Origin of the sequence: Antarcticirhabdus aurantiaca (assembly GCF_009765365.1) — a bacterium.
Lineage (GTDB): Bacteria > Pseudomonadota > Alphaproteobacteria > Rhizobiales > Rhizobiaceae > Antarcticirhabdus > Antarcticirhabdus aurantiaca.
The window spans coordinates 1-55743 of the sequence record NZ_VTOM01000015.1 but is presented as its reverse complement, the minus strand read 5'-3'; the positions used below and the strand labels follow the sequence as shown (position 1 = coordinate 55743).

51 protein-coding genes and 1 tRNA gene (1 of these 52 only partly in view) are annotated in these 55743 nt (G+C 70.5%); 33 read left to right on the top strand and 19 right to left on the bottom strand.

Annotated features, from left to right (window positions below; translation table 11 throughout):
* From FZN60_RS17675 to FZN60_RS17665, 3 genes are all read left to right on the top strand, one after another.
* Positions 1-188, top strand: partial view of a YqgE/AlgH family protein gene (locus FZN60_RS17675; protein ID WP_158874922.1) — the final stretch only. It extends 421 nt beyond the left edge of the window; 188 of the gene's 609 nt are visible here — the last part of the coding sequence; the start codon falls outside the window, past its left edge; the stop codon is at positions 186-188.
* Between the two features lie 81 nt (positions 189-269).
* Positions 270-1196 (top strand): class I SAM-dependent methyltransferase, encoded by a 927-nt coding sequence (locus FZN60_RS17670; RefSeq protein ID WP_199266590.1) that lies wholly within the window; start codon positions 270-272, stop codon positions 1194-1196.
* Positions 1193-1930 (top strand): pseudouridine synthase, encoded by a 738-nt coding sequence (locus FZN60_RS17665; RefSeq protein WP_158874823.1) that lies wholly within the window; start codon positions 1193-1195, stop codon positions 1928-1930. The genes FZN60_RS17670 and FZN60_RS17665 overlap by 4 nt, the downstream gene beginning before the upstream one ends.
* A gap of 47 nt (positions 1931-1977) precedes the next feature.
* Here FZN60_RS17665 and FZN60_RS17660 read toward each other — a convergent pair whose 3' ends face one another.
* The 4 genes from FZN60_RS17660 to thrC all read right to left on the bottom strand — a co-directional run bounded on the left by FZN60_RS17660 (position 1978) and on the right by thrC (position 8300).
* Positions 1978-4878 (bottom strand): EAL domain-containing protein, encoded by a 2901-nt coding sequence (locus FZN60_RS17660; RefSeq protein ID WP_158874822.1) that lies wholly within the window; start codon positions 4876-4878, stop codon positions 1978-1980.
* 61 nt (positions 4879-4939) lie between these two features.
* Positions 4940-5563 carry a GNAT family N-acetyltransferase gene (locus FZN60_RS17655; protein ID WP_158874821.1) on the bottom strand — a complete coding sequence of 208 codons (624 nt, stop codon included), beginning with the start codon at positions 5561-5563 and terminating at the stop codon, positions 4940-4942.
* A 23-nt stretch (positions 5564-5586) separates the two neighbouring features.
* The gene (locus FZN60_RS17650) at positions 5587-6894 is read right to left on the bottom strand and encodes a M16 family metallopeptidase (RefSeq protein ID WP_199266589.1); all 1308 of its coding nucleotides are present in this window, start codon (positions 6892-6894) and stop codon (positions 5587-5589) included.
* Positions 6891-8300, bottom strand: a complete 1410-nt coding sequence (gene thrC / locus FZN60_RS17645; protein ID WP_158874820.1) for a threonine synthase — start codon at positions 8298-8300, stop codon at positions 6891-6893. The genes FZN60_RS17650 and thrC overlap by 4 nt, the downstream gene beginning before the upstream one ends.
* A gap of 144 nt (positions 8301-8444) precedes the next feature.
* On the opposite strand from thrC, the gene FZN60_RS17640 reads away from it, so the two are divergent.
* Positions 8445-9008, top strand: a complete 564-nt coding sequence (locus FZN60_RS17640) for a hypothetical protein (RefSeq protein WP_158874819.1) — start codon at positions 8445-8447, stop codon at positions 9006-9008.
* Positions 9009-9033: 25 nt separating this feature from the next.
* Here FZN60_RS17640 and FZN60_RS17635 read toward each other — a convergent pair whose 3' ends face one another.
* Both FZN60_RS17635 and FZN60_RS17630 read right to left on the bottom strand, forming a co-directional pair.
* Positions 9034-9747, bottom strand: a complete 714-nt coding sequence (locus FZN60_RS17635; RefSeq protein ID WP_158874818.1) for an ankyrin repeat domain-containing protein — start codon at positions 9745-9747, stop codon at positions 9034-9036.
* On the bottom strand, positions 9747-10433 hold the full coding sequence (locus FZN60_RS17630) for an HAD family hydrolase (protein ID WP_158874817.1): 687 nt from the start codon (positions 10431-10433) through the stop codon (positions 9747-9749). Before FZN60_RS17630 ends, FZN60_RS17635 begins: the two co-directional genes overlap by 1 nt.
* Before the next feature lie 186 nt (positions 10434-10619).
* On the opposite strand from FZN60_RS17630, the gene FZN60_RS17625 reads away from it, so the two are divergent.
* On the top strand, positions 10620-11756 hold the full coding sequence (locus FZN60_RS17625) for a site-specific DNA-methyltransferase (protein ID WP_158874816.1): 1137 nt from the start codon (positions 10620-10622) through the stop codon (positions 11754-11756).
* On the opposite strand, the gene mutY is transcribed toward FZN60_RS17625, so the two are convergent.
* Positions 11695-12819 (bottom strand): A/G-specific adenine glycosylase, encoded by a 1125-nt coding sequence (gene mutY / locus FZN60_RS17620; RefSeq protein ID WP_158874815.1) that lies wholly within the window; start codon positions 12817-12819, stop codon positions 11695-11697. The two genes, FZN60_RS17625 and mutY, sit on opposite strands and share 62 nt — an antisense overlap.
* Here mutY and FZN60_RS17615 point away from each other — a divergent pair.
* The 4 genes from FZN60_RS17615 (at position 12818) to ppdK (ending at position 18411) form a co-directional block, all read left to right on the top strand.
* Positions 12818-14167 carry an O-antigen ligase family protein gene (locus tag FZN60_RS17615; RefSeq protein WP_158874814.1) on the top strand — a complete coding sequence of 450 codons (1350 nt, stop codon included), beginning with the start codon at positions 12818-12820 and terminating at the stop codon, positions 14165-14167. The genes mutY and FZN60_RS17615 overlap by 2 nt on opposite strands.
* The gene (locus FZN60_RS17610) at positions 14164-14667 is read left to right on the top strand and encodes a DUF721 domain-containing protein (protein WP_246726915.1); all 504 of its coding nucleotides are present in this window, start codon (positions 14164-14166) and stop codon (positions 14665-14667) included. The genes FZN60_RS17615 and FZN60_RS17610 overlap by 4 nt, the downstream gene beginning before the upstream one ends.
* Before the next feature lie 128 nt (positions 14668-14795).
* Positions 14796-15557 carry a DsbA family protein gene (locus FZN60_RS17605; RefSeq protein ID WP_158874813.1) on the top strand — a complete coding sequence of 254 codons (762 nt, stop codon included), beginning with the start codon at positions 14796-14798 and terminating at the stop codon, positions 15555-15557.
* Positions 15558-15723: 166 nt separating this feature from the next.
* Positions 15724-18411 (top strand): pyruvate, phosphate dikinase, encoded by a 2688-nt coding sequence (gene ppdK, locus FZN60_RS17600; RefSeq protein ID WP_158874812.1) that lies wholly within the window; start codon positions 15724-15726, stop codon positions 18409-18411.
* Positions 18412-18474: 63 nt separating this feature from the next.
* Here ppdK and FZN60_RS17595 read toward each other — a convergent pair whose 3' ends face one another.
* Entirely contained in the window at positions 18475-18882 is a 408-nt protein-coding gene (locus tag FZN60_RS17595) for a hypothetical protein (RefSeq protein WP_158874811.1), read from the bottom strand.
* Between the two features lie 224 nt (positions 18883-19106).
* Between FZN60_RS17595 and FZN60_RS17590 the strand changes: the two genes are divergently transcribed.
* The 4 genes from FZN60_RS17590 to FZN60_RS17575 all read left to right on the top strand — a co-directional run bounded on the left by FZN60_RS17590 (position 19107) and on the right by FZN60_RS17575 (position 23438).
* Entirely contained in the window at positions 19107-20735 is a 1629-nt protein-coding gene (locus FZN60_RS17590; RefSeq protein ID WP_158874810.1) for a long-chain-fatty-acid--CoA ligase, read from the top strand.
* A 66-nt stretch (positions 20736-20801) separates the two neighbouring features.
* The gene (locus FZN60_RS17585) at positions 20802-21665 is read left to right on the top strand and encodes a DUF1499 domain-containing protein (RefSeq protein WP_158874809.1); all 864 of its coding nucleotides are present in this window, start codon (positions 20802-20804) and stop codon (positions 21663-21665) included.
* 143 nt (positions 21666-21808) lie between these two features.
* Positions 21809-22159 (top strand): hypothetical protein, encoded by a 351-nt coding sequence (locus FZN60_RS17580; RefSeq protein ID WP_158874808.1) that lies wholly within the window; start codon positions 21809-21811, stop codon positions 22157-22159.
* A gap of 160 nt (positions 22160-22319) precedes the next feature.
* The gene (locus FZN60_RS17575) at positions 22320-23438 is read left to right on the top strand and encodes a helix-turn-helix transcriptional regulator (protein ID WP_158874807.1); all 1119 of its coding nucleotides are present in this window, start codon (positions 22320-22322) and stop codon (positions 23436-23438) included.
* A 12-nt stretch (positions 23439-23450) separates the two neighbouring features.
* Here FZN60_RS17575 and FZN60_RS17570 read toward each other — a convergent pair whose 3' ends face one another.
* On the bottom strand, positions 23451-24401 hold the full coding sequence (locus FZN60_RS17570; protein WP_158874806.1) for an MBL fold metallo-hydrolase: 951 nt from the start codon (positions 24399-24401) through the stop codon (positions 23451-23453).
* Positions 24394-25650, bottom strand: a complete 1257-nt coding sequence (locus FZN60_RS17565; RefSeq protein WP_158874805.1) for a DUF3616 domain-containing protein — start codon at positions 25648-25650, stop codon at positions 24394-24396. Before FZN60_RS17565 ends, FZN60_RS17570 begins: the two co-directional genes overlap by 8 nt.
* A 166-nt stretch (positions 25651-25816) precedes the next feature.
* Here FZN60_RS17565 and FZN60_RS17560 point away from each other — a divergent pair.
* A tRNA-Gln gene (locus FZN60_RS17560) sits at positions 25817-25891 on the top strand.
* A gap of 133 nt (positions 25892-26024) precedes the next feature.
* On the opposite strand, the gene FZN60_RS17555 is transcribed toward FZN60_RS17560, so the two are convergent.
* On the bottom strand, positions 26025-26402 hold the full coding sequence (locus FZN60_RS17555) for a diacylglycerol kinase (RefSeq protein ID WP_158874919.1): 378 nt from the start codon (positions 26400-26402) through the stop codon (positions 26025-26027).
* A gap of 8 nt (positions 26403-26410) precedes the next feature.
* The gene (locus FZN60_RS17550; RefSeq protein WP_199266587.1) at positions 26411-28078 is read right to left on the bottom strand and encodes a phosphoethanolamine transferase; all 1668 of its coding nucleotides are present in this window, start codon (positions 28076-28078) and stop codon (positions 26411-26413) included.
* 163 nt (positions 28079-28241) lie between these two features.
* Here FZN60_RS17550 and FZN60_RS17545 point away from each other — a divergent pair, with 163 nt between their 5' ends.
* The 4 genes from FZN60_RS17545 (at position 28242) to FZN60_RS17530 (ending at position 32205) form a co-directional block, all read left to right on the top strand.
* Entirely contained in the window at positions 28242-28922 is a 681-nt protein-coding gene (locus tag FZN60_RS17545) for a response regulator transcription factor (protein ID WP_158874804.1), read from the top strand.
* Positions 28909-30354 carry a sensor histidine kinase gene (locus FZN60_RS17540; protein WP_158874803.1) on the top strand — a complete coding sequence of 482 codons (1446 nt, stop codon included), beginning with the start codon at positions 28909-28911 and terminating at the stop codon, positions 30352-30354. Before FZN60_RS17545 ends, FZN60_RS17540 begins: the two co-directional genes overlap by 14 nt.
* A 70-nt stretch (positions 30355-30424) precedes the next feature.
* Positions 30425-30979, top strand: a complete 555-nt coding sequence (locus FZN60_RS17535) for a cytochrome b (protein WP_158874802.1) — start codon at positions 30425-30427, stop codon at positions 30977-30979.
* A gap of 251 nt (positions 30980-31230) precedes the next feature.
* On the top strand, positions 31231-32205 hold the full coding sequence (locus FZN60_RS17530) for a YeiH family protein (protein WP_158874801.1): 975 nt from the start codon (positions 31231-31233) through the stop codon (positions 32203-32205).
* A gap of 19 nt (positions 32206-32224) precedes the next feature.
* Here FZN60_RS17530 and FZN60_RS17525 read toward each other — a convergent pair whose 3' ends face one another.
* Positions 32225-32707 carry a MarR family winged helix-turn-helix transcriptional regulator gene (locus FZN60_RS17525; protein ID WP_158874800.1) on the bottom strand — a complete coding sequence of 161 codons (483 nt, stop codon included), beginning with the start codon at positions 32705-32707 and terminating at the stop codon, positions 32225-32227.
* 209 nt (positions 32708-32916) lie between these two features.
* The gene (locus tag FZN60_RS17520; RefSeq protein ID WP_158874799.1) at positions 32917-33825 is read right to left on the bottom strand and encodes a methyltransferase domain-containing protein; all 909 of its coding nucleotides are present in this window, start codon (positions 33823-33825) and stop codon (positions 32917-32919) included.
* A gap of 122 nt (positions 33826-33947) precedes the next feature.
* On the opposite strand from FZN60_RS17520, the gene FZN60_RS17515 reads away from it, so the two are divergent.
* Genes FZN60_RS17515 through FZN60_RS17495 form a run of 5 tightly spaced genes read left to right on the top strand, consistent with a single transcriptional unit; the run spans position 33948 to position 36765 of the window.
* Positions 33948-34709: a ComF family protein gene (locus tag FZN60_RS17515; protein ID WP_422570195.1), complete on the top strand. Its 762-nt coding sequence runs from the start codon at positions 33948-33950 to the stop codon at positions 34707-34709.
* A 38-nt stretch (positions 34710-34747) separates the two neighbouring features.
* On the top strand, positions 34748-35002 hold the full coding sequence (gene grxC / locus FZN60_RS17510; RefSeq protein WP_158874798.1) for a glutaredoxin 3: 255 nt from the start codon (positions 34748-34750) through the stop codon (positions 35000-35002).
* 27 nt (positions 35003-35029) lie between these two features.
* A complete protein-coding gene (locus tag FZN60_RS17505; protein WP_158874797.1) occupies positions 35030-35932 on the top strand; it encodes a carbon-nitrogen hydrolase family protein in 903 nt (300 codons plus the stop codon).
* On the top strand, positions 35929-36447 hold the full coding sequence (locus FZN60_RS17500; RefSeq protein ID WP_158874796.1) for a DUF1178 family protein: 519 nt from the start codon (positions 35929-35931) through the stop codon (positions 36445-36447). The genes FZN60_RS17505 and FZN60_RS17500 overlap by 4 nt, the downstream gene beginning before the upstream one ends.
* 9 nt (positions 36448-36456) lie before the next feature.
* Positions 36457-36765, top strand: a complete 309-nt coding sequence (locus FZN60_RS17495; RefSeq protein WP_158874795.1) for a DUF1289 domain-containing protein — start codon at positions 36457-36459, stop codon at positions 36763-36765.
* A 9-nt stretch (positions 36766-36774) separates the two neighbouring features.
* Here FZN60_RS17495 and FZN60_RS17490 read toward each other — a convergent pair whose 3' ends face one another.
* Together FZN60_RS17490 and ubiG are read right to left on the bottom strand one after the other, a co-directional pair.
* Complete coding sequence (locus FZN60_RS17490) at positions 36775-37128, bottom strand: hypothetical protein (RefSeq protein ID WP_158874794.1); 354 nt, start codon at positions 37126-37128, stop codon at positions 36775-36777.
* Between the two features lie 207 nt (positions 37129-37335).
* Positions 37336-38082 carry a bifunctional 2-polyprenyl-6-hydroxyphenol methylase/3-demethylubiquinol 3-O-methyltransferase UbiG gene (gene ubiG, locus FZN60_RS17485; protein WP_158874793.1) on the bottom strand — a complete coding sequence of 249 codons (747 nt, stop codon included), beginning with the start codon at positions 38080-38082 and terminating at the stop codon, positions 37336-37338.
* 278 nt (positions 38083-38360) lie between these two features.
* Between ubiG and FZN60_RS17480 the strand changes: the two genes are divergently transcribed.
* The 6 genes from FZN60_RS17480 (at position 38361) to clpB (ending at position 48703) form a co-directional block, all read left to right on the top strand.
* Positions 38361-39614 (top strand): aspartate kinase, encoded by a 1254-nt coding sequence (locus tag FZN60_RS17480; protein ID WP_158874792.1) that lies wholly within the window; start codon positions 38361-38363, stop codon positions 39612-39614.
* Positions 39615-39908: 294 nt separating this feature from the next.
* A complete protein-coding gene (gene ptsP / locus FZN60_RS17475; protein WP_422570196.1) occupies positions 39909-42116 on the top strand; it encodes a phosphoenolpyruvate--protein phosphotransferase in 2208 nt (735 codons plus the stop codon).
* A gap of 81 nt (positions 42117-42197) precedes the next feature.
* The gene (gene prfA / locus FZN60_RS17470; RefSeq protein ID WP_158874790.1) at positions 42198-43277 is read left to right on the top strand and encodes a peptide chain release factor 1; all 1080 of its coding nucleotides are present in this window, start codon (positions 42198-42200) and stop codon (positions 43275-43277) included.
* Entirely contained in the window at positions 43270-44181 is a 912-nt protein-coding gene (gene prmC / locus FZN60_RS17465) for a peptide chain release factor N(5)-glutamine methyltransferase (protein ID WP_158874789.1), read from the top strand. Before prfA ends, prmC begins: the two co-directional genes overlap by 8 nt.
* A gap of 326 nt (positions 44182-44507) precedes the next feature.
* Positions 44508-45752 carry a DUF4167 domain-containing protein gene (locus FZN60_RS17460; protein WP_158874788.1) on the top strand — a complete coding sequence of 415 codons (1245 nt, stop codon included), beginning with the start codon at positions 44508-44510 and terminating at the stop codon, positions 45750-45752.
* 329 nt (positions 45753-46081) lie between these two features.
* Complete coding sequence (gene clpB, locus FZN60_RS17455; protein WP_158874787.1) at positions 46082-48703, top strand: ATP-dependent chaperone ClpB; 2622 nt, start codon at positions 46082-46084, stop codon at positions 48701-48703.
* Between the two features lie 234 nt (positions 48704-48937).
* Here clpB and FZN60_RS17450 read toward each other — a convergent pair whose 3' ends face one another.
* Both FZN60_RS17450 and FZN60_RS17445 read right to left on the bottom strand, forming a co-directional pair.
* On the bottom strand, positions 48938-49342 hold the full coding sequence (locus FZN60_RS17450; protein WP_246726912.1) for a PRC-barrel domain-containing protein: 405 nt from the start codon (positions 49340-49342) through the stop codon (positions 48938-48940).
* Between the two features lie 82 nt (positions 49343-49424).
* Positions 49425-49697, bottom strand: a complete 273-nt coding sequence (locus FZN60_RS17445; RefSeq protein ID WP_158874786.1) for a DUF3297 family protein — start codon at positions 49695-49697, stop codon at positions 49425-49427.
* A 162-nt stretch (positions 49698-49859) separates the two neighbouring features.
* Between FZN60_RS17445 and FZN60_RS17440 the strand changes: the two genes are divergently transcribed.
* The 3 genes from FZN60_RS17440 (at position 49860) to FZN60_RS17430 (ending at position 52930) form a co-directional block, all read left to right on the top strand.
* Positions 49860-50774, top strand: coding sequence for a cation diffusion facilitator family transporter (locus tag FZN60_RS17440; protein ID WP_158874785.1), 915 nt, complete (start codon positions 49860-49862; stop codon positions 50772-50774).
* A 117-nt stretch (positions 50775-50891) separates the two neighbouring features.
* Positions 50892-51356: a translation initiation factor 2 gene (locus FZN60_RS17435; protein WP_158874784.1), complete on the top strand. Its 465-nt coding sequence runs from the start codon at positions 50892-50894 to the stop codon at positions 51354-51356.
* Between the two features lie 170 nt (positions 51357-51526).
* Positions 51527-52930: a L,D-transpeptidase gene (locus FZN60_RS17430; RefSeq protein WP_158874783.1), complete on the top strand. Its 1404-nt coding sequence runs from the start codon at positions 51527-51529 to the stop codon at positions 52928-52930.
* A gap of 140 nt (positions 52931-53070) precedes the next feature.
* Here the strand turns inward: FZN60_RS17430 and FZN60_RS17425 are convergent, their stop codons facing one another.
* On the bottom strand, positions 53071-55020 hold the full coding sequence (locus FZN60_RS17425; protein ID WP_246726911.1) for a M23 family metallopeptidase: 1950 nt from the start codon (positions 55018-55020) through the stop codon (positions 53071-53073).
* Between the two features lie 112 nt (positions 55021-55132).
* On the opposite strand from FZN60_RS17425, the gene FZN60_RS28755 reads away from it, so the two are divergent.
* Positions 55133-55743, top strand: a 611-nt coding sequence (locus FZN60_RS28755; RefSeq protein ID WP_210253421.1) for a hypothetical protein, incomplete at its 3' end; no start/stop codon positions are given.

Here is a 55743-nt window from a genome sequence, read left to right as displayed (position 1 = left end):
TGGTGCTCGGCTATTCCGGCTGGAGCGCCGGGCAGCTCGAAGCGGAGATCGCGGCGAACGGCTGGCTGACCTGCGAGGCGGACGTCGACATCGTCTTCTCGCCCGAGCTCGACGACAAATACAACCGCGCCCTCGGCCTTCTGGGCATCGACCCGCTCTTCCTGAACAGCGAGGCCGGGCACGCCTGAGGGACGTAGGTCCGTTCGCGCCGCCGCGAGGACGGTGCGAAGCGGGTTTTGGCGCGGACCCCGAGCTGCTATGGCGTCGGCGTGACGAACAACGATTTTCCCCCACCCGCCCGCTCCGCCGTCTACGGCGCGCCGCCCCCCGATCTCGTCGAGGTTCCCGACGGGGCCGCGCAGCTCTCGCCGCTGTGCCCGGGCGCTCTCGCCATCGAGAGCCTTCCCGATGCCGCGCTCGGCGAGATCGCCGTGGCGGCGCCGGCGGGCTCGGTCGAGCGGCGCTACGTTCTGGCCCAGGCGCTGCGGGCGCTCGCCCCCGGCGGGACGCTCACGGCCAGCGCCCCGAACGACAAGGGCGGACAGCGGGTGAAGCGGGAGCTGGAAGGCTTCGGCTGCGCGGTCGCCGAGCGTTTCAAGGCGCGCCAGCGCATCTGCACCGTGGAGCGGCCGGCGGCGCCGGCGGGTCTGGCCGAGGCGATCGCGGCCGGAGCGCCGGTCGACGTCGAGGCGATGGGTCTGCGATCGCAGCCCGGCATCTTCTCGTGGAACCGGATCGATCCGGGAACGGCGCTTCTGCTGGCGCACCTGCCCCCGCTCGCGGGACAGGGCGCCGACCTCGGCGCGGGGCTCGGCATCCTGGCGAAGGCGGTCCTCGGCTCGGTGCGGGTCGAGGAACTGACGCTGGTGGAGATCGACCGGCGCGCCGTCGAGGCCTCGCGCGCGAACGTGCCCGACCCGCGGGCGCGCTTCCTGTGGGCCGATGCCCGAGACGCCAAACTGAGCGAACTCGACTTCGTCGTGACCAACCCGCCCTTCCACGCGGACGGGATCGAGGACCGCGGTCTCGGCCAGGCCTTCGTCGCCGTCGCGGCCCGCATGCTGCGGCGCTCGGGGCGGCTCGTTCTCGTCGCCAACCGCCACATGCCCTACGAGGAGGGCCTGCGCGCGGCCTTCGCGGCGGTGAAGGTGCTCGCCGACGAGGGCGGCTACAAGGTGATGGAGGCGCGCAAATGACGAAGGTGCCGACCGCCCGCCTCGACAAGCTCCTGTCCAACATGGGCTACGCCTCGCGCCGCGAGATCCAGATGCTGGCCAAGCAGGGCCACATCCGCCTCGACGGCGCGCCGGTGGCGCGGGCCGACGAGCGCATCGCGCTGATGCCCGACCTCGAAAGGCGGCTGGTGGTCGACGGCGAGGCGCTCGACCCGCTGCCGGGCTTCGCGCTCATGGTGAACAAGCCCCTCGGCGTCACCTGCTCGCACAAGGAAGCGGGGCCGCTGGTCTACGATCTCCTGCCGACCCGCTGGCGGCGGCGCGACCCGGCGATCTCGACCGTCGGGCGGCTCGACAAGGAAACCTCCGGCCTCCTCCTGATGACCGACGACGGCGGGCTCCTCCATCGCATCATCTCGCCGAGCCGGCATGTCCCGAAGCGCTACCGCGCCCGGCTCGCCCGGCCGCTGGGCGGCGAGGAGGGCACGCTCTTCGCCTCCGGCACCCTGATGCTGGAGGGCGACGACAAGCCGCTGAAGCCCGCCGAGCTGGAGGTCGTCGGGCCGCAGGAGGCCGTGCTCACGGTCCACGAGGGGCGCTACCATCAGGTGCGCCGGATGTTCGCGGCGGCGGGCAACCACGTCGAGGCGCTGCACCGCGAGCAGGTGGGCGGGCTTGCCCTGCCTGCCGACCTCGAACCCGGCGCGATCCGGCGCCTCGGCGAAGCGGAGATCGCCGCGATCTTCGCGGGCTAGAGCCCATTATCCGATGGCGAAGCGGATCCGCTTCGCCGGAAGACGCCCTAGCTCGCGCGGCGGCCGTTGCGGCGGTCGCCCAGGCGCTTGCGCACGGCCTCCGCGGTAAGCGGCTGCGAGAACAGGTAGCTCTGCGCGTATTCGCATTTCAGCTCGCGCAGGCGGGCGACGTCCTCTTCCGTTTCCACCCCTTCGGCGACGACGGCCAGACCTAGTTCGTGGGCCATGGTGGCGATCGACTGGACGATGATCGGGCGCTGCGGATGCGTGTTGTTCGCGCGCAGGAAGGACTGGTCGATCTTCAGCGTGTCGAAGGGAAAGCGCATGAGGTAGGCGAGCGAGGAATAGCCCGTGCCGAAATCGTCCAGCGACAGGCCGACGCCGAGCTCGCGCAGGCGCACCAGGAGCTGAGCCGAGCGCTCGGGATTGTCCATCACGACGCTCTCGGTGATCTCCAGCTTCAGGGCGCCCGGCGCGAGCTGATAGCGCGACAGCACCGCGCGCACGTCCGATAGGAGGTCCTGGCGGATGAGCTGGCGGCTGGAAATGTTGACGGACACGGTGAGGCTCTCGGCGCCCGGCAGGCGCCGCCAGTCGGACAAGCGGCGGGCCGCCTCTTCCAGCGCGAACTGGCCGAGCGGCACGATGAGGTCGCAGGATTCCGCGAGCGGCACGAAGTCGGCGGGCGACACGAGGCCGCGCTTCGGGCTTTCCCAACGCATCAGCGCCTCGAAGCCGGCGATCTGCGCGTCGGCGAGGCGCACGATCGGCTGGTAGACGAGGAAGAGCTCGCCGCGCTCCAGTGCCCGGCGCAGGTCCGATTCGAGCTGGAGGCGGCCGGACACGGCGGTCTTGAGGGCGGGGCGGAAGGGCTCGATGCGGTCGCCGCCGAGCTTCTTGGCCTGGAACATGGCGAGTTCCGCTTCCTTGATGGCCTCCGGCGCGGGCACTGCGGGGCTCAAGGTGGCGACGCCGAGCGAGGCGGTGAGGACGATCTCGCGCCCGCCGATGGCGATGGGCGCGCGGATCGCGGCGCGAAGCTGCTCGGCGAAGGCGGCGATGCCGTCGGCGGTGGTCTCGGACACCAGGATCAGGCCGAACTGGTCGCCCGACAGCCGGGCGAGCGAGTCCTGGGGCTTCAGGACGCGCTTCAGGCGCCGGCCGAGGGTGAGGAGGATGGTGTCGCCGGTGGCGAGGCCGAAATCCTCGTTGACCTGGCGGAAGCGGTCGACGTTCACGACGAAGACGCTCGGGCGCATGTCCTGGCGCGAGGACAGGAGCGCGACGATCGCGTCGAGCCGGTCGATGAACAGCTCGCGGTTCGGCAGGCCCGTGAGCTGGTCGTGCAGCGCGTCGTGGAGCAGGCGCTCCTCGGACTTCTTGCGCTCGGTGACGTCGTTCATGGTGCCGACGCACCGCACGACCTCGCCGTCCGAGCCGAGAACGGGGCGCGCGCGCAAGCTCACCCAGTGATAATGCCCTTCCTCGTCGCGCAGGCGGAAATCCTGCTGGATGCGCCCGCGCCGGTGCTCGAGGATCGTGTCGAGCGCGAGCTTGAAGCGGTCGCGGTCGTCCGGGTGGAGGATCGGCAGCCATTCCCGGGCCGGGCCGTTCATCGCGGCGATCGGCATGCCGGCGAGCGCCTCGCCGTCGACCCCGGCATAGATGCGGTCGCGCGTCACGTCCCAGTCGAAGATCGCGTCGCCCGTGCCGGCGAGCGCCAGGGCCTGGCGCTCGAGATCGGAGATGCGCCCGTCGACGATGCCCCCGCCGGCGAAGGCGTGCTGCATGACGGTGAAGCCGATCAGAAGCACGATCAGGACGAGGCCGCCGCCGATGGCGGGCTGGATCACGTCGTTGTCGAGGCGGCCGGTGACGGTGAGCCAGGTGCCGAAGAGCCAGAACAGGACGAGCGCCCAGGTCGGGATCAGCATCACGGCGCGGTCGTAGCCGAGAAAGGCGAGATACAGGATGAGGACGAGGCCGACGCCGGCGATCACCGCGAGCGAGACCCGGGCGATGCCGGAGGCGAGGATCGGATCGAACACCGCGAGGCCGGCGAGAACGGCGAGGCCGGCGAGCCAGAGGCCGGTGAAGATTGACAGGACGCCGTGCCAGCGGTTGAGGTTCAGATAGGCGTAGAGGAAGAGGACGAGGGTGAAGGCGAGCGCCACCTCGACGCCCGCGCGCGCGATGCGCTCCTGCGCGATCGCGGCGGGCATCAGCTTCTGCCAGAAGTCGAAGTCGATGCAGATATAGGCGAGCACCGCCCAGGCGAGCGCGGCGGTCGCGGGAAACATCGCCGAGCCCTTCACCACGAAGAGGATCGTCAGGAACACGGCGAGGAGGCCGGCGATGCCGAGAACGATGCCGCGATAAAGGGTGTAGGAGTTGACCGTGTCCTTATAGGCGTCGGGCTCCCACAAGCGGATCTCGGGGAGCTTGGGCGAGGAGAGCTCGGCGACGAAGGTGACGACCGCGCCGGGATCGAGGGTGAGGCGGAAGACGTCGCCCTCGCTCGCGGTCTGGCGGTCGAGCGCGAAGCCTTCGGACGGCGTGATCGAGAGGATGCGCTGCGAGCCGAGGTCGGGGTTGAGGACGCCGGAGCCCGCCAGGCGGAAGTTCGGAGCGACGATCAGGCGGTCGAACTGCTCGTCGCTCGGATTGGCGAGGGCGAAGACGGCCCAGTTGACCGGGCCGTTCGGCGCCGTCGCCTCGACCTCGATGCGGCGCACGATGCCGTCGGGACCGGGAACGGTGGACACCTGGAAGTTGCGGTCCTCCGAGCGATGGAACTCGATGCCCGGCAGGAGGTTGATCGCCGTTTCGTCCTGGCCGACGCTGAGCGGCGTCAGCGCCCGCGCCGGCAGGCCGGCGGCGAGAAGCAGCGCGCCGACGAGCATGAGCAGCGGGACGAGACGGGTCGTGATCTCTCGGAAGGTCGGCATCGGCGGGCGGGTACTCGGAACGGTCTGACGAAACGGCGCGAAGCGGCTGAACGCGCCCATCTCACCCGGCTGCGGCGGAATGGAGACGGCCGGGGGTCGGACGTGCGCCGCCGTCCTCGGCGAGAAGGGCGTAGAGGTTGTGGTCCTCCCAGCGCCCGTCGATCTTCAGGTACTTGCGCAGGTGCCCCTCGTAGCGGAAGCCGCAACGCTGGAGGAGGGCGATCGAGCGGGCATTGGTGGGCAGGCAGGCCGCCTCGATGCGGTGCAGGCGCTCGACCTCGAAGACGAAGGGCTTGATCAGCTCCACCGCGCCGCGCATCAGGCCGCGGCCGGCATAGCGCTCGCCCATCCAGTAGCCGAGCGTGCAGCTCTGGGCGACGCCGCGCCGGATCTGGCCGACGGTGGCCCCGCCGAGAAGCGTGTCGCCCTTCGCGTCGAAGAGGAAGAAGGTGTAGCCGGAGCGCTCCACCGCCTCCTGGCGGTAGCGCTTGAGGCGCGCGCGATAAGCGGGGCGCGACAGCTCGTCCCCGCTCCAGGCCGGCTCCCAGGGCGCCAGGAAGGCGCGGCTCTCGGCCCTGAGGTCGCGCCATTGCGGGTAGTCGTCGGCCCGCGGCAGGCGCAGCAGGAGGCGCTCGTCGGCGATGTCCGGCAGGACCTGTCCGAACAGCTGGTCGAACAGCCGCATGGCGCGCCGACCGCCTTCTCGTCTCAGCGCCCGGCCGCGAGGGCCTGGACGGGAGGCGGCGCGCCGGCCGAAAGGCGGGTCGACAGCTCGCCCAGGCCCGGCAGGTGGTCGATCGGCCCGATCGCGGCGAGCGTCGCCGGCCCCTGCAGGAACAAGCGCTCGGCGAGGTCGCAGATGCGCTCGGGCGTGATCGCGGCGAGGCGGTCGAGGAGCTCCTCGTTGGTGATGGTGCGGCCGGCGAACATCAGCTGGCGGGCGATCTGGCCGGCGCGGGATCCCGGGCTTTCCTGGCTCATCAGGAGCGAGGAACGCATCTGGGCGCGGGCGCGCGTCAGCTCCGCCTCGCCGATGCCGGCGGAGGCGCGCATCAGCTCGTCGATGATGACGGGGGCGAGTTCGGCGAGCTCCTCCTCTCCGGTCGCGGCGTGGACGCCGAAGATGCCGGTATCGGAAAAGGACCAGTGGAAGGCGTAGATCGCGTAGCAGAGGCCGCGGGTCTCGCGAACCTCCTGGAACAGGCGCGAGGACATGCCGCCGCCCAGGACGTGGGCGAGGACCTGGCTCGCATAGAAGTCGCGCTGGTAGTAGGGCCGGCCCTGGAAGCCGAGAACGAGCTGGGCGTCCTGGAGGTCGCGGCTCTCGCGGAACTCGCCGCCCGTGTAGCGCGCCGCGGGCGCCGGCTCGGCGGGCGCGCGCGTGGCTCGAAAGCCCGAGAAGGCGTCCTCGATCTGGCGGCAGATCGCGTCGTGGTCGACGGCGCCGGCGGCGCTGACGATCATGCGCGAGGGATCGTAGTTGCGCCCGAGATAGGCGCGCAGCGATTCGGGCGTGAAGGACTTCACGCTCTCGCGCGTGCCGAGAATCGGACGGCCGATGACCTGGTCGGCGAAGGCGGTCGCCTGGAAGCGGTCGAAGACGATGTCGTCGGGCGTGTCCTCGGCGGCGCCGAGCTCCTGGAGGATCACCGACTGCTCGCGCTCGAGCTCGGCCGGATCGAAGCGCGAGTCGGTGATGATGTCGGCGAGGATGTCGAAGGCGAGCGGCACGTCGTCGCGAAGGACGCGGGCGTAGTAGGAGGTCGTCTCGACCGTGGTCGCGGCGTTCAGCTCGCCGCCGACGTCCTCGATCTCCTCGGCGATGGCGCGCGCCGAGCGGCGCGACGTGCCCTTGAAGGCCATGTGCTCCAGGAGATGGGCGAGGCCGTGCTCGTCGGCGAGCTCGTCGCGCGCCCCGCTCTTCACCCAGATGCCGAGGGCCGCGCTTTCCAGAAGGGGCATGTCTTCGGTGGCGACGGTCATGCCGTTCGCCAGTTCGGTGATCCGGGCGCTCAAGCGGCGGCTCCCTTGGCCGCGGCCTGGCTCCGGGCGAGGACGTAGGTCTGGACGGCGGAGAGTTCCGCGGGAAGCCGGTCGAACTGTTCGGCCCGCTCCATCAGGCCTTCGTGGCTGACGGGAAGGCTGGCGTCGCGGCCGCACGCCCGCTTCACGGCTTCTGGGAACTTCGCGGGATGGGCGGTGGAGAGCGTGATCATCGGCTCGTCCCCGAGATGCCGCTCGGCGACGCCGACGCCGACCGCGGTGTGCGGATCGAGGAGGTAGGAGGTGTCGTCGAGGATCCGGCGGATGGTCCTGGCCGTGTCCTCCTCGCCGGAGCGGCCGGCCGCGAAGAGGGTGCGGATCGAGGCCAGGGTCTCCGCCGGCACGGTGAAGCCGCCGGACTGCCAAAGGCTCGCCATCATGCGGCGCACGCCGGCGGCGTCGCGCCCGCCCGCCTCGAACAGGAGGCGCTCGAAGTTGGAGGAGACCTGGATGTCCATGGAGGGGGACATCGTGGCTTCCACGCCGTTCGTCTCGTAGCGACCCGTGTCGAGGCAGCGGGCGAGGATGTCGTTGGCGTTGGTGGCGACCACCAGGCGCTTGACCGGCAGCCCCATGCGGGTCGCGGCGTAGCCGGCGAAGATGTCGCCGAAATTGCCGGTCGGCACCGTGAAGGAGACCTCGCGCTCGGGGCTCCCGAGGCTCGCGGCGCTGGTGAAGTAGTAGACGATCTGGGCCATGATGCGGGCCCAGTTGATGGAGTTGACGCCCGACAGCGCGACGCGGTCGCGGAAGCGCGGATCGTTGAACATGCCCTTCACGATGCCTTGCGCGTCGTCGAAGGTCCCGTCGATCGCGACGGCATAAACGTTGTCGGCGCCCGACGTCGTCATCTGGCGCTGCTGCACCGGCGACACGCGCCCGTTCGGGAAGAGAATGAAGAGGTCGGTGCGCGCGCGGCCCGCGAAGGCGGCGATCGCCGCGCCGCCGGTATCGCCCGAGGTCGCGCCGACGATGGTCGCGCGCCGGCCGCGCTCGGCGAGGACATGGTCCATCAGCCGGGCGATGAGCTGCATCGCCACGTCCTTGAAGGCGAGCGTCGGGCCGTGGAAGAGTTCGAGGCAGAAGTGCCGCGGGCCGATCTGCACGAGCGGGGCGACGGCCGGGTGCGGGAAGGTGGCGTAGCTTTCCGCGATCATGCGCTTGAGGTCGGCGTCCTTGATCTCGCCGCCGACGAAAGGCTGCATGACGGCGAAGGCGACCTCGGGATAGGAAGCCCCGGCAAAGCCGCGGATCGTCTCGGGCGACAGCGTCGGCCAGGTCTCGGGGACGTAAAGGCCCCCGTCGGCGGCCAGGCCCGCCAGGAGGACGTCGGCGAAGCCGAGAACGGGCGCCTCTCCGCGCGTACTCACATATTTCACGTGCAACTCCACTCCCGCCCACCTGCCGCAGGCCGGCCGCGGCGGGGAAAATCCGATCGGGCCATTGTCCGCCTGTCGCTTGGCCCGGCGCGCTTTGCTAAGAAGCCGCCGGGGCAATCATAAGGAAAGAACCGACGGATGCCTATGGGTTTCACGAAACGGCTCGCGCTCGCGCTGCTGCTGCCGGCGGGTCTTGCGGCCTGCGCCTCATCAGGTGGCAGCACGGATATTGCCAACTCCTTGTCGCCCCAGCGCCCGGCCACCGCCGAGCCGGTCGCCGTTGCCGGGTTCGAGGCGGGCACGCAGCCGGAGTTCTGCCCGAACGTGACGCTGCGCGAGGGGACCTCGATCCTGGAGCGTCCGGCCTTCGTCGCCTCGATCACGGGCACGAGCCGCGACTGCCGCGTGGCCGACGGCAAGCTGTTCATGCACGTTGGCGTCGCCGGCCGGGTCATGCCGCAGGGGGGCACGGGCTCCTCCACGGTGCGCCTGCCGATCCGCGTCGCGGTCACGCGCGGCAGCGACGTCCTTTACTCCAAGCTCGGCAGCCAGGCGGTGACGGTGAACCCCGGCGGGGGCGCGCAGATCTTCTCCTTCGTCGACACGGGCGTCGCGCTCGCCGGTCCCTCCGACCGCTCGCTGACGGTGTTCGTCGGCTTCGACGAGGGCCCGCCGGCCGGCGGCGGTCGGACCGCCGCGGCGCAGTAGGGGCGCAAGCCGAGGCGCGCCCGTCTCAGCCGGCGGGCGGGGCGCTGCCCTGCCCGGGCGAACCCAGCATCTCGCGCAGTCGTCGATAGGCTCGGGCGTCGTCGCCCTCACCGGGCGGCGGCGGCGCCTCGTCGAGGAGGCTGCGTGCCGTCCACCCGGTCATGGTGGCCTTGTCGGGATCGGCGCCCTTCTCGATGAGGTAGAGAAGAAGCGGCCAAGCCTGGTGAAGGCCCGCGAGCGTCGCGGGCGTGCCGTCGCCGAACAAGGGGAACTCGACGTCGACGCCGCCCTCCACGAGCCTCCGGAGCGCGTCGAGGTCGTGGGCGGCGATCGCCGTCGAAAGCTCCTCCTCGATGCGCTGCTCGGCACGCATGGGCGGCGGCTGGTTGGCGTACATGACGGCGGCGAGCGCGACGACGACCCCGGCTGCGAGGCCGAAGATCACCCAGATCGCGCGGCGAAAGGTTCGCGCCTTGCCGACCTCGTTCCGACGGCGCGCCCGCTTCTCGAAGCCGGCGAAGACCGGCAGGAGGATCGGATAGAACGTCACCGCCGCGAGTACGGCGAAGTAGAGCCATCTTTCCCAAGGCTCGGGATCGCCCGGGACGTTGATGAGGACCGGAGTCACCAGGAGGATGCACAGGACCCAGAGGATCCAGGGCGGCAGACCGGCGAGGATGCGCAGGCGCGTCCTCCTCGCGGGCGGTGCCGCCCGGATCGGCCCGGCACCCTCGGCCATCAGTCGCCCCGCCAGAGCGACAAGGCTTCGACCGTCGCGGGATAGTCGGCGAGGCGGCCGATCACGGTCTCGGCGCCGGCTTCCGTCAGGGCGTCGGCATGGCCGGCCCAGGTGTGCTTGCCGCCGGTGAAGCCGACGACGCGGCAGCCGGCCGCGATCGCGGCGTGGACGCCGTGCACCGAGTCCTCGATGACGATCGCGGCGCCGGGATCGACCTCGAACTCGCGGCAGGCGTGGAGGAAGACGTCCGGCGCGGGCTTGGGGGCCTTGGAGCCCACTTCGACCGCGGAAAAGACGTAGGGACGGAAGCGGTCCCAAAGGTCGACGCGCTTCAGCTCCAGCTGGAGGAGGCTCGTCGCGGAGTTCGAGCAGATGCAGCGCGGCAGGTCGACGAGGTCGAGCATGGCGTGGACGCCCGGCACGGCCTGCACCTCGCGGCCGATGCGCTCCTTGACCGCCGCCTCGACCTTGCCCGCGAAATCGTCGGGAAAGGCTCGGCCGGTCTCTTCCTCCAAGCGCTTGACGATCGCGCCCCAGGTGAGGCCGGCGAAGCGCGCGCCGAGTTCGCCGGCGGTGAACTCGAAGCCGAACTCCGTCAGCATCTCCGCCTCGACCTCGGCCGCGATGATCTCCGAATCCACGAGGACGCCGTCGCAGTCGAAGATGGCAAGCTGGAGCGCGGACATGGGGGCCTCGGACGAACAATGCGGGACAGGGCAGGCGAAGCCTCCCGCATGCCCGCCTTCGGCGCGCCTGTCCAGGGGCGCGATCGAGGGACGGCGAAAGGCCGTTCCGGTGCCTTCATGGAATGTTTACCGCGTTCGGTAACCATGAATCCGGTTCAAACCGTCCCCGCATTTGTCCGGTGTTGCATGATCAAGACGCGTTCGAAGCCCCGCCCGGAGCACGTTCCCGAGACCGAGCCGGCGCCCGCCGGCCAGATCCTCGTCGGCGACTGCATCGCCAAGATGGCGATGATGCCGGAAAAGAGCGTCGACCTGATCTTCGCCGATCCGCCCTACAACCTACAGCTCGGCGGCGACCTCTACCGGCCCGACCAGAGCAAGGTGGACGCGGTCGACGACGACTGGGACCGCTTCGACAGCTTCGAGGCCTACGACGCCTTCACCACGAGCTGGCTGATCGCGGCGCGGCGCGTCCTGAAGCCGACGGGCTCGATCTGGGTGATCGGATCCTACCACAACATCTTCCGCGTCGGCGCCAAGATGCAGGACCTCGGCTTCTGGCTGCTCAACGACGTCGTTTGGCGCAAGAGCAACCCCATGCCGAACTTTCGCGGCCGGCGGATGCAGAACGCCCACGAGACCATGATCTGGGCCTCGCGCGACAAGGATTCCAAGGGCTACACCTTCAACTACGACGCCATGAAGGCGGCCAACGACGACGTGCAGATGCGCTCGGACTGGCTGTTCCCAATCTGCTCGGGCGCCGAGCGGCTGAAGGATACGGAGGGCAAGAAGGCCCATCCGACGCAGAAGCCGGAAGCGCTCCTCGCGCGCATCCTCCTGTCGACCTCGCGCCCCGGCGACGTCGTGCTCGACCCCTTCTTCGGGACCGGCACGACCGGAGCCGTGGCCAAGCGCCTCGGCCGGCGCTTCATCGGCATCGAGCGCGAGCGCGCCTATGCCCAGGCGGCCGAAGCGCGGATCGCGGCGATCGAGCCCCTGGAGGCCGCGGCGCTGAAGTCGGTGCTGCCCAAGCGCGCCGAGCCGCGCGTGCCCTTCGCCAGCCTCGTCGAGTCCGGGATCGTCGCGCCCGGCGCCGAGCTGACGGACATCAAGGGCCGCTGGAGCGCCATGGTGCGCGCCGACGGAACGATCGCGATCGATGGCGAAGCGGCCTCCATCCACCGCATCGGCGCCAAGGTGCAGGGTCTCGAGAGCTGCAACGGCTGGGCCTTCTGGCACCTGCGCGAGAAGGGGGGGCTTACCCCGATCGAGGAACTGCGCCGCCAGATCCGCGAGCGGATGGGGACGGTCGGCGCGTAAGCGCGGCGTCCACGACCTTGCGCATGAGGGTCGGCAGGGCGGCGCCGCCGAGTTCGGCGGGCAAGACCCAGCGCCCCTGCGTGCCGGGCGGCACGTCGGGCACGTCGGCGCACCAGACCTCGAGAACGAGGTCGAAATGGGTGAAGCCGTGAGCCGCTGTGCCCATGGCCTGCCAAGCGGCGGGGAAGGGCGCAGCGGACGCGCCGGTCTCGCCGTCCGCGCGCGAACTCCAGCCGGTGCTCGGCGGCTCGCTCATGCCGCCGAGAAGGCCCGAGGGCGGCCGGCGGCGCAGCCATATCGCCCCGTCGCTCGGTCGCACGGCCACGAAGGCGGCGCCGCGGCGCTGCGGCTTGGCGCTCTTCTTCGGCTTGACGGGAAAGCTCTCCTGGCGCCCTTCGGATGCCGCGCGGCAGTCGGGACGCCAAGGGCAAAGGACGCAGGCTGGCTTGCGCGGCGTGCAGACGGTGGCTCCCAGATCCATCATCGCTTGCGCGAAGTCGCCGGGTCGCCCGACGGGCAGGATCGCGGCGAGCGCCGCGCGAATCGCCACCTTCGCCTTCGGCAGCGGCGTTTCGATCGCGAGAAGGCGGGTCGTCACGCGCTCGACGTTGCCGTCGACGACGGGCACCGCCTCGTCGAAGGCGATGGCCGCGATGGCCGCGGAGGTATAGTCGCCGATGCCGGGCAGGTCGCGCAGGCGCGCGGCGCTGCCGGGAAAGCGTCCGGCGAAGTCGTCGGCAACGGTCTTGGCGCAGGCGTGGAGATTGCGCGCGCGGCTGTAATAGCCGAGACCCGCCCAGGCACCCATCACGTCCGCCTCGTCGGCCGCGGCGAGCGCCGCGACATCGGGCCATTTGTTGACGAAGCGCTCGAAAAAGGGTTTCACCGCCGCGACCGTCGTCTGCTGGAGCATGACTTCCGACAACCAGACGCGGTAGGGATCGGCAACCGTTCCGGCAGCGCGCGCGGCGGGCGACACCCGCCAGGGAAGGTCGCGGGCATGCCGGTCGTACCAGTCGAGAAGGCGCTCGGCGAGGCGGTTTCGAGGGGACTCTGACGGCATGGACGACTTGAGGGGACCGGAGGGATTCTTTCGCCGCGAACCGGCGCTGCGCGCGGCGGCGCCCGTGGGCTCCGGCCGCCTCGACGCCCTTCTCTACCCGCCGCTCGCCGACATTGCGAGGCGCAACCACGTCGCATTCACCGTGCTCTTCGCGCTGGCGGCCTTTCTCGGCTCGACCTTCACCTTCATGCTGATCCTGCTCGCCGGCTGGGCGCTGATCTCGCTGGTGCTGCGGCGCATCCCGCTGGTGATCGGCGCGCCCGACATGCCCGTCGTCCTGTCCTGCCTCGGCTTCGTCGGCCTGCTCTCGGCGATCGACTTCGCTCAGAACGGCGGCTCGGCGCTCTACGCGGCGGCGACGCTCCTCCTCTACATTCTGCCGGCCTTCCAGATCTGCCGCATGCGCATCTCGGATCCCGACAAGGTGCTGCCGGCGAGCTTTCTCGGCCTCGCCATCGGCGGTGTCGCGATCGGCCTCCTGTCGATCGGCCAGCACGCGCTCGGCTGGCAGCGGGTCGAGGGGCTGATGGGCAATGCCGGGCCGCTCTCGGTCGCCGCGCTGTTTGCCGCCGGCGGGGCGGGCCTGTGCCTGCGGGCGGAGGGACCGCGCTGGCGCAACCTCCTGGCGCTGGCGGGCCTGTGCGGCGCACTGGCCGGGCTGCTTCTCAGCGGCATGCGCGGCACATGGTTCGCGGCCCCGCCGGTCGCGGCGGCGGTGCTCTGGGCGCGGTGGGGCGACCTGTCGACGCTGTGGCGGGCGCTGTCGCCGCGGCGGCGGGTGGGGATCGGCGTCCTCGCGCTTCTCGTGGCGCTCGCCCTCGTGGTTCTCGTCCTGCCCTCGGTCAGCGAGCGCGCCCGCCACTTCGATTCCGACCTCCAGGCGCTGATGGCCGGAAACGGCGACGGGCCCACCTCGCTCAGCCTGCGCTGGGAGATCTACCGGGCGGGCCTCGCCGCCTTCGCCGACGCGCCGGTCGTCGGCTACGGCTTCAGCCGGGTCTGGGCCGCGATCGTGCCCTATTTCGACACCGCGACCTTCGCGTCCTTCAGCTACTCGCACCTCCACAACATCGTCCTGACGATCGCGGTGGCCGGGGGGCTTTGCGGCGTGGCGGCGCTCTTCGCGCTCCTGTTCGCGCCGCTCGCCACCGCCATCCTGTGGCGGCATCGCGGCAGTCCGAGCGAGGCGCGCGACCGGATCGCCTTCGCGATCGTCCTCGTTTGCGCCTTCCTGATCCCCGGCTTCACCAACCTGTCGATCACCCACGACGTCCTCGACGGCATCTGGATCCTCGCCGCGCCGACGATCGCGGCCTCCGTGCCGCTGTCCCGGAAGCGTGCCTGGTGAGCGCGCCTCCCAAGCGACGGCGGGACGCCGCGCCCGTGTCGGATCTCGTCGCGGTGCTGATGGATCCGATCCTGAAGAAGAAGGCGGGCATGACCACGGGGCTCATCGCCGCCTGGCCGGAGCTCGTCGGCCCGCGCCTGTCCGACGTGACGCGGCCGGAAAAGCTGCAGTGGCCCGCCAAGCGCCGGCCGGGCGAGGGGATGGAGCCCGCCGTGCTCGTGGTCGCCTGCGAGGCGAGCGCCGCGCTGCGGCTCCAGCACCAGACCTCCGAGCTCCTCGACCGGTTGAACGCCTTCTTCGGCTTCCGGGCGGTGGAGCGGATCAAGATCGTTCAAAAGACCGTCAAGGAATGGCGGCCCAGCCGAAAGCCCGAGATGCGCCCGCTCTCCGAAGCGCAGCGCGCGCAGGTTCAGGCCATGGTCGAGCGGGTCGAGGATCCCAAGCTGAAACAGGCACTTGCGGAATTCGCGGCGAGCATTCTCGGCCGCGTGCGGCCGTGACGGCGGCGCGCCGTTCATCGCGGGTTCGGGAAGGCTCGGGCAAAACGCGCTTGGACAGGAGAAGCGGGCGCCGCTAGAGCCTGTGCCCGAAGGTTTGCTTGTTCATCGCCGAGGAGCGACGAGACATCATGCGAGACACGATCACCATCGCGCCGACCCGCCGCTCGTCCCGCGTGCGCGTCGCCGCTCTTCTCGGGGCCGCCGCCCTGTCGCTTGCGGCGCCGATGGGCGCCCAGGCGCAGGAGGCCGCGCCGGCCACCGCCGCTCCGGCCGCGGGTGCCGCCCCCGCCGTGACGCCCTCCGCCAGCGCCCCGGAAGCCCAGGGCAAGGTCGACGTCGGCGCGCTGATGGCGGCCGGCGCCCTGCCGGACGTCGTGATCGGCGACCCCAACGCGCCGGTGACCATCGTCGAATACGCCTCGACCACCTGCAGCCACTGCGCCGACTTCCACGCCAACAGCTATCCCGCGATCAAGGCCGCCTATCTCGACACCGGCAAGGCCAAGCTGATCATCCGCGAGTTCCCCTTCGACGAGCGCGCGCTCGCCGCCTTCATGCTGGCGCGCTGCGCGGGGGCGACCGAGCCCGAGCGCCGCACGCGCATGCTCGACGTCCTGTTCGACCAGCAGGACAACTGGGCGCGGGCCGAGAACGCGTCCGTCGCGCTCCTGTCGATCGCCAAGCTCGCCGGCCTGAACGAGGACGGCTTCAAGGCCTGCCTCGGCGACAAGACGCTGCAGGGCAACGTCGTCGCCGTCCAGCAGCGCGCCCAGACCGAGTTCGGCGTCAGCGCGACGCCGACCTTCTTCGTCAACGGCGACAAGTATCCGGGTGCGCTGTCGGCCGAGGACATGGCGGCGGTGATCGAAGCGCACGGCGGCCAGGGCTGACGATCGCCTCGGACGCGGCGCGCCCCGAGCGCCGCGTCCGGCTCCCTGTGAATTGTTGCAATGCAGCAATTGGCGCGCACCGCATCTTGGCCTAGATGTCGTGGCTCTGATTGAGGCAGCGGCACGCCCCGTGCGCGGCGCCGCTCGCGAGGGCGTGCCCGGACCCATGGCCAAGCGCTTGTTCACCTTCCGACGGGGCGTCGCCGAACGACCGGCCGACGCGGCGGAAGCGCTCGGCCAGAAGGGCTACAACCTCGCCGTCATGGCGGCGCTCGACCTGCCGGTGCCGCCCGGGTTCACGCTTTCCACCGGCGCCTGGCGCGACGCCGAGGCCGGCGGCGGAGCCCTGCCGCAGCCGCTGCGCGCCGACATCCGCGACGGCATCGAGTGGCTGGAAGCGGTGACCGGCCGGCGCTTCGACGGCGCCGAGCGCCCGCTGCTCCTGGCGCTGCGCACCGGCGCGCGGGGCGCGATGCCGGGTCTCGCCAACACCGTCCTCGACATCGGGCTCAACGACCGGACGGTCGAGATCTTCGCCGACGAGCTCGGCGACACCGACTTCGCCTTCCGCTCCTACAAGCGCTTCATGGAAAGCTTCGCCGCGCTCGTCCACGACGTCGATCCCGGCGAGTTCGAGGAGATCGCGGACGAGGAGGGCGAGCGCGCCGGCTGGCGGGGCGAGCCGGCGAGCCCGGCCGAGTGGCGCGCGCTGATGGCGCGCTACCACGCCTTCTACGAGGACGAGATCGGCGCGACGCTGCCGCAGGTGCCGTTGGAGCAGCTCGTCCAGGCGATCGAGGCGAGCTTCGCCTCCTGGCGCAACCCGCTCGCCAAGGCCTATCGCACGGCGCAGGGCGTGCCCGAGAATGCCGGCCTCGCCGTCACCGCCCACGCGATGATCTTCAACGAGCGCAACGTTTACTCCGGGACCGGCCGGGCGATCTCGCGCGACCTGGCGACCGGGCGGGCGCATCTGGCCGGCGAGTTCCGCGCCAAGGGCCGGGACGAGGCCGAGATCGGCGAGCGCGGCGAGGCGCTCGACCTTTCGGAAGTCTGCGCCGCCGGGGCGAACGCCGAGAGCTTTCCCGCCGACTGCGCCGAACTCGCCGGCCACGTCGCGCGGCTCGAGGCGCACCTCGCCGACGCGGTCGAGGTCGACTTCATGGTCGGCGACGGCGAGCTCTTCCTTCTTCAGTTCCGCCCGCTCCGGCGCACCCCCGCGCAGGCCGTGCGGATCGCCGTCGAGCAGGTGCGCGACGGGCTGATCGAGGAGGAGGAGGCGCTGCTCCGAATCGATCCCGCCTCGCTCGACCAGCTCCTCCATCCGACCATCGAGCGCGGCGGAGAGCTGCCGATCATCGGCCGCGGCATGCCCGCCTCGCCGGGCGCGGCGACGGGCGCGATCGTGTTTTCGACGGAGGCCGCGCGGCTTGCCGGCGCCGAGGGGCGGGCGGTGATCCTGGTGCGCAACGAGACGCTGCCGGAGGACGTTCACGGCATGCACGTCGCCGAAGGCGTCCTGACGATCCGCGGCGGCACGACGAGCCACGCCGCCGTCGTTGCCCGCGGTCTGGGCAAGCCCTGCGTGACCGGTGCGGGGCTGCTGCGCATCGACGCGGAGGCGGGAACGCTCCTCGCCTCCGGGCGCACGCTGCGCGAGGGCGACGAGATCACCATCGACGGCTCGTCCGGCGAGGTGATCGAGGGCGCCGTGACCCTGATCCGCCCGACGCTGACCGGCGATTTCGCGACCCTCATGGAGTTCGCAGACCGGGCCCGGCGCATGGGCGTGCGCACCAATGCCGAGACCCCCTTCGACGCGCGGGCGGCGCGCTCCTTCGGGGCGGAGGGCATCGGCCTCTGCCGCACCGAGCACATGTTCTTCGAGGGCGGGCGCATCCAGGCGATGCGCGAGATGATCCTCGCCAGCGACGAGGCGGGGCGGCGCCGGGCGCTGGAAGCGCTCCTGCCCATCCAGCGCTCGGATTTCATCGAGCTCTTCGAGATCATGGCCGGCCAGCCGGTGACGATCCGCCTCCTCGACCCGCCGCTCCACGAGTTCCTGCCCAAGGGCGACAACGAGATCGCGGAAGCCGCCGAACAGCTCGGGCTCGACGAATCGGTGATCCGCCAGCGCATCGACGCGCTGCACGAGTTCAACCCGATGCTCGGCCATCGCGGCTGTCGCCTCGCGATCTCCTATCCCGAAATCGTCGAGGTCCAGGCGCGGGCGATCTTCGAGGCGGCGATCGAGGCGGGAAGCCGGGCGGGCGAGGACGTGGTTCCCGAGATCATGGTGCCGCTCGTCGGAATCCGGAAGGAGCTCGACTTCGTCAAGGCGCGCATCGACGCCGTGGCCGAGCGGGTCGCCAAGGAGAAGGGGCGCCGCGTCGCCTATCTCGTCGGCACGATGATCGAACTGCCGCGCGCGGCTGTCAGGGCCGACTCGATCGCCGAGGTCGCGGAGTTCTTCTCCTTCGGAACCAACGACCTGACGCAGACCGTGTTCGGCATCTCCCGCGACGACGCGGCGAACTTCCTGTCGACCTACGTGCGCGAAGGCGTGATCGCGCGTGACCCGTTCCAGAGCCTCGACATCGACGGGGTGGGGGAGCTGATCCTTCTCGCCGTGGAAAAGGCACGCCGCGCCCGCCCGGACATCTCGCTCGGCGTTTGCGGCGAGCAGGGCGGCGACCCGGCCTCGATCGCCTTCTTCGAGAAGTGCGGCCTCGACTACGTGTCCTGCTCGCCCTTCCGCGTGCCGATCGCCCGCCTCGCCGCGGCCCAGTCGGCCATCCGCGAGCGGCGCGCGAGCCGCGGGCACGGATCACCGCGCGGCCGGGCTCGGGGCTGACGCGTCAAGCGCATCCCGCGAGCGGGCGAGGGCCGGCGCTCTTTCGAAGCAGGCTGTCGCCGTTCAGGCCGTGCCTTCGGCCGGCACCTGGGCGAAGGACAAGTCGTCGCGGATGCGGGTGAGGACGCCGACGAAGGCGTTGGCGAAGCCGTAGAAGCGCTCGCCGACCTCGGTGCGGTCGGGAACGCGGATGGCCGTCTCCGACTCGTCGAGCAGCGCGAAGAGGATGCCGCCGGGCTCGCCCGCTTCCAGGCGCACCGCCGCGATCTGCGAGGCGTCCTCGATCGAGCCGTCCGTCGGGATGGCGAAGAGGATCTCGCCGCCGACCACCGCCGCGGCCGCGCGCACGCAGTCCTCGAAGCTCGCGCGGGTCGGGTCCTGCGTGTCGAGCGCGAGCTCGAATTCAACCGCGGCCATCGGCTCGGCCGAGCCGGTCTCCGCGCCATCGATCGCCTGTGCGTCAGCCAGCATGATCGTCGCCTTTCCCTCGAGAAGCGTCGGTCGCCGGCAAACGCCGGACAACCCGTCCCTTGAGCGGAACCCTTCGGCACGGACAAGGCCGAACTGTGGCAGGAGGGCTAGGCCGTTCGGCGGCTGGACAAGTGCGCCGGCCCTCGCAGATGCTGACGAAGGCGGAACAGAAACCTGCAACGAACAGGTGTGCCGCCGCCGGGAATCGGGAGGAGGACGACGCGATGAAGGGTCTGATGCAGCGCTGGCCGCTGTTGTGCTCGAAGGTGATCGACCACGCGGCGGACTGCCACGGCAACCGCGAGATCGTCAGCCGCTCGGTGGAGGGGCCGATCCACCGGACGACCTATGCGCAGGTGCGGGAGCGCTCCCGACGCCTCGCCCAGCGGCTCGTCGCCGAAGGCATCCGTCCCGGAACCCGCGTCGCGACGCTCGCCTGGAACACTTGGCGCCATCTCGAATGCTGGTACGGCATCGTCGGGGCGGGCGCGGTCTACCACACGCTGAACCCGCGGCTCTTTCCCGAGCAGATCGCCTGGATCATGAACGACGCGGAGGACGCCCTCCTCTTCGCCGACCTCACCTTCCTGCCGCTCCTGGAGGCGATCCTTCCCAAGGTGCCGAGCATCCGCAAGGTCGTGGTGCTGACTGACGGCGCGCACATGCCGCAGACGAACCTGCCGAACGCCGTCCCTTACGAGGAATGGCTGGCCGAGGCCGACGGCGACTTCCGCTGGGTCGAGGTCGACGAGGAGGATGCGGCCGGCATGTGCTACACATCCGGCACGACGGGCAATCCGAAGGGCGTCGTCTACTCGCACCGCTCCAACATCCTTCATTCCTTCATCGCGCTGCCCGGCGACGCGATGGGCCTGACGGCGCGCGACCGCGTGCTCGCCGTGGTGCCGCTCTTCCACGCCAATGGCTGGGGTCTCGCCTTTTCCTGCCCGATGGCGGGGGCCTCGATGGTGCTGCCGGGGCCGAAGCTCGACGGCGCCTCCGTCTACGAACTCCTTACGAGCGAGCGCATCACCTTCTCGGCGGCCGTGCCGACGGTCTGGCTGATGCTGCTGCAGCACCTGGAAAAGACCGGCGGCACGCTGCCCGATCTCAAGCGCGTGGTGATCGGCGGGGCGGCCTGCCCGCGGGCGGTGGTCGAGGCGTTCCAGAACACCTACGGCGTCGAGGTGATCCATGCCTGGGGCATGACCGAGATGAGTCCGCTCGGCACGCTCTGCACGCTGAAGCCCGAGGTCGAGCACTTCGAGGGCGCGGCGCTCCTGGACCTGCGATCCAAGCAGGGCCATCCGCCCTTCGGCGTCGAGATGACGATCACGGGCGACGACGGGACGCCGCGCCCGCGCGACGGCAGGACCTTCGGGCGCCTGAAGGTGCGCGGGCCGGCGATCTCGAGCGGCTACTACAAGGGGCACGGTGCCGAGCTCTTCGACGCGGACGGCTGGTTCGACACGGGCGACGTCGCCCACATGGACGAGCACGGCTACATGCAGATCACCGACCGCGCCAAGGACGTGATCAAGTCGGGCGGCGAGTGGATCTCCTCGATCGACCTGGAGAACCTCGCGGTCGGCCACCCGGACGTGGCGGAAGCCGCCGTCATCGGTCTCGCCCATCCCAGATGGGACGAGCGCCCGCTGCTCGTCGTGGTCCCCAAGGACGGGGCGAGCCTGACAAAGGAGGCGATCCTCGCCTTCATGGAGGGCAAGGTCGCCAAGTGGTGGATGCCCGACGACGTCGTCTTCGTGGAGGCGATCCCGCACACGGCCGCGGGCAAGATCCGCAAGACGGAGCTGCGCGACCGCTTCTGCGATTATCGCCTGCCGACGGCCTGAGGGCGGCTTTGTCCGGCCGCGGCGCTGCGCTAGAACCGGCTGCGCGAGGGCAGGAAAGGGGCTGACATGGCCGGGCACTACATCCGCGACGAGGTGCGGCTGGCGCCGCTGGCGCGGCGCGTCGGCGGCTTCGCGCTCCTGCTCCTGCCGGTCTCGCTCCTGTTCCACCGGCTCGGCGCCGTCGACTGGGACGCCTTCCTGCTCCTGCTCGCGCTCGTCGCGGTGCTGGCGCTGCTGGCGGCTCTGACGGCGCTGGGCGGCCTCGGCAAGGCCTGGGGCATCGGCGCGCGGGGCGGCGGCGTCGCGCTCGCCGCGCTTCTCGTCTCGCTCGCCGCCCTGTCGCCCTTCGCCCTCGCCGGGCTCCTGGCGATCGAGAACCCGCTGGTCGCCGAGGCCATGACCGACGAGTACGGCCCGGCCGCCCTCGCGGCGGCGGGCGGCGGCGCGAGCGCCGCGCCCACCGTCGCCGTGACCAGCGGCCGGCGCTACGACGCGGCGGCGCCGCAGGTCTATGCCGCGACGCGCCTCGTTCTCGGCGACAACGGTTGGACCGTCGAGGACGTGACGGCGGGTGATCCGGACGCGCAGGCGCGCCTCGCCAACCCCGACGATCTCGGCCGTACCACCGGCGAGATCCCGATCCCGACGCCGCGCTCGGGCGTCGACATGGCCATCGCCGCCGACCCGCTGGAGCGGCCGGATTCCGACCAGTACCGGATCGAGGCGGTGGCGAGCGACCTCCTGTTCGCCCGGCCGAGCGACGTGTCGATCCGCATCATCGAGGAGAACGGCACGACGCGCGTCGACCTGCGCTCGGCCTCGCGGCAGGGCGGCTTCGACCTCGGGCAGAACCGCCGCTTCATCGACAGCTTCCTCGCCGCGCTCGACGAGGCGATGACCGGCGCCGAGGCCGCCATTCCCAGCGCCTGAGGGCTTCGCCTCCGCGTCCCGGACGCTTTGCCGACGACGGGTCGAGCGGACCGCCTACCCGGTTCGGGTGATGCCGCGCGCCGCGATCGGGCGGACAAGGAAGCGGGCGGATCCATTCCGCCAGGGCACCGAGGGAGGGCATCATGAGGAACGCGACGGCTTTCACCATCGCATGGGCGGCGTTGGCGTGGACGCAAGCAGCGGGCGCGGCCGAGATCCGGCCGATGGCGGCGGCGAGCATCGACCTTCCCGCCATGGGCGGCGTCGCCTACTACACGCAGGAGCCCGAAGGTTACCGCGTCGTCGCGACGATGACGCACGGCGCCTCGGGCGCGACCATCCGTTTCGTCTCGACCCTGTCCGAGGGTGAAAGCCTCCTTCTGTCCGTGCCGCGCGCCGTCGGCGAGCCGGCCGAGAGCGTCGAGATCGTCCGCATCGGCGACCGCGTTCACGTCCGTCCCGCGACCGAGCGGCTGGAAGCCAAGCTGAACTGAGGAGCGCCGACCGTTCGGGATCATCTTCGGGCGCGACGCTTCCATAGTCGTCGCCCGGCCGATGCTGGTTCTCACCTAGAAAGTCGCGAATACAGTCCATCTGTTCGGCCGCCTTCCCCTATGGCATTCTGCAGTCGAGACTGCGTGAGGGGAGGCGGGGATGGAGCCCGGCCGGTTTTCGGACCTGATCGAGCGCTGCTACGACGCGGCCTTCGACGCGCACGCCTGGTCGTCGGTGCTCGACGACGTCGCCCGCGAACTCGGCGGGTGCGGGGCCAATCTCCTGCGCCTGACGGGGAAGGCACCGCCGCTCGTCAGCTATTCGCCGTCGCTGGCCGAGTTCGTGCCCGCCTACGACTCGATCTGGTGCGAGCACGATACCTTCGTGCTCTACGCCAAGGAGCACCGGCTGGGACCGGGCATCCACGTCGATTCGGACTACCTGCCGGCCGAGCTGCGGGCGCGCGACCCCTTCTACCAGGAGTTCCGCCGGCCGCAGAAGATGTCGAGCATCCTGTCCTTCGTCGCCGCCTTGCCGCAAGGCGAGATCCTCTCCATCAACGTTCAACGCCGGCTCGATACGCAGGAGGTCGATGCCGAGGATCGCGTCGTCTTCGGCCGTCTCGGGCGACACCTCGCCAAGTCCGTGTCGCTGTCGGCCCGCTTGTCCGAGGCCGAGGCGGTGAGCGCGAAGCTCGGCGACCAGCTCGCCGGGTTCGACTGCGCCGTCGCGCTGGTCGAGGCCGGCGGCCGCGTGCTCCGCGGCAACGCGCTGCTCCATGCGCTCGAGGGGGACGGGCTGCATGTGCGGCGCGGCCGGCTCGTTCACGCCTCGGCAACCGGGCAGAAGCGGTTCGAAGCCTTCCTGCACGCGCTGTTCGGGGCCGATCCGCATGCTCCGGCCCCCGACATTCTGGCCCTGCCGCGACCGGGCTCGGCCTTGCCGCTGCTCCTGCGCGGCGTGGCGCTCTCGGCCTCGATCGCCGACCGGCGGCTGGGGGCGGGCCATCGCAGCGTGCTCCTGACGATCCTGCGGCCGGACCTGCCGGGCTATCCGGATCTCGAGCCGGTCCTCGCGGCGCTCGGCCTGACGCCCGCCCAGGCGCGCGTCGCGCTCGCCGTCGGCGCCGGCCACAGGCTGGCCGAGGCGGCCGAGCTCTTCCGCATCTCCGAGGAAACGGCGCGAACGCTCGTCAAGCAGGCCTATGCGCGGCTCGGCATCAACCGCCAGTCGCAGCTCGCCGGCCTCATCGCCAAGGTCGCGCCGCTGCGGCGCTGACCCCTTCGGTCGTCAGGCGGGGCGATAATGCCCGTCGAGGAGCGGCGGGCCGTCGGTGAGGGCGAGGCCGCGGGCGACGAGATCCTCCAGATGCGCGAAGACGGACAGCCCGGCCGCCCCGTGGAGGCGCGGATCGGTGCTCCGGTAGATCGCGGCGACGATCGCCGGGATGCTGCGGTCGCCGGCCGAGAGCCGCGCGAGGATCGCGCTCTCGCGCATGCGCCGATGCGCCTTGAGGCCCCGCAGAAAGGCGCGCGGCCGCTCCACCGGTCCGCCATGGCCGGGCAGGAGCAGGCGGTCGTTTCGCGACAGCATCCGGTCGAGCGAATCCATGTAGGCGATCATCGATCCGTCCGGCGGGGCGACGATCGAGGTGGACCAGGCCATCACGTGGTCGCCCGACAGGACGACCCCCTCGCCGAGATCGAAGGCGAGGTGGTTCGCGGTATGGCCGGGGGTCGCGATCGCGCGGATCGTGCGTCCGGCGAGCGCCACCGCCTCTCCGTCGGCGAGGCGGCGGTCGGGCGCGATCGCGGCGTCGCCGGCCGCGTCCAGCGCGTTGGTCTCGGCCTGCGCGAGAGGACGCGCGGCGCGGTGCGGCCCCTCGGCGAGGAGGGGCGGGCCGCCGGTCGCGGCGAGAAGGCGAGGCACGAGCGCGGTGTGGTCGCGATGGGTGTGGGTGAGAAGCACCGCCTCGACGCGCCGCCCGCCGATCGCGGCGAGGAGCGCGGCGAGGTGCCGATCGTCGTCGGGTCCGGGATCGACGAGGGCGACGCTCGTCCCGTTGCCGACGAGATAGGTGTTGGTGCCGTGGAAGGTGAAGGGCGAGGCGTTCGGCGCCGTGATCCGCCAGACGCCGTCGGCGACGGGCACGGGCTCGCCGTGACGCGGCTCGAAGGCGGTGGACAGGCGAAGCGGATCGCTCGGGGCGGGGTCGGCGGACTGGGTGGCGGCGTCATTCATGCGCGAAGGCGTCGCAGCTCAGGCGATTGTCCGCAAGCGACAGCCGGTCGGGATGGGGCGAATCGTAGACGACGAGGAGGCGGTGGCCGTCCGCGAGGCGCAGGAGCGCGATGCCCTCGGCGTGATCGGCGCCGTTCACCACGGGCAGGTGAAGGATCGCCCGCCGGTCGGCGCCGCCGTAGAAGGGCTTGTCGGCATCGAAGGGTTCGACGAGCCAGGCGGCCTGGAGCGCTTCGAGGTCGGTGGCCGGGCCGGACAGGACGACGAGCCGGCCGTCCTGCCACCAGAGATCGCGCACGCCCTGGCCGTCGAGGTCGAGCCCGTGGAGCGCGAGGCGGCGCCCGTCCGGGAGGCGCCGCAGCTTCAGTCGCCCCGGTTTCGTCTCGGTGACGCGCAGCCGCGCGATCATCGCGTGGCCGCCGACCACCGGGCCGCGCAGGCCCAGGAGCACGGTGTCGCCTTCCACCGCGAGGCCTTCGACGTCGATGCCGTTCTCCTTGGCGGCGAGGCGGCGAAAGGGGCGGATCAGCGGGTCGCGCGACAGGAGGCGGCGCAGCCGGCTGCGCTTGGCCTTTCGGCTGGGACGCATGCGCAGCATGGCGGCGCGCCGGGGCGGCATCTCGCCCGTGTTCTCGCCTTCGTCCAGCGCCACCGGCTCGAACAGGCCGTCTCCGAGATCGCGCAAGGGGACGCGGCCGAGAAAGGCGCGGTTCTCGTCCCAGCGCACGGCGCCGAGCGGATCGAGTCCCGCCTCGGCCGCGTCGCTCTTCAGCTTGCGCCGCTTGAGCGCCTGCGAGCCGCAGATCCAGAGATAGCCGTCGGCGACGGCGAGGCCCTCGATGTCCATCTCGCCGTGCGGCCCGCCGGGCAGGTCGAAGATCTCGCCGAGATGGAAGCGCGCGTGATCGCCGGCGACGCGGCCCGCCTCGTCGAGGACGAGCCGCTCCACCGTCGCCGCTTCGTCGCAGGAGCAGAAGATCGTGCGCCCGGCTAGGGTGACGCAGGAAATGTCCGTGGCGACGCTGCCGCCGTCCGGACCGGCCGTCGCGTCGCGGCCGAAGACGAAGTCGAGGCGGGCGACCGGCCGTGCGGTCCGCGTTTCGGGCACGAGAGCGTCGGCGGCGGCGAAGTCAGCCGGAGCGGCAGCAGAAGTGGGCGCCGCGCCTCGACGCCGCGCGGAGCGCGTCTTCTTCGCCGCCGCCTTCGCCGGCGGGCCGCCGGCCGCGCCGCTCTCGTCGATCCTCGCCATGTCCGGTTCGCTCCCTCGACGCCGTTCGCGCCCAACGGGAGGATCGCGCACGTGGTGCGCCGATTCAAGGGCTCCGGCGCCTCGCCGCGATGGCCGGTGCGACGGTCGCATCGGCGAATTGCCAGCCGCCGTGCGCTTCGCTATAGGTCGCCCCACTTGCCGGCGGTGGGGCGTAGCCAAGCGGTAAGGCAGCGGTTTTTGGTACCGCCATTCCCTGGTTCGAATCCAGGCGCCCCAGCCACGCGGAAACCTTCATACATCAGACGCTTAGCGATCCGCCGGGACGGCGATCGTGGATGGCGTCGTGGCTCGTCCGGGGCATGGGACGCGCCGCCGGTCGGACGGAGCGCCTCGCGGCTTATCGCTTCGCTCGGTCAGGCCTGGATCAGTGCGAGGGCGGTGTAGCCGAGGTTGGCGGCGAGGAGGCAGAAGACGGCGAAGGAGCCGAGATCCTTGGCCTGCTTGGCGAAGATCGAGAATTCCGGCGACAGGCGGTCGACGATGAGCTCGATCGCCGTGTTCAGCGCCTCGGCCGCGGCGAGCGCGAGAAGAAGGACGCCTTGCAGAAGCAGGGCGGCGAGGGGTGCCCGGGCGAGAAGAAGAAGCGCCAGGAGGACGGTGCCGAGGCAGACCTCCTGCCGGAAGGCGGGCTCGGCGAGGAGCCGGCGAAGGCCCGCCAGGGAATAGCCGGCCGAGGCGAGAAGGTGGGCGAGCCCGCGCGACTTGGCCGGGACGAGCGGCGTGGATTCCACGCGAAGGGTCACGAGGCCGCTCCCGGAAGGGCTGCGACGTGCGGGCCCGTCGGCGGCGCGCGGCGGCAGGAGGCGAAGGCGTCGAGGCCCTCGTCGTAGACCGCCGTCGACACGTTCGCGAGGCCGATCAGCGAGTGGAACAGGTTGTCGTGGGAGAGCGACGCGCCCCGGCCCGCTTGCAGGCAGGCCGCGTCGATGCCCCGGTCGGCGGCGAAGCTCGGCGAGAGCCAGGCGATCATCGGAACCGTGGTCTGCGTCGAAGGGGCGAGGAAGTAGGGCATGGCGTGGAGGTAGAGGCCGTTCTCGCCGAGCGACTCGCCGTGATCGGAAACGTAGAGCATGGCTGATTCGAGGTCCGGCCGGGCCGCCAGGGCGTCGATCGCCTGCGCCAGGACATGATCGGTGTAGAGGATCGTGTTGTCGTAAGCGTTGACGATCTCCTCGCGCGTGCAGTCGGCGAACTCGGCCGTGCGGCAGGCCGGCGCGAAGCGCTCGAAGGCGGTCGGGTAGCGCTCGTGATAGGCCGGGCCGTGGCTGCCGAGCTGGTGGAGGACGATCACCGTGTCCTTCGTGACGGTCGCGAGCTCCGCCTTCAAGCGCTCGGTCAGGATCTCGTCGTGGCACTCGCCGCCTTCGCAGAAGCGCGGATCGTTGCTTTCCGGCAGGAAGGCGTAAGGAACGCGGTCGGCGACGTGATAGGCGCCCGTGTCGTTGTCGATCCAGCGCACGTCGATCCCGGCATGGGTGAGGACGTCGAGGACGTTCTCCACCGAGCGCGCGCCCCCGTCGGAATAGTTCGCCCGGCCGAGATTCGAGAACATGCAGGGCACCGACACCGCCGTCGAGGTGCCGCAGCTCGACACGTCGGTGAAGGACACGACGCCGCGGCCGGCCAGCTCCGGCGTCGTGTCGCGGCTATAGCCGTTGAGGCCGAACTCGACGCTGCGGGCGGTCTCGCCGACCACGAGGACGGTGACGACGGGACGGCGCGCGGAGGCGGTGAGGAGACCGGGGCGGGCGCCGGCCCGGGCATCGAGCCCGAGGGGCGCTGCGACGTAGTCGCGCTCGCCGATCCGCATCCGGGCGTACTTCACCGCCGCGATCAGCGGCGCGCTCGGATTGAGGCTGGCGAGAAGGTCGCGATGGCCCCGGAAGGTCGAGGCGAAGCCGGGATAGAAGGCGAGGACGATGGCAAGCGTCGCGGCGATGCTCGGGAAGACGACGAGGCTGTTTTGTCGGAACTTGCCCCAGAAGGTCCGGTGCCGCACCCGCACCAGCGCGACGAGGCATGCCGGCAGGAGGCCGAAGAGCGCCATGTGGAGAAGGAAGCCCGGCGTCATCAGGTTGCCGGCCTCGGCGCTGCTCGTCAGCGCGACGTTGGCGATCATGTCGCAGTCGATCAGGAAGCCGTAGGTGTCGACGAAGTGCGAGGCGGCGGCCGACACGAGGATGAGCGCGATGAGGACGGGCTTGACGACGTACTTCATCGAGAGCGTCGTCAAGGCCGCCAGGAGAAGCAGGAACAAGCCGAGCCCGAGCGCCGCGAGCTGCGCCTCGTGGCCGGAGAAGTAGGCGAGGCCCTTCGCCCAGAAGGTCCGGTTGGTGAGGAGAAGGAGATAGGCCGCGACGAGGGCGGCGAGCGGCACGCTGCCGAGGGTGGGTCTGGACAGGCGCATGAAACCGTTCCGGTTGGTCGCCGGAACGCTCCGGCCTCCCGACTGTCTAGCGGCGCGAGTTCAGGGGCACGTCTCCGCGCCTATACGGATTCGTATAGGAGGCCGCTGCCGCGTGATGCGGGGTCGGAGATCGGGTAGAGGACGATCCGGGGAGGGCGCCGGCTTGAAGGTTCTGCTGATCGAGGACGACGCGTCGACCGCGGCCTACGTGTCGGGCGGCCTGCGCGAGGAGGGGCACGAGGTCGACCACGTGGCGAGCGGGCCGCTGGGCCTCGAGCTGGCGCTGACGCGCAGCTACGACGTCGCGGTGGTGGACCGGATGCTGCCGGGCCTCGACGGATTGTCGCTCCTGAAGGCGATCCGCGCGGCGGGGCGGCGCCTGCCGGCGATCTTCCTCACCGCCGTCTCGGGCGTCGACGACCGCGTCGAGGGGCTGGAGGCGGGGGCAGACGATTACCTCCTCAAGCCTTTCGCCTTTTCCGAGCTGATGGCGCGGCTGAACGCGCTGGCCCGGCGCGCCGCGCCCGACAAGCGCGAGGAGACCGTGCTGCGCGTCGGCGACCTCGAGATGAACCTCATCGCCCGCACCGTGTCGCGCGCGGGGCGCCCGGTCGACCTCCAGCCCCGCGAGTTCCGGCTTCTGGAATACATGATGCGCAACCGGGGGCGGGTGCTGACGCGGACCATGCTCCTGGAGCGGGTCTGGGAGTTCCACTTCGACCCGAAGACCAACGTCGTCGAAACTCATGTCAGCCGCCTGCGGGCCAAGATCGACCGGCCCTTTTCCGGCGAGATGATCCGCACCGTCCGCGGCTCGGGCTACGTCCTCGATGCGGCTTCCTGATCGCTTCCGCACCACCTCCTTCCGCTTGTCGGTGGGCTACGGGCTCCTGTTCGGCGCCTCGGCCCTCGTCATCATGGGCGTCACCTACGTCGCGGCGGGGGCGCAGATGCAGGGCATCGTGCGCTCGTCCATCGCCGAGGACATGCAGCTCTTCGTGCGGGCCTTCCGCGAGGGCGGGGCGGAAACGCTGGCCGAGGAGGTGGGCGAGCGCGTCGACAGCGCAGCTCCCGACCGCTTCTTCCTGCTTCTCGCGCCGGACGGCTCGCGGATCGGCGGCAACCTGCCGGCCGAGGCCTGGAAGCCGGGGCGCAGCGTTTCGGACCTGCCCGAGCCGGGGGCCGACGACGCCGCGCCGCCGGCCGAGGGGCCGAGGCGCGGCAACCGCCTCTACGCCGACGGCGTCGAGCTCGGCGGCTACCGCGTCATGGCCGCCCGGCGCTCCGACATCCTGGAGGAAATCCACGACATCCTGTTTTCCGCCCTCCTGTCGGGCTGCGTCGTGACTGGTCTTCTCGCCCTCGTCGGGGGCGCGATCGTCGGGCTCGGGCCGACGCGCCGGGTCGACGCCATCGCCGCGACGACGCGCGGCATCGTCGAGGGGCGGCTCGACCTGCGCCTGCCGGTCTCCGGCCGGGGCGACGAGCTCGACCGCCTCGCCGCCGACATCAACAACATGCTGGCGCGCATCGAAACGCTCGTGGAAAGCCTTCGCCAGGTGTCGACCGATATCGCCCACGACCTCAGGACGCCGCTCGCGCGGCTGCGCCAAGGCCTCGAAGGGCTCGGCCGCGCCGGCGACACGGCGGCGCTGGAGCGGGCGGCGGAGGGGGCGCTGGCGGAAACCGACGCGATCATCGCGACCTTCGACGCGCTCCTGCGCATCGCCCAGATCGACGCGGGGGCCCGCAAGGCGCGCTTCCGCTGCGTCGACCTGTCCGCCCTCGCCGAGCGCGTGGCCGACGCCTACGGCGAGGTGGCGGTGGATGCCGGCCACCGCCTGGACGTCGCGCTGGAGCCCGGCGCGCGGGTCTTCGGCGACGCCGATCTCCTGACCCAGGCGCTCGCCAACCTCGTCGAGAACGCCATCACCCACGTTCCGCCGCCGGGGACGATCCGGCTGTCCCTGGTCCGTCAGGCCGAGGCCGTCGTCATCGACGTCGCCGACGACGGGCCCGGCATCCCGGAGGGCGAGCGGGAGAAGGTCTTCCGGCGCCTCTACAGGCTCGACCGCAGCCGCAGCACGCCCGGGCACGGGCTCGGCCTCGCCCTCGTCGCCTCCATCGCCGAACTGCACGGCGCACGGATCAGGGCCGAAGATGCAGGGCCGGGCCTTCGCATGCGCCTCGTCCTGCCCGCCTTCGTGCCGGGACCGAAGCCGCAAGCGCCAGAGGTCCCGCCCTCCGCCTCCGCTGGCGATTACCAAACCGTATAGGCGCGGCCAGGGGGCGGCGAGAGCGCCGTGCGAGAAGCGGAACCGCTTCATCCTCGATAAGGCCGCCGCCATGCCAGCCGACCTGTCCCGCATACCCGCCCCCTCCGCGCCTTCCGCCGGTTATCGGCCGGACGGCTGGACGCGCCTCCACGTCGTTCTCCACTGGCTGGTGGTGGCGCTCGTGGCGGTGCAGTTCGTCGACAAGGGGTCGATGGAGGCCTTGTTCGACGCGACCTTCGAAGGGCACGCGATCTCCGGCACCGACGCCGTGCTCGGCTGGGCGCACATCGTTTGCGGCTCGGCGATCCTCGCCGCCATGGCCGTCCGTCTCGTCGACCGGGTTCTCGTGGGCCGCCCGGCATACGATCCCGCCGAGCCGGCGGCGGCCGTCTGGCTCGCCCGCGCGACGCACGGCCTCCTCTACGCCGTGCTGCTCGCCATGCCCGCGCTCGGGCTCCTCGCCTGGATCACAGGCCTGGAGAGCTATGCGGACCTCCACACGGCCCTCTGGACGCCGCTTCTCGTGCTTCTCGGCCTTCACGTGGTCGGAGCGCTCGTCCAGCACCTCGTCTTCAAAACGAACGCGCTTCGCAACATGACGTCCTTGAAGCGCCGGGCCCAATGATCCACCCCGAGGGCTCGACGCTCCAGCTACAAACCATGGGGACGGATCAGGTGAAAAGGTAAGTCGGCTAAATAATTGATGTGGTCGTCGGCGCCACCACCTCAGACATGCGCCTCGCCTTGCTTCGCCCGGGAAACCTTCCGCCGCCGCCTGGCGGCCCGACAGGCCCGTCTGGGCTTTCCCATGCGAACGGGACGCGATGATCAAGTGCCCTGATTGACAGCCTGTCGGCCGGCGTCCACCGGGATTGCATGAACCGCGCCGCGCTGCTCTTTCCCGGACTCCTCGTCAGCATCGTCGTGGCGCTCGCCGCGACGTTTCTGTCGGAGCACTACGGCGGCCCCGTGATGCTCTTCGCGCTGCTGCTCGGCATCGCCTTCAACTTCCTGTCGACGGAAGGCCCTTGCAAGCCGGGCATCGATTTCACGTCCCGCACGGTGCTGCGCTTGGGCGTCGCGCTTCTCGGCGTTCGGATCACCGTCGCCGACGCCCTGTCGCTCGGGCCGGCGCCTCTCCTCCTCGCCGTCGTCGGCGTCGCGACGACGATCGGCGCGGGCATGCTTCTCGCCCGCCTCCTCGGCTTTCCCCGCTTGTTCGGCCTGCTGACCGGCGGAGCGGTCGGCATCTGCGGCGCGTCCGCCGCGCTCGCGATCGCCTCCGTCCTGCCGAAGGGGGAGGGCGCGCGGGAAAGCGATACGATCTTCACGGTCGTGGTCGTGACGACCTTCTCGACGCTCGCCATGGTGCTCTACCCGATCCTCCTCGACCAGGGATCGCTCAGCCACGCGCAGATCGGCATCTTCCTCGGCGCGACCATCCACGACGTCGCGCAGGCCGTGGGCGCGGGCTTCTCGATCTCGACCGAGACCGGCGACGCGGCCACGCTGACGAAGCTCCTGCGCGTCGCCATGCTCGTGCCCGTGGTTCTCCTGATCTCGTTCTTCGTGTCGCGCGGCGCGCGGGAGGGAGGACGCGTCGCGGTGCCGGGCTTCCTTCTCGGCTTCGTCGCGCTCGTCGTCGTCAACAGCCTCGGCCTCGTGCCGACGGCCGTCCAGACCGCCCTGTCCGACGTGTCGCGCTGGGCGCTGGTCGCGGCGATCGCGGCGCTCGGCATGAAGACCATGCTCGGGCAGATCGTGACGGTCGGCCCGCGCGCACTTTTTTTGATCCTGATGGAAACGATCTGGATCGCCGGCCTCGGCCTGTTCGTCGTCCTCGTTCTGTGAAGGACGTCGCCGGCGCGGTTCAGGCGAGCTTGGCCGCGGTCTCGCGAAGCGGGACGGCACTGGCCGCCGGCACGAGACTGTCGCGCACGGCCGACAAGAGGCGCGTCAGCTCCTCCCGTTCACCGGCGCCGAGCTGACCGACGGCGTTCTGGTGGACGCCCAGGGCGATCGGCTGGATCTTCTCGAAGACGCGCCGCGCGGCCGGCGTCGCCTCGAGGCGACGCGCCCGGCGATCCACCGGGTCGACCGCGCGGGTCACGAGGCCGCGCGCTTCGAGCCGCGTCACGAATTCCGACGCGGTCATCGGCTTGACCCCCATATGCGCGGCGAGCTCGCGCAAGGACAGGTTGGGGTGATAGGCGATGTGAACGAGCGTTCGGACTTCGCCTCCGGTCAACGCGACGTTCGCCGCGTCGAGCGCGCGATCGAAACACTGCCACCAAAGCCGAGCCGCATCGCCCAGCACGAAGCCCAGAACGCTTCCCGAAAGGACGCCGTCCACCCGTCACCTCAACCGTGCCCTACGGGAAGAGACACTAGCAGATCATCCTGCAAGTTGTCGCTAGGGAAGATGGCGACATGCAATTGCAGGCGGCGCGAAAACGCTCGCCTTGGTTTACGGTGCCGCACCGCTCGAAGCATCGGCATTCCTGGCCGCGGTGCTCCGACGGGCTCGATCGATCATGGACGGGCGCGACGGAACGGGCCGGCTCAAAGGCGGCCCGAGCGGTCCTTCAAGGCGTCGGCGAGGCTGGCTTTGGCGCTGCCGGGCTTCAGCGGCTTCTGCTGGCTGGGATGCGGCTTCCAGCCTGACAGGTAGACGATCTCGAAGGTCGCCCGCACGCGCCCGTCCGGGTCGGCGTAGCGCTCGGCATAGATCTGGGCGGCACGGAAGAACAGGGCGCGGCTCGCCGGCTGCCGCGCGCGCTCGGTCAGCATGTTGGCCATGCCCATGGCGCGCAGGTCGCGCATGAGGTCGAACATCGTGGCGTAGCGGACCGTCAGCCGGTCGTTGTCGACGACGGGCAGGGCGAAGCCCGCGCGCTGGAGAAGGCCGCCCGCGTCGCGCAGGTCCACGAGCGGGGCGACGCGCGGCGAAGCGCCCCCGGTGATCTCCGTTTCCGCGGCGATCAGCGCGGCGCGCAGCTCGGTGAGCGAGTCCGAGCCGAGAAGGGCGGCGAGAAGCAGGCCGTCCGGGCGCAGTGCGCGCCGGATCTGCGCGAAGACGCCGGGCGTGTCGTTGGTGAGGTGCAGCGACAGCGGCGACAGGACGAGATCGACGCTGTTCTCCTTCAGCGGCAATGCTTCCTCGTCCGCGACGAGGGCGAGCGGCGCGTTTGCGAGGAGCGAGGCCTCGCGCTCGACCCGAAGCAGCGTTTCGACCTGGCCGGCGGGCGCGACGAGCGCTGCCGTCTCGCCGGTGTGTCCCGCGAGCTCGACGCCGACGGCGAAGCTGCGCTGGACCAGCGACAAGCGGTCGGCGAGCTCGGCCGCGACCGTGGCAAGAAGGAAGCGGGCCGAGCCTGCGTCGGGACGGGCGAGCGCGCGCCGGCGGCGCTCGTCGAGAAGGCGCCGGTCGAAGACGCGGGGCGTCGAAGCGGAATCGTCGGGCAGGGGCATGGCGGGGTCGAGTCCTGTTTGGAAGGCCTTGTAGCTGATTGAAAGGGGCGTATCGTCAAGCGTTGAACCCCGGCCGTCGCGTGGCCGGGCGAGGCGACGGATGCGAGAGCGGGAGGTGTGTCGTGGGGCTCTGGGGCGGTGTCGGCGAGGTCGCGAGCGTCCTCGACCGCTTCCTGTTCCCGCCGCTCTGCGCCGGCTGCGATCGGCCGCTGATGGGGCGCGAGGCCGTGTGCGCCGGCTGCTGGACGAGCCTCGCCTTCGTTGAGCGGCCGTTCTGCGAGGTTCTGGGCCTGCCTTTCGGCTACGATCCCGGCCCCGGCAGCCTGTCGGCGGACGCCATCGCCGACCCGCCGCCCTTCGCGCGCCTGCGGGCGGCCGTGCTTTACGGTGGCCTGTCGGCCAAGCTCGCGGCGCGGCTGAAATACGGCGACAGGCTGGACCTTGCGCCGCTTCTCGCCGCCTGGATGGCGCGGGCGGGCGGCGAGCTCCTCGCCGAGGCCGAGGTGATCGTGCCGGTGCCGCTGCATCGCGGCCGGCTCTGGCATCGGCGCTTCAACCAGTCGGCCGAACTCGCGCGACGCCTAGTGCGGACCCCTGCGCCCGGCTTCGCGCCGCAGGCGCTGCGGCGCGTCAGGCCGACGCGGGCGCAGGTCGGGCTCGGCCCCGCGCAGCGGCGCGAGAACGTGCGCGGCGCGTTTCGCGTCGAGTCGGGCGACTGGGCCCTCGTCGAGGGGCGACGGGTGCTTCTCGTCGACGACGTCTATACGACCGGCGCCACCGTGCGCAGCGCCTCGCGGGCGCTTTTGAAGGCGGGTGCGGCGAGTGTCGATGTCCTGGTTTTCGCGAGGGTTGCGCCGACCGGCGCATCCATCCATATCCCCTGAACGAACAATCGTTCCAACGTTCCGGACGAACCGTCTCCATGGCCGACATCACCATCTACACGCGCCAGTTCTGCGGCTATTGCGCCCGGGCCAAGCAGCTGCTCAGCGAGAAGGGCGCGGCCTTCACCGAGAAGGACGCGACCGACTCGGCCGCGCTGCGCGCCGAGATGCGCGAGCGCTCCGGCCGGGCGACCTTTCCGCAGATCTTCATCGGCGACACGCATGTCGGAGGCTGCGACGACCTCTTCGCGCTGGATCGGGCCGGCAAGCTCGACCCGCTCCTCGCCGCCTGACGCCCGTTCCGAAAGGCTGACCCACCGATGACCCGCTTCACCGCCGCCGTCCTGCAGATGCGCTCGGGAACCGATCCGGCCGAGAACGTCCATGCCTTCGAGGCGCTGGCGAACGAGGCCGCCGACCGCGGCGCGACCTATGTCCAGAGCCCGGAAATGACGGGCATGGTGCAGCGCGACCGCGCTGACCTGATGGCCAAGCTCAGGGGCGAGAGCGACGACCTTGTCCTGGCTGCGGCGCGGACCGTTGCGCAGGCGCGCGGCATCTTCGTCCATGTCGGCTCGACGGCGATCGCGCTTCCCGACGGGCGCGTCGCCAACCGCGCCTTTCTTCTCGGGCCGGACGGCGCGGTGCGCGCCTCCTACGATAAGATCCACATGTTCGACGTCGACCTCGACAACGGCGAGAGCTGGCGCGAATCGCGCACCTATCGGCCGGGCGGCTGCGCGGCGCTGGCGGACCTCGATCTCGAGGGCGGCCCCGTGCGGCTCGGCTTCGCCGTCTGCTACGATATGCGCTTCCCCCACCTCTTCCGCGAGGAAGCGCTCGCCGGTGCGCAGATCCTGACCGCGCCCGCCGCCTTTACCCGCCAGACGGGCGAGGCGCACTGGCACGTCCTCCTTCGCGCCCGCGCCATCGAGAACGGCGCCTACGTCCTCGCCGCCGCGCAGGGCGGCCTGCACGAGGACGGGCGCGAAACCTTCGGCCACTCGCTGATCATCGATCCCTGGGGGCGCATCGTCGCGGAAGTCGACAACGACGCGCCGGGCATCGCGCTGGCCGAGATCGACGTCGCCGAGGTTGCCGCGGCGCGCGCCAAGATCCCCAACCTCAAGAACGCCCGGCCCTTCACGGTCGGCGACACGGGCCGGCGCGTGTCCGTCACCGGCGCCGTGGGCGAGGAGCCGGCCGCAGAGGCGGCGGAATGATCAGCTATTCTCTGCGCTGCCGACCGGGCTCGCACGGCTTCGACGCCTGGTTCCGCTCCTCCGCCGACTGGGAGAAGCAGGCCGGGCTCGGGCTCGTGTCCTGCCCGATCTGCGGTGCGACCGAGGTCGAGAAGGCTCTGATGGCGCCCGCGGTGGTGACGGCGCGGCGCGGCGAGGCGGCGCCGGCCGCCTTCGTCGCCGAGCGGTCTGCGGAGACGGGCGGCGCGATGGTCCCGGCTGCGAACGGATTGGCGCCGGCGGCCGTGGCCATGGCCATGGGTGCGCCGCCGGAGCTCGCCGAGGCCTTTGCCAAGCTCCAGGACCTGGCGCGCGAGGTTCGCGCCAAGGCCGACTACGTCGGCACGCGCTTTGCCGAGGAAGCCCGCCGCATCCATTTCGGCGAGGCGCCGGCGCGCGGCATCTACGGCGAGGCGAGCCGCGACGAGGTCGAGGCGCTGGGCGAGGAGGGCATCGTGGCCCTGCCGCTGCCGCCTTTGCCGGAAGACCGGAACTGACAGGACATCATGGCTGAGAAGAAGCGCTGGCGCGACGCCCCGTCGCCCTGCATCGGCGTTTGCCGTTTCATGGAGCGGATGGCGGGTGACACGGAGAACCGCTGCATCGGCTGCGCCATGACGAAGCGGGAAAAGAAGCGCTTCAAGAAGCTCGTGGGCAAGGCGGAGCGCCGGCCGTTCTTCGCCGAGCTGACGCTGCGGCTCTTGGCCATGCGGCGCTATCGCGGCTGGGCGCGGCTGTATCGCAAGAAGTGCGATCGAAAGGCGGTCCCGTGCCCGCTGGACAAGCTGCCGAGCCCGGAACTCTTCGGTCGTTGAGGTGTCCCGTCAGCCCATGGCGGTGCGGGCGAGCGTGACGCCCTTTCGGCGGGTGGTCGGGCCTTCCTCGGAAGCGAAGGGCGCGGCCTCGCGGGACTGCTCGGCGATGACGTCGCCCATGGTGCCGCCGACGATGCGCAGGTCGCGCATTTCGCACAGGCTCGCGACCTGGAAGGCGAGCTGGCGCAGGTGTCCGCGATTGTAGCAGAACAAGGCGAGGCGGGCCCGCAGGACCGGCTCGATCTCGCGGATCAGGGCGATCTTCGTGCGATCGTCCGATCGCAGGAGAAGCGCGAAAAGGGCGAGGTCGATCGGGCAGGCCGCCTCGTTCAACCCGTTCGTGATGGTGCGTGCCGGAGCCATGTGTTTCCCCGCTTGAAGTCCGAGACCGGTTCGATTGTCGCGACGCGGACGCTTGTTCTGCCGGCATGCCGGCAGCCGCGTTCGACGGGCGGAGGGCTGTGCCGTCCGCCGCGCTGATTGGAGAAGGCCCCACGAGGATGCGCGTTTCGAGGGTCGCATAACAAGCTTGCCTCGCCCTTGCAGCATCAAGGGTTTAGGTAGTGGTGCTTACGAAGGCCGGCGCGCCAGGACCATGTAGTTGACGTCCGTGTCGGGACTGAGGCGCCACTGCGCGGACAGGGGATTGTAGGTGACGCCGATCCGCTCCAGCGCCGACAGGCCGGCGGCGGCCAGCGGCGCCTCGATCTCCTCGGGCCGCACCAGCTTCTCGTATTGGTGGGTGCCCTTCGGCAGCCAGCCGAGAACGTATTCCGCGCCGACGATGGCAAGGCCGAGCGCCTTGAAGGTCCGGTTGATGGTGGCCACGAAGAGGAGGCCGCCGGGCTTCACGAGGTCTGCGCAGGTCGTGAGAAAATAGTCGACGTCCGACACGTGCTCGACGATCTCGAGCGCGGTGACGACGTCGAAGCGCTCCCCGCCCGCCAGGATCGCCTCGGCGGTGGTCGCCCGGTAGTCGACCGCCACGCCGCTCTGCGCGGCGTGGAGCTTGGCCACCTCGATGTTGGTCTCGGAAGCGTCGGCCCCGACGACCTCGGCGCCGAGGCGCGCCATCGGCTCGGCGACGAGGCCGCCGCCGCAGCCGATGTCGAGGATGCTCAAGCCCTCGAAGGGCTTGGCCGAGCGACCATCGCGGCCGAAGTGGAGAAGCACCTGCTCGCGGATATAGGCGAGGCGCACGGGATTGAACTTGTGCAGCGGGCGGAACTTGCCTGTCGGATTCCACCACTCGGCCGCCAACCGCGAGAAGCGCTCGATCTCGGCCGCGTCGATCGTCGTGCGGTTCGCTTCGCCCATGTTGGCAGGCCTCGCTTTCTCGTTGATGCTGTTCCGCGATGTTTGGTGGCGGGAACCGAAGTCAAGCCGGCGCGTCGCTTCGCCCGGTGGCGGGGCTTACGCAGGGCTTGCGCGTCGCGCAAGGTCGGCCGCGCTTGCCCTCGTGCCGCAAACCCGCTACTCCCGCCCCGCCGCACGGATGCGGGGGCCGTTCCGCGGCCGGCGCCGGGCGGCATCGTTGCCCGCCGCAGGTCTTCGTGCCGCGCGGGCTGGTTCATCGCTCCTCGAATTCGTGTTCCATGGCCCGTCTCGTCCTGAAATTCGGCGGCACTTCGGTCGCCGACATCGACCGCATCCGACGCGTGGCCCGGCACGTCAAACGCGAGGTCGACGCCGGCCATCAGGTCGCCGTCGTCGTGTCCGCCATGTCCGGCAAGACCAACGAGCTGGTCGCCTGGTGCCGCGAGGCGAGCCCGATCCACGACGCGCGCGAATACGACGCGATCGTGGCGAGCGGCGAATTGGTGACCGCCGGGCTGCTGGCCATCGTCCTCCAGTCGATGGGCATCAACGCGCGCTCCTGGCAGGGCTGGCAGATCCCGATCCGCACCGACGGCCAGCATGGCGCCGCGCGCATCCAGGAGATCGACGGCGCCGAGATCGTGCGCCGCTTCGCCGAAGGCCAGGTGGCGGTCGTCGCGGGCTTCCAGGGCCTGGCGCCGGACAACCGCGTCGCGACCCTCGGGCGCGGGGGCTCCGACACCTCGGCCGTGGCGGTCGCCGCGGCGCTGAAGGCGGACCGCTGCGACATCTATACGGACGTCGACGGCGTCTACACGACCGACCCGCGCATCGAGCCCAAGGCCCGGCGCATGAGCCGCGTTTCCTTCGAGGAAATGCTGGAGATGGCCTCGCTCGGCGCCAAGGTGCTGCAGGTCCGCTCCGTCGAACTCGCCATGGTCCACAAGGTGCGGACCTTCGTGCGCTCCTCCTTCGAAGACCCCGACGCGCCGGGCATGGGCGACTTCGACAATCCCCCCGGCACCCTGATTTGCGACGAGGACGAGATCGTGGAACAGCAGGTCGTAACCGGCATTGCCTATGCGCGCGACGAGGCGCAGATTTCGCTGCGGCGCGTGGCCGACCGCCCGGGCGTGGCGGCTGCCATCTTCGGGCCGCTGGCGGATGCCGGCGTCAACGTCGACATGATTGTCCAGAACGTGTCCGAATCGGGCGCCTCGACCGACATGACCTTCACCGTGCCGGCCGGCGACGTGAAGAAGGCGGTCGGCGTCATCGAGGCCGCCAAGGACGAGATGCGCTACGACGCGATCCAGAGCGAGGAAGGCCTCGCCAAGATCTCGGTCATCGGCATCGGCATGCGCTCGCATACCGGCGTCGCCGCCACCGCCTTCAAGGCGCTGGCGAACCGCGGCATCAACATCCGAGCGATCACGACCTCCGAGATCAAGATCTCGATCCTGATCGACGGGGAGTTCACCGAGCTCGCCGTGCGCACGCTCCACTCCGTCTACGGCCTCGACAAGGCCTAAACGGGGACCCGGGGAGGGGAGGCCCCGCGGAGCGATTTTCGCGAGGTGGCTGGGATGGGAGGATCGCTCCCGCTGCCTAGATGCTTCCCGGACGAGAATGATCTACGGGCGGTCAGCGGCCTAGACAAGCATTGCTTGCTCTGGTCCCCTTACAGCCTCTAGTGCTTGGCTCGGACGCGGGGTGCGTCGGCCGGTTCGGGCCGCGCAACCCTTGCGCGAACGGGACGGAACACGACCTTGGTCAGAAGCGACTCTTCAGGCCCGCGCGTCCTGATGCGGCGAATCCGGGAGCTCATGGCCGAGCCCCTGGCGGCGCAGGCGCGCCTCGACGAGATCATGCGCGTGATCGCCGCCAACATGGTGGCCGAGGTCTGCTCGCTCTACGTCCTGCGCGCCGACGGCGTTCTCGAACTCTACGCGACCGAAGGCCTGAACCCCGGCTCCGTCCACCTGGCGCAGCTGCGGCTCGGCGAAGGTCTCGTCGGCACCATCGCCGTCACCGCGCGCCTCCTGAACCTGCAGGAGGCCCAGAAGCATCCCGCCTTCGCCTTCCTGCCCGAGACGGGCGAGGAGATCTACAATTCCTTCCTCGGCGTGCCCGTGCTGCGCGCCGGCCGCACCCTCGGCGTCCTCGTCGTCCAGAACCGGGCCAAGCGCACCTATCGCGACGAAGAAGCGGAAGCTCTCGAAACGGTCGCGATGGTGGTCGCCGAGATGATCGCGGCCGGCGGGCTCGAAGGTCTGTCGCGCCCCGGCGTCTCGCTCGACCTCAAGCGGCCGCACTCCTTCACCGGCGCGGGGCTCTCGGAAGGCATCGGGCTCGGCCACGTCGTTCTCCACGAGCCGCGCGTCGTCGTCACCAACCTCTTCAACGAGGATGCGGCCAGCGAGGTCGAGCGGCTCGGCCGGGCGCTGGAGACCTTGCGCGAGTCGATCGAGGACATGCTCCAGCGCCGCGACATCGCGGTGGACGGCGAGCACCGCGCCGTTCTCGAGGCCTATCGCATGTTCGCCCACGACCGCGGCTGGGTGCGGCGGCTGGAAGAAGCGGTGCGCAACGGCCTGACCGCCGAAGCCGCGGTCGAGAAGGTGCAGTCCGACATGCGCGCGCGCATGATGCACCTGACCGACCCCTATATCCGCGAGCGCCTGCACGATTTCGACGACCTCGCCAACCGCTTGCTGCGCCAGCTGATGGGCGGGGGCGAGGACGTGCTCGACGGGGTCGGGGACGCAATCGTCGTCGCCCGGTCGATGGGCGCCGCCGAGCTTCTCGATTACCGCCGCGAGCAGCTGCGCGGCCTCGTCCTGGAGGAAGGGGCGGCGACGAGCCACGTCGTGATCGTCGCGCGCGCCCTCGGGCTGCCGGTGGTCGCGCAGGTCAAGGGCGCGGTCTCCATGGCGGAGAACCGCGACGCGATCATCGTCGACGGCGACGACGGAACGGTGCATCTGCGCCCGCCGGCCGAGCTCGAATCGCTCTACGGCGACAAGGTGCGCTTCCGCGCCAAGCGGCAGGAGCGCTACCGCGAGCTGCGCGACCGGCCGAGCGTGACCAAGGACGGCACGCCCATCCACCTCATGATGAATGCCGGTCTCCTCGTCGACCTGCCGCAGCTCGCCGAAGCGGGCGCGCAGGGGATCGGCCTGTTCCGCACCGAGCTGCAGTTCCTGGTCGCCTCCACCATGCCGCGCATGCGCGACCAGGAGCGGCTCTACGCGGCGGTTCTCGACGCGGCGAGCGAGGCGCCCGTCACCTTCCGCACGCTCGACGTCGGCGGCGACAAGGTCGTGCCCTATCTCGGCGGCTTCTCCGAGGAGAACCCGGCGCTCGGCTACCGGGCGCTGCGCCTCGCGCTCGACCGGCCGGGCCTGATGCGCACGCAGCTGCGCGCGCTCCTCAAGGCCGCGGCGGGGCGGGAGCTGCGCGTGATGTTCCCGATGGTGACGGACATGGGCGAGATGCGTCAGGCGCGCGATCTCCTGTCGCGCGAGATCGCCCACCTCACCAAGTTCGGCCACGCCATGCCGACGAGCGTGAAGATCGGCGCGATGATCGAGGTGCCGGCGCTCCTATACCAGCTCGACGAGCTGATGCGGCTCGTCGACTTCGTCTCGGTCGGCTCCAACGACCTGTTCCAGTTCTTCAACGCCGTCGATCGCGGCAACTCGCGCGTCGCCTCGCGCTTCGACGACCTGTCGCCGCCCTTCCTTCTGGCGCTCAAGAGCATTGCCGATGCCGGCGCGCGCAACGGCGTCGGCGTGACGCTCTGCGGCGAGATGGCGGGCCGCCCGCTCGCGGCCATGGCGTTGATCGGGCTCGGCTTCCGATCCATATCCATGGCGCCTCCGGCGATCGGCCCGGTGAAGGCCATGCTGCTGGAACTCGACGCGACCGACCTGTCGCGGCGGATGGAGGCCTGGATGGCCGATCCCGAGCGCCCGCTTTCGCTGCGCCAGCGGCTCGTCGACTTCGCCGAGGCGAACGGCATCCCGCATTAGCGGGGCCGCACCTCTGCTTCGCTGCCGCGCGGGCTCGAACGCCCGCGCCCGTTTTTTCGTTTCCTTCTCGATTGTTCAGCCATGGCGAGCCTGCCGACCAAGACCCTCGACGAGATCCTGTCGCGCTACGACCGCATCGAAGCGCAGATGGCCGCGGGTCCGGACCACGAGACCTATTCCAAGCTCGCCGCCGAGTATTCGGGGCTGGAAGAGGTGGTCGCGGCCATCCGGCGTCTGAGGACGGCCGAGAAGGATCGCGAGGAGGCGCGGGCCATCGCCGAGGATCCGGGTGCCGAGCGCGAGATGCGCGACCTCGCCTCGGAGGAGGTCGCCGAGCTCGGGCCGGCGATTGAGGACCTCACCCGCGAGATCGGCATCCTGCTCCTGCCCAAGGACGCGGCCGACGAGAAGGGCGCGATCATCGAGGTGCGCGCCGGCACGGGCGGCTCGGAAGCGGGCCTCTTCGCCGGCGATCTGTTCCGCATGTACCAGCGCTATGCCGAGGCGCATCGCTGGAAGGTCGAGCTCCTGTCGGCAACGGAGGGCGAGGTCGGCGGCTATCGCGAGGTGGTCGCCTCGGTGAAGGGGAAGGGGGTCTTCTCGCGGCTGAAGTTCGAGTCCGGCGTCCACCGGGTGCAGCGCGTGCCCGAAACGGAGTCGGGCGGGCGCATCCACACTTCGGCCGCGACGGTCGCCGTCCTGCCGGAGGCCGAGGACATCGACGTCGAGATCCGTCCCGAGGACATCCGCATCGACACGATGCGCTCCTCGGGCGCCGGCGGCCAGCACGTCAACACGACCGACTCGGCGGTGCGGATCACCCACCTGCCGACCGGCATCGTCGTGACCTCGTCGGAAAAGTCGCAGCACCAGAACCGCGCCCGCGCCATGCAGGTGCTGCGCGCCCGGCTCTTCGACATGGAGCGCAGCCGGGCCGACGCCGAGCGCTCGCAGACGCGCCGCGCGCAGGTCGGCTCCGGCGACCGCTCCGAGCGCATCCGCACCTACAACTTCCCGCAAGGGCGCGTCACCGACCATCGCATCAACCTCACCCTGTACAAGCTCGACCGGGTGATCGAGGGCGAGATGGACGAGCTGGTCGACGCCCTCGTCGCCAGCGACCAGGCCGAGCGCCTCGCGGCGGTGGGCCTCGATGATTGAGACCGGAGCCGCCGGGCCGCTCGCCGGCCTGCCGCTTCGCGAAGCGCTCGCCCGCACCCGCCGCCGCCTCGCCGAAGCGGGGCACGGCGAGGCCGATCTCGACGCGCGGCTCCTGTTCCTGGCGGCCGTCGGGCTCGACGGGGCGGGGCTGATCCTGAGCGGAAGCGAGCCGCTGAACGCCGCGGCGGCGCATCGGCTCGACGCCATGCTGGAGAAGCGCCTCGGCGGCATGCCGGTCGGGCGCATCCTCGGGCGCCGCGCCTTCGGCGAGCACGACTTCGCCCTTTCGCCCGACACGCTGGAGCCGCGGCCGGACACGGAAGCGCTGGTCGATCTCGCCGAGGCGCTGCTGCGCGATCGACCTCGCCCCCTCCGCTTCGCCGACATCGGCACCGGCACCGGCGCGATCGCCGTGTCGCTTCTCGCGCGACTGCCGGAGGCCGTGTGCCTGGCGACCGACCTGTCGCCCGGCGCGCTGGAGACGGCGCGCCAGAACGCCCGCACTGCCGGCGTCGAGGCGCGTTTCCTGCCTGCCTGCCTCGATTATTGCGAGGGAATGGCACCCGGGCTTGATGCAATCGTCACGAACCCACCTTATATCCGATCCCAAGAGGTGGAGCGCTTGTCGCGCGAAGTGCGCGACCACGATCCCCGCCTGGCGCTCGATGGCGGCACCGACGGCCTCGACGCCTACCGCGCCATCGCCGCGGGCGCCGCGCGGGTGGTGAAGCCCGACGGCTTCGTGGCCGCCGAGATCGGCATCGGACAGGAGCGGGACCTCGACGCGATCATGAGCGATGCCGGCTTCGAACGAATCGCGGAGCGCCGCGATCTCGGCGGCGTGCTCCGGGCGCTGGCCTTTCGGCGTCACGATGGCTTGAGGCTTGCTCCAAACCGCGCGTAAGCGGTTGAAACCGGCCGATTCACGGGAAATTTGGACTTGTCGCCACACATAGAAGTGACTAGGGTTCAAACAAACGATGCGGAATGATCGAGGGGGAACATCCCCAGAGGCCGACGCTCGGTAGGCGTCATGGCCGGGATGCTCGTGACAGCCGCGGGGACGTTTCGTTCCTTCAGTGATCCTCGGGGTCGCAGGGCGCAGCCAAACTGAAATCGATCGTCCGGTGTCGTCGAGTCGACGAAGCCGGATCGTGCGGAGCGAAGAGTTCGCATCCGCTTCGAGGGGCCCACCGGCATGAGCCGGACTATCCAGAAGACAGGAAGAGCATGAGGCCAGGACAGCAGCAGAAGAACCGCATGCGCGGCCGCGGGCGCAAGGGCCCGAACCCGCTCTCGCGGAGCTACGAGTCGAACGGCCCGGACGTCAAGATCAGAGGCACGGCTCAGCACGTCGCCGAGAAGTACGGGATGCTGGCGCGCGACGCCGCAGTCTCCGGCGACCGCGTGATGGCCGAGAACTACTTGCAGCACGCCGAGCACTACAATCGCATCATCATGGCGGCGCAGGCCCAGCTTCAGCCGCAGCAGCGCGACGACTGGGCCGGCGACGAGGACGAGGGCGACGACCTGCAGGAGATGGGCTTCTATCGCCCGGTGCCCGAGCAGCGTCAGGACCGCGGCGAGCCGAACGGCAACAACAACGGCAACGGCAACAACAACGGTTACGGCGGCCAGCCCCAGCCGCAGAACCGCGAGCAGCGGTTCGACCGGTTCGACCGGAACGATCGGCAGGACCGACAGGATCGCGGCGACCGCCAGGATCGGCAGGATCGGCAGGACCGCGGCGAGCGTCGCAACTTCGGCGGCGAGGGGCGCGAGGGCGGCAACTTCGATCGCCGCGAGCGCTTCAACGACCGCCAGCAGGCCCAGCCGAGCGGCGTCGGTCCGCAGCCTTATCTGCCGCGTGATCTCGGCGGCGAAGCCGAAGGCGAGGAAAACCGCGGCGAGGCCCGCGACTTCCGCAACCGGGACAATCGCGACAACCGCGAGGGCGGCAACCGCGAAAGCCGCGAAAGCCGCCGCGAGCGCTTCCGCGAGAACCGCCGCGAGCGCTTCAACAATCGGGGCGACAACCGCGGCGATCGTGCCGACGGCGTGACGGGGGCGAGTGCCGAGGGCGCGCCGCAGCCGGCTCCCGTCGAGGCCCGCACCGACGCGCCGCGCCATGAGCAGCCGGTCCGCGAGGAGCGCGCCGAGCGTCCCGCCGCTGCCGCGCCGGCACCCGCTCCGGAAGCACCGGTCGCCGCTCCGGCCCCGGCTCGCGCGCCCGCCCCGGCCGCCGAGACTCCCGTCACGGAGGATGCGCCGGCGCCTCGGGCCCGCCGCACCCGCGCCCCCAAGGCCGCTCCGGCCGAGGCTCCCGCGAACGAAGCGCCCGCCGCTGCCGCGCCGGAAGCCGAGGCCGCGCCGGCCAAGCGCCGTCCGGGCCGTCCGCGCAAGAAGGCGACGGAAGGCGACGGCGGCGACGGAGAGGGCGGTCTTCCCGACTTCCTCCTGGCCTCCAACGGCTGACCGTTCCCACGGGACGTGAACGATCAAAGGCCCGGCGCCGAGCGCCGGGCCTTTTTGCGTGCGGACGCATGCATGCGAGGGATCGCTTCGCGGGTCCGCCCGGCCGCAGGGGCGGCGAAGCGCCCATCTTTCCGGGCTTTGGCAAGCGCCGCGGCGGCAGGTTCGGGTTGCAGCGCGGGGCCGCTCGACGCGCCGCCTCGCCTCTTTTCACGTCGGGGCGCGGCTCCCATATCTCAGCGCGACGGCTTGCCGAACGATCGGGAGCCGGTTCCACGCCAGCCGCCGCGCGATGCCGAGAAGCGGGTCGCCGGGCGGAGAAGGGAGCCCACATGAATCCGGAAAAATACACAGAACGCGTCCGCGGCTTTCTGCAGGCCGCGCAGACCCAGGCGGTCACGCGCGATCACCAGCAGTTCACGCCCGAGCATCTGTTGAAGGTGCTGGTCGACGATCCCGAGGGGATGGCGGCCGGCCTCATCGAGAAGGCGGGCGGGCGCGCCGCCGACGTGCGCCTCGCGGTCGACGCCGCGCTGGAGGCCATGCCGAAGGTGTCCGGCGGCAACGGCCAGCTTTATCTCGCCCAGCCGCTCGCCAAGGTCATGGCGACCGCCGAGGAGCTCGCCAAGAAGGCCGGCGACAGCTTCGTCACCGTGGAGCGGCTGCTGCTCGCGCTCGCCATCGAGAAGGGCGCCAAGACCGCGGACATCCTGGCGCGCGCCGGCGTGACGGCGAACGGCCTGAACGCCGCGATCAACGAGATCCGCAAGGGGCGCACGGCCGACTCGGCGAGCGCCGAACAGGCCTATGACGCGCTGAAGAAATATGCCCGCGACCTCACCAAGGACGCGCGCGAGGGCAAGCTCGACCCCGTGATCGGCCGCGACGACGAGATCCGACGCACGATCCAGGTCCTGTCGCGCCGCACCAAGAACAATCCCGTCCTGATCGGCGAGCCCGGCGTCGGCAAGACCGCGATCGCGGAAGGCCTGGCGCTGCGCATCATCAACGGCGACGTGCCGGAGAGCTTGCGCGACAAGCAGCTGATGGCGCTCGACATGGGCGCGCTGATCGCCGGCGCGAAGTATCGCGGCGAGTTCGAGGAGCGGCTGAAGGCGGTGCTCTCCGAGGTGACGGGGGCCGCCGGCGGCATCATCCTGTTCATCGACGAGATGCACACCCTCGTCGGCGCCGGCAAGGCGGACGGGGCGATGGACGCCTCGAACCTCTTGAAGCCCGCGCTCGCCCGCGGCGAGCTGCACTGCGTCGGCGCAACGACGCTCGACGAGTACCGCAAGCACGTCGAGAAGGACCCGGCGCTCGCCCGGCGCTTCCAGCCCGTCTTCGTCGAGGAGCCGACGGTCGAGGACACGATCTCGATCCTGCGCGGCCTGAAGGAGAAGTACGAGCAGCACCATCAGGTGCGGATCTCCGACTCCGCCCTCGTGGCGGCCGCGACGCTGTCGAACCGCTACATCACCGACCGCTTCCTGCCCGACAAGGCGATCGACCTCGTGGACGAGGGCGCGGCGCGCCTGCGCATGGCCGTCGATTCCAAGCCCGAGCTGCTCGACGAGATCGACCGGCGCGTACTCCAGCTCAAGATCGAGCGCGAGGCGCTGAAGCGCGAGAACGACGAGGGCGCCCGTACGCGCCTGGAGCGGCTCGAAGGCGAGCTCGCCAACCTCGAGGAAGAGTCCGACCGGCTGACGGCCGCCTGGCAGGCGGAGAAGCAGAAGCTCGGGCTCGCCGCCGACCTCAAGCGCCGGCTCGACGAAGCGCGCAACGACCTCGCCATCGCCCAGCGCAAGGGCGAGTTCCAGCGCGCCGGCGAGCTGGCCTACGGGCAGATCCCGCAGCTCGAGCGCGAGCTGAAGGAGGCCGAGGCGAAGGATGGCGGCGCCGCCAGCTCGATGGTCGAGGAGACCGTGACGGCCGACCACGTCGCCCAGGTCGTCTCGCGCTGGACCGGCATTCCCGTCGACCGGATGCTGGAGGGCGAGCGCGACAAGCTGCTTCGCATGGAGGACGAGATCGGCAAGCGCGTCGTCGGCCAGGGCGAGGCGGTGCAGGCCGTCAGCCGCGCGGTCCGCCGGGCGCGTGCCGGTCTGCAGGACCCGAACCGGCCGATCGGCTCGTTCATCTTCCTCGGCCCCACGGGCGTCGGCAAGACCGAGCTCACCAAGGCGCTCGCCTCGTTCCTGTTCGACGACGAGACGGCGATGGTGCGCATCGACATGTCGGAGTTCATGGAGAAGCATTCGGTCGCGCGCCTCATCGGAGCGCCTCCGGGCTATGTCGGCTACGAGGAGGGCGGGGCGCTGACGGAAGCCGTGCGGCGCCGGCCCTATCAGGTCGTCCTCTTCGACGAGATCGAGAAGGCCCATCCGGACGTCTTCAACGTTCTCCTGCAGGTGCTCGACGACGGGCGGCTGACGGACGGGCAGGGACGCACCGTCGACTTCCGCAACACGCTGATCATCATGACCTCGAACCTCGGCGCGGAGTACCTGACGGCGCTGCGCGACGACGAGGAGGTCGAGGCGGCGCGCGAGCAGGTGATGGCGGTGGTGCGCAGCGCCTTCCGGCCGGAGTTCCTGAACCGCGTCGACGAGACGATCCTGTTCCACCGCCTGCATCGCTCGGAGATGGGCGCGATCGTCGACATCCAGATGGCGCGGCTGGAGAAGCTGCTCGCCGAGCGCAAGATCACCATCGAGCTCGATGGAACGGCGCGCGACTGGCTGGCCGACAAGGGCTACGACCCCGCCTACGGCGCGCGCCCGCTGAAGCGCGTGATCCAGCGCGAGGTCCAGGATCCGCTCGCCGAGCGCATCCTTCTCGGCTCCGTCAAGGACGAGGATCTGGTGAAGATCTCCGGCGGCGGCGACCACCTGATCTTCCACGTCGTCGGCTCGAAGCTGGGCGGCACGGGAGAGCGCGTGGCGGCGTAAGCGCCGGGACGATCGAAACAAAAAGACAAGGGCGGCTTCTCGGCCGCCCTTTTTCGTTCGGTCCCAGTCCGACTGGCGAACCCGGTTCGCCTCAGCGAAGCGGCGGGCGAGACGATCGCCGCGCCGCATCAAGACATAGCTGGTGCCTGAGTAACTGGTCTCCGAGGACGTGCTCGTCGCGACCGGCTCCTTCGCCGGCGCTGTCCCGTGGACGATGCCGAAGCGGCGTTTCGGTCAGGCCGGCGCGCCGTAGTAGTCGTCGATGCGGCGGCCGTAATCGGGGTCGGCCCAGCGGGATTCGCCCGCGCCATAGCGAGGGGCGTCCTTCAGCTGGTCGATGGTCACGCCGACGACGTAGCCGCCCTGGCGCTCGTCGTATTTCAGGACGTGCCAGGGCAGGGGATGGTACTCCTCGCCGATGCCGAGGAAGCCGCCGAACGACATGATCGCGTATTTCACGCGCCCGTCCCGCTTGCCGATGACGATGTCGTGGATCGTGCCGAGGTGGTCCCCCTCGGTGTTGTAGACGCTCGTGCCGGTGACGAGGCTGGCCTCGATGGCGTCGGCGCCCGGCTGGATCTCGCCGCCGCCGCTGCCGGCGGCGCTCGCCATCTCGTGGAGTCCGGTGGTGGAGGACATGGGGGATCGCTCGCCTTCTGTTCCCGTTGAAAGGTGTCTGCGGCTAACGGTCCCGTTCGTCCCCCGTTCCCATGCCCGGGTCTCAGCTCTCGCTCGCGCCCGCAGGCTCGGCGTCCGCATCGCGGACATAGGGCTCGACGGTTCCCTTCAGCTTCATCGTCAGCGGTTTGCCGCGCCGGTCGCGCGCCTTGCCGGCCTGGACGCGGATCCAGCCTTCCGACACGCAATATTCCTCGACGTTGGTTTTTTCCGCGCCGTTGAAGCGGATGCCGATGCCGCGCTCCATCAGCGCCTCGTCGAAGAAGGGGCTATCGGGATCGTTGCTCAGGCGGTCGGGCAGAACGGTCGAGCTCATGGGATTGGCACCTCGTATCGCGGTCAGGGGCCGCTGCCTCGGGGCAGCCGCCGGAATGGCTGACCGACATAGGCGATCGGCGCGGCCGAGCCAATCGCCCGCCGCCTTCTTCCCGGTCGCCGCGCGACCTATCTGCGCCGGCAGGCAACCGGAGGGAGAACCATGCAGGCAACGTCGGCCGAGGCCGAGCAGCGGGCGCTGAAGCGCTCGATCGCGGCGACCGTCCTCGTCGGAGCCTTCGGCGTCGTCTTCGGCATCCTGTCCGGCTCCCTGTCGATCGCCTTCGACGGCGTCTTTTCCGTCATCGACGCCTCGATGACGCTGCTCGCGCTCTTTGTCGCCCGGCTGGTGGCGCGCGAGCCGAGCCGGCGCTTCCAGCTCGGCTACTGGCACCTCGAGCCGATGGTACTCGCGGCCAATGGCGGGCTGCTGACGCTCCTGTCCTTCTACGCCTTCGTCAACGCCGTCGGCACGCTGTTCTCGGGCGGGCGCGAGCTCGTCTTCGACTGGGCCATCGGCTACGCCGTGGTGACGGTCCTGATCTGCCTCGCCATGTTCCTGTGGGGGCGCCGGGCGAACCGCGCCATCGGCTCGGACTTCCTGGCGCTCGACGTGAAGGGCTGGGCGATGTCGGGCCTGATCACCGGGGCGCTGCTCGCCGCCTTCGTGATCGCGGCGTTTCTGGAGGGCGGGCGCTACGCTGATCTGACGCCCTACGTCGACCCGGCGGTGCTGGCGCTCCTGACGCTCGTGATCATTCCGGTGCCGCTGCGCACGGTGATCGGCGCGGTGAAGGAGATCCTCCTCGTGGCGCCCGTGCCGCTCGACGAGGCGGCGCGCGCGATCGGGCGCGAGATCGCCGCCCGCCACGGCATCGCGGAGCCGCACACCTTCGTCGCGAAGGTCGGCCGCGCGCGCTTCGTCGAGTTCCACTTCCTCGTCGCGCCGGATTCGCCGCTCGGCTCCATCGCCGCGCAGGACGCCGTGCGGGAAGAGATCGGCGCGGCGATCGGCGGATCGCCCAGGGATCGGTGGCTCACGGTCGCCTTCACGGGCGATGCGAAATGGGTCGATTGAGGTTCACGTGACCCGCCGGCCTTGCTTCCGCCGGGTTGCGCCGCCACGAGGCAGGCCATGACGGTTCGCTCCTCCCGCCTTCCGCCTCGCTTGGATCGATCGACCCGAGCGGGATGCGTGCTTCTCGCCGCGGCTCTCGCCCTGCCGGCCGGCCTTGCCGGCTGCGGGACGATCGAGCGCGGCCGCTCCGACTTCGTCGCCGTGGTCGTCCACCCCGCGCTGGCGACCGTCACCACCTCGCGGGGCGACCGCTGCGAGGGCTCCTGCATCCTCGACGTGCCCCGGCGCGAAGGCTTCACGGTCACGGCCGCGGCGCCGGGCTACCTGTCGAAGACCGTGGAGGTGAAGTCGGTGGCGACGCTGGAGGGCATGCGATCGACGGCGACGAACGCGGCGGGGCCCGGCGTCGTCGGGGTCGGCGTCGATCTCTACACCGGCGCCGTCTACGATCACCGACCGAATCCGGTGTCGATCCGTCTCGACCCCGACCCCAGCGCCCGGCCCGGCGGGAGCGCCGCGCCCAACGCTCTGCCGCCGGCCCCCTCCCGAGGGCCGATCGGACCACCCGCCCCGGTGAGCTGAAAGCTGGCGCGGGGCTGATGGCTTCAGCCACGCTCCCGCGCGGCGCTTGTGGATTGCGCGGCCACGGTCATCTTCATGTCCGGTTCAGTCGCAACTCTCTATCCCGGGACGGATTGGTTTCCGTCTGCCCTGACGTCAGATCGACCGTCGACACGTTCGGAGTCCCTCGCATGAAGCGGTTCGCCTTGTCCTTCCTCGCCGTGTCGGCTCTCGCCGGCGGCTCCGAGGTCGCCCTGGCCCAAGGCTTCGACCCGTATTACGACGACGCGGCGCGCGACGCGCCGGTCGGCGACGTCTTCATCGACGAGTACGGCCGCAGGGTCACGCTCGACGTCTACGGCCGCGTGGTCTCGGTGGAGGAGCCGCGCGCCCGCGGAGTCCAGCGCGACATGCGCGCGCGCGACGAGAACGGCCGCATCATCGTCCGCCGCACGCCGCCGCCCGGCGCCCGGCTCGAAGGCCGCGTCGGCGAGGTGCTGCCGGGGCTGGAGCCCTACGGCACCGACCCCTATGGCGGCATCGGCGCCGGCCCGGAATCGGCCGACCCCTATTACGACGGCCCGGTGGAATCGCAGCCGCTGCCCGATATCGAGTCCGGCTTCGCCGGTCTGCCTGACGGAACCCTCGGTGCCGCGGAGCCGGGGCTGGATGGGCAGCCCGCCATCGTCGAGGGGCAGACCGTGCGGGAAACGGATCCCGCGCCGAGCGTGCCGACCCCCAAGGGACCGAACGCCAAGGTGCAGATCGCCGCCTTCCAGGTGATCCTTGACCGCGCCGGCATCTCGCCCGGCGTCATCGACGGGCGCATGGGCGGCAACGTCAACAAGGCGGTCGCCGCCTATGCCGAGAAGTACGGCCGCACGCTCGACCCGACGAACTCGCAGCAGCTCGCCGAAGAGCTCGACGCCACCGGCGGCCCGGCGATCACCACCTACGAGATCACCGCGGAGGACGTGACCGGCCCCTACGTCGCGGCGATCCCCTCCGATTACGGCGAGAAGGCCAAGCTCCCGGCCATGAGCTACGAGCGCGTCTCGGAACGACTCGCCGAGCGCTTCCACATGGATGAGAAGTACCTCCTGGAGATCAATCCGGGTGCCGACTTCACCCGCCAGGGCACGCGCATCAAGGTGATGAACGTCGGCGAGAACGTGACGGGCGAGGTGACGCGGATCATCGCCGACAAGGGACGCGAGCAGGTGCGCGCCTACGGCGCCGACGGCACGCTGATCGCCGCCTATCCCTCGACGATCGGTTCGTCCGACACGCCCTCTCCGAGCGGCACGGTGGAGGTCGCGCGCATCGCCTTCGACCCGAACTACACCTACAATCCGAAGATCAACTTCCAGCAGGGCGAGAACCGCAGCATCCTGACCATCCCGCCGGGCCCGAACGGCCCCGTCGGCACGATCTGGATCGCGCTGTCGAAACCGACCTACGGCATCCACGGCACGCCCGAGCCCTCCCAGATCGGCAAGACCAACAGCCACGGCTGCGTGCGCCTGACCAACTGGGACGCCTTCGAGCTCGCCAAGATGGTGAAGCCGGGCGTGACGGTGGAGTTCGTGGAGTAGGGGAGGGGACCCGGAAGCGTCCCGCTTCGGACGGGCCCCGCGCACTCCGCCCTTTCGAAAGGCGAGCTTACGCCGGCGTCGAAGACGCCTCACCCCCTCCAAACGCGACGGAGCCGTGCGGCACGACTGCCGCCGCGGCCTCAATGCGCCGAGGCGATCGGCGTCTCGACCTGCTCGCGCAGCAGCTGGTCGATGCGGTCCCGCTCCTTGCGGAACTTGTCCAGCTGATCGCCTTCCAGCATGCGGCCGGAGGGCAGGCGGATCTTCATCGGATCGACCTTCTTGCCGTTCACCGACACCTCGTAATGGAGGTGGTTGCCGGTCGAGAGGCCGGTCGAGCCGACATAGCCGATCACCTGGCCCTGACGCACCCGCGCCCCGGCCGAGACGCCCTTGGCGATGCCGTTCTGGTGCGAATAGGAGGTCTCGTAGCCGTTGGCGTGCCGGATCACGGTCTGACGGCCGTAGCCGCTGGTCCAGCCGGCCTTTTCTACCGTGCCCGCGCCCGAGGCGAGGATCGGCGTGCCGCGCGGGGCCGCCCAGTCGACGCCCCAATGCGGGCGGTTGTAGCCGAGGATCGGGTGGCGGCGGGAGCCGAACGGCGAGGTGAAGCGACCGTTGGGAACGGGATTGCGCAGGAGGAACTGCTTCGCGCTGCGTCCGTCCGCGTCGTAATAGTCGACGCTGGCATCGTCGTCGGTGCGGAAGCGGTAGAGCGTCTTGGTCGTGCCGCCGAAATGCGCCTCGACATAGAGGATCTCGGACTTGGCCGTCGCCTCGTCCTTGCCTTCCTCCAGCGAGAAGAACACGACGAGGCGGTCCGACGGGTCGAGCCGCGCCTGGTAGTCGACCTCGGAAGCCAGCATCCGGATGAGCTGGCCGCAGAGCCGGTTGTCCATCCCGTAGGACAAGGCCGCCTGGTAGATGCCGTCGTAGACGGTGGGCATGTCGGCGCGCATCGGCGCTTCGGTGGCGTTCTCGTCGAAGGCCTCGGCGACGCCCGCGCTCACCACCGGCGCCTCGGCCGGCAGGAAGCCGCCGGTGTCGCCCGCCGCGACGGTCCGCATGTGGCGGCCGCTGCGATAGGCCGACAACCGCACGAGGCGCGGGGCGCCTTCGCGGTTTTCCGTGCCGATGCGCAAAACGTCGCCCGGCTCGAGCTCGCCCCGGTCGCCGAGCAATTCGCCGAGCAGCGCACCCGCTTCTGCGCTCGTCTCGTCCTCGTGACCGCTTTCGGCGAGAAGCGCCAGGATCGCGCGCCGTTCGCGGACCGGCACGATCTCCTCGGCGTAGCGGCTCGCTTGGCTGCCGGAGTTGTCCGGCACGGCGAGCGACACGTTCTCCTCGACCACCCGGAAGGCCGAGCCCGGCTCGTAGCTCGCCGCGTCCGCCATGGAATCGAAGCGCAGGGGATCGATGGTCTGGAGCGCCGCGACGAGAACCGGCTGGTCGCTCAGCATGGTCGATGTCTGGCGCACGAGACGCTCGGCTTCTTCCGCGTCGACCGCGCCGACATCGGCGAAGCTGCGGGAGAAGTCGAAGGGCTCGACGGTCAGCGTCACGTTGGCGTCGACCTTGGCGCCGTAGAACTGCGCCGGCTCGTCGGCGTCGCCGCCGTTCGGCTCCGCGTCGCCTTCGGCGATGTCGGTTTCGTCGTCATCGGAGAAGACACGCATCGCGTCGAAGGCGGGATAGTCCTTCGTGGTCTGGTGCCGGGCCGCGAGCGACATGTTGACGTAGGCGAAGGGGAGGGCACGCACGACCTCCTGCTCGCCGTCGCGGGTCAGGGTCGGAATCTCGAGGCGCTGGCGCGAGCGGGGCATCGGCACGGCGGTCGCGAAGACGCGCCCGCCCTTGGCCGGAAGCTCCCGCTCGGCCGCCGGAGTCACGAACGGAGAGGCGGGGCTGGAGATCCGGTCGCGCCAGTCGTAGGCGGCGGACAGCGCGACGCCCATCATGGCGGTGGATGTCAGGCCGGTGAGAAGCGTGCCGAGAAGCCAGCGGGCAGAAACCTGGCGCCGGTCGGGCCGGCGTCGGCCGTCCGCGACGAGCGGCGGCTCGTTCCCCGTTACCGGCGGTTCGGCGATCATCGGCGGCATCCGGATTCCATGCTCATCCCTGCCGGTCTCGGCAAACAACGTGTCGAAATCGCGACTGAGACGAGGCCCCGGCGCGCCATGCGAGCCGCGACCGGATCTACGCATGAGCACCTGCTTAATAAACTCTTCACGCCGCGCCAAGCTGGCCGGTCTCCGCGCGACCGACGCGGCTGCTGACGACGGCCTGCTCCAGAGAGACCGCCCCGCCGGCTCGGCGCTTGGGATGATGGTGCCTAGAAGGAGACACGCGGAAAGGGGTGATCCCAGCCCGCATCTTCGATTCGCACGAAACCACCTCAAGCTGGCCGCCACGGGGCGCTGGAGCGCTTCGGCGGCCTTTTTTGAAGTTTTTGCGAAACCCGTGTTGACACTCGCCCAGGCCATCGCCTATATCCGCCTCACCAACGACGGCGGCGGCGCCGAGGCGGCCCGGAAGGGAAGCCGAGAGAACTGGTTCGAGCCAAGCGGTTCGGTCCGGTTCGAGTTTGCGCCGCTCCAGTTTGAGTTTTCGAGAGTTGCTCGCTTAAAGCAACACTCCCATAGGGGTGCAGGCGATCTGTTGCCTCCTCTCCGGCGCAGCCTGCTGGCGGCGTGTTTTTTGAGAACTGAAGATCGAGAAGAAAGAGAAGCGCGGGCGGCGGTTGGCTGTTTGTCCGGGGTTTCTGGCCGGTACCTTTGCCGGTTGGGATGCCCGGGGAGTTCAACCGACGCTAT

Bases quoted from the DNA above. Each gene is read 5' to 3' on its own strand.
- FZN60_RS17665 (WP_158874823.1), top strand. From the start codon at position 1,193: ATGACGAAGGTGCCGACCGCCCGCCTCGACAAGCTCCTGTCCAACATG.
- FZN60_RS17660 (WP_158874822.1), bottom strand. From the start codon at position 4,878: ATGCCGACCTTCCGAGAGATCACGACCCGTCTCGTCCCGCTGCTCATG.
- FZN60_RS17655 (WP_158874821.1), bottom strand. From the start codon at position 5,563: ATGCGGCTGTTCGACCAGCTGTTCGGACAGGTCCTGCCGGACATCGCC.
- FZN60_RS17640 (WP_158874819.1), top strand. From the start codon at position 8,445: ATGGGTTTCACGAAACGGCTCGCGCTCGCGCTGCTGCTGCCGGCGGGT.
- FZN60_RS17635 (WP_158874818.1), bottom strand. From the start codon at position 9,747: ATGGCCGAGGGTGCCGGGCCGATCCGGGCGGCACCGCCCGCGAGGAGG.
- FZN60_RS17630 (WP_158874817.1), bottom strand. From the start codon at position 10,433: ATGTCCGCGCTCCAGCTTGCCATCTTCGACTGCGACGGCGTCCTCGTG.
- FZN60_RS17625 (WP_158874816.1), top strand. From the start codon at position 10,620: ATGATCAAGACGCGTTCGAAGCCCCGCCCGGAGCACGTTCCCGAGACC.
- FZN60_RS17615 (WP_158874814.1), top strand. From the start codon at position 12,818: ATGGACGACTTGAGGGGACCGGAGGGATTCTTTCGCCGCGAACCGGCG.
- mutY (WP_158874815.1), bottom strand. From the start codon at position 12,819: ATGCCGTCAGAGTCCCCTCGAAACCGCCTCGCCGAGCGCCTTCTCGAC.
- FZN60_RS17605 (WP_158874813.1), top strand. From the start codon at position 14,796: ATGCGAGACACGATCACCATCGCGCCGACCCGCCGCTCGTCCCGCGTG.
- ppdK (WP_158874812.1), top strand. From the start codon at position 15,724: ATGGCCAAGCGCTTGTTCACCTTCCGACGGGGCGTCGCCGAACGACCG.
- FZN60_RS17595 (WP_158874811.1), bottom strand. From the start codon at position 18,882: ATGCTGGCTGACGCACAGGCGATCGATGGCGCGGAGACCGGCTCGGCC.
- FZN60_RS17590 (WP_158874810.1), top strand. From the start codon at position 19,107: ATGAAGGGTCTGATGCAGCGCTGGCCGCTGTTGTGCTCGAAGGTGATC.
- FZN60_RS17585 (WP_158874809.1), top strand. From the start codon at position 20,802: ATGGCCGGGCACTACATCCGCGACGAGGTGCGGCTGGCGCCGCTGGCG.
- FZN60_RS17580 (WP_158874808.1), top strand. From the start codon at position 21,809: ATGAGGAACGCGACGGCTTTCACCATCGCATGGGCGGCGTTGGCGTGG.
- FZN60_RS17575 (WP_158874807.1), top strand. From the start codon at position 22,320: ATGGAGCCCGGCCGGTTTTCGGACCTGATCGAGCGCTGCTACGACGCG.
- FZN60_RS17570 (WP_158874806.1), bottom strand. From the start codon at position 24,401: ATGAATGACGCCGCCACCCAGTCCGCCGACCCCGCCCCGAGCGATCCG.
- FZN60_RS17565 (WP_158874805.1), bottom strand. From the start codon at position 25,650: ATGGCGAGGATCGACGAGAGCGGCGCGGCCGGCGGCCCGCCGGCGAAG.
- FZN60_RS17550 (WP_199266587.1), bottom strand. From the start codon at position 28,078: ATGCGCCTGTCCAGACCCACCCTCGGCAGCGTGCCGCTCGCCGCCCTC.
- FZN60_RS17540 (WP_158874803.1), top strand. From the start codon at position 28,909: ATGCGGCTTCCTGATCGCTTCCGCACCACCTCCTTCCGCTTGTCGGTG.
- FZN60_RS17535 (WP_158874802.1), top strand. From the start codon at position 30,425: ATGCCAGCCGACCTGTCCCGCATACCCGCCCCCTCCGCGCCTTCCGCC.
- FZN60_RS17530 (WP_158874801.1), top strand. From the start codon at position 31,231: ATGAACCGCGCCGCGCTGCTCTTTCCCGGACTCCTCGTCAGCATCGTC.
- FZN60_RS17520 (WP_158874799.1), bottom strand. From the start codon at position 33,825: ATGCCCCTGCCCGACGATTCCGCTTCGACGCCCCGCGTCTTCGACCGG.
- grxC (WP_158874798.1), top strand. From the start codon at position 34,748: ATGGCCGACATCACCATCTACACGCGCCAGTTCTGCGGCTATTGCGCC.
- FZN60_RS17505 (WP_158874797.1), top strand. From the start codon at position 35,030: ATGACCCGCTTCACCGCCGCCGTCCTGCAGATGCGCTCGGGAACCGAT.
- FZN60_RS17500 (WP_158874796.1), top strand. From the start codon at position 35,929: ATGATCAGCTATTCTCTGCGCTGCCGACCGGGCTCGCACGGCTTCGAC.
- FZN60_RS17495 (WP_158874795.1), top strand. From the start codon at position 36,457: ATGGCTGAGAAGAAGCGCTGGCGCGACGCCCCGTCGCCCTGCATCGGC.
- FZN60_RS17490 (WP_158874794.1), bottom strand. From the start codon at position 37,128: ATGGCTCCGGCACGCACCATCACGAACGGGTTGAACGAGGCGGCCTGC.
- ubiG (WP_158874793.1), bottom strand. From the start codon at position 38,082: ATGGGCGAAGCGAACCGCACGACGATCGACGCGGCCGAGATCGAGCGC.
- FZN60_RS17480 (WP_158874792.1), top strand. From the start codon at position 38,361: ATGGCCCGTCTCGTCCTGAAATTCGGCGGCACTTCGGTCGCCGACATC.
- ptsP (WP_422570196.1), top strand. From the start codon at position 39,909: ATGGCCGAGCCCCTGGCGGCGCAGGCGCGCCTCGACGAGATCATGCGC.
- prfA (WP_158874790.1), top strand. From the start codon at position 42,198: ATGGCGAGCCTGCCGACCAAGACCCTCGACGAGATCCTGTCGCGCTAC.
- prmC (WP_158874789.1), top strand. From the start codon at position 43,270: ATGATTGAGACCGGAGCCGCCGGGCCGCTCGCCGGCCTGCCGCTTCGC.
- FZN60_RS17460 (WP_158874788.1), top strand. From the start codon at position 44,508: ATGAGGCCAGGACAGCAGCAGAAGAACCGCATGCGCGGCCGCGGGCGC.
- clpB (WP_158874787.1), top strand. From the start codon at position 46,082: ATGAATCCGGAAAAATACACAGAACGCGTCCGCGGCTTTCTGCAGGCC.
- FZN60_RS17450 (WP_246726912.1), bottom strand. From the start codon at position 49,342: ATGTCCTCCACCACCGGACTCCACGAGATGGCGAGCGCCGCCGGCAGC.
- FZN60_RS17445 (WP_158874786.1), bottom strand. From the start codon at position 49,697: ATGAGCTCGACCGTTCTGCCCGACCGCCTGAGCAACGATCCCGATAGC.
- FZN60_RS17440 (WP_158874785.1), top strand. From the start codon at position 49,860: ATGCAGGCAACGTCGGCCGAGGCCGAGCAGCGGGCGCTGAAGCGCTCG.
- FZN60_RS17430 (WP_158874783.1), top strand. From the start codon at position 51,527: ATGAAGCGGTTCGCCTTGTCCTTCCTCGCCGTGTCGGCTCTCGCCGGC.
- FZN60_RS17425 (WP_246726911.1), bottom strand. From the start codon at position 55,020: ATGATCGCCGAACCGCCGGTAACGGGGAACGAGCCGCCGCTCGTCGCG.